The sequence below is a fragment of the Streptomyces sp. NEAU-174 genome, from assembly GCF_052665095.1.
On the sequence record NZ_JBQTCE010000004.1, the window covers coordinates 624,573 to 681,846 of the forward strand.

At 73.7% G+C, this 57,274-nt stretch carries 47 protein-coding genes and 1 pseudogene (2 of these 48 only partly in view); 26 read left to right on the plus strand and 22 right to left on the minus strand.

Translation table 11 applies throughout. The features are described from left to right. Positions 1–918, plus strand: partial view of a glycosyltransferase family 2 protein gene (locus ACT2CW_RS15140; RefSeq protein WP_445516934.1) — the 3' portion only. It extends 3 nt beyond the left edge of the window; 918 of the gene's 921 nt are visible here — the last part of the coding sequence; the start codon falls outside the window, past its left edge; its stop codon occupies positions 916–918. Continuing rightward, positions 908–1,861 carry a glycosyltransferase family 2 protein gene (locus tag ACT2CW_RS15145; protein WP_445516935.1) on the plus strand — a complete coding sequence of 318 codons (954 nt, stop codon included), beginning with the start codon at positions 908–910 and terminating at the stop codon, positions 1,859–1,861. The genes ACT2CW_RS15140 and ACT2CW_RS15145 overlap by 11 nt, the downstream gene beginning before the upstream one ends. A gap of 123 nt (positions 1,862–1,984) precedes the next feature. Here the strand turns inward: ACT2CW_RS15145 and ACT2CW_RS15150 are convergent, their stop codons facing one another. From ACT2CW_RS15150 to ACT2CW_RS15205, 12 genes are all read right to left on the minus strand, one after another. After that, positions 1,985–3,052, minus strand: coding sequence for a glycosyltransferase family 9 protein (locus tag ACT2CW_RS15150; protein WP_445516936.1), 1,068 nt, complete (start codon positions 3,050–3,052; stop codon positions 1,985–1,987). Beyond that, entirely contained in the window at positions 3,049–4,509 is a 1,461-nt protein-coding gene (gene rfaE2 / locus ACT2CW_RS15155; protein WP_445516937.1) for a D-glycero-beta-D-manno-heptose 1-phosphate adenylyltransferase, read from the minus strand. Before rfaE2 ends, ACT2CW_RS15150 begins: the two co-directional genes overlap by 4 nt. A gap of 52 nt (positions 4,510–4,561) precedes the next feature. After that, positions 4,562–5,308: a D-sedoheptulose-7-phosphate isomerase gene (locus ACT2CW_RS15160; RefSeq protein WP_445516938.1), complete on the minus strand. Its 747-nt coding sequence runs from the start codon at positions 5,306–5,308 to the stop codon at positions 4,562–4,564. Continuing rightward, positions 5,305–6,549, minus strand: a complete 1,245-nt coding sequence (locus tag ACT2CW_RS15165) for a glycosyltransferase (RefSeq protein ID WP_445516939.1) — start codon at positions 6,547–6,549, stop codon at positions 5,305–5,307. The genes ACT2CW_RS15160 and ACT2CW_RS15165 overlap by 4 nt, the downstream gene beginning before the upstream one ends. Beyond that, on the minus strand, positions 6,546–7,511 hold the full coding sequence (locus ACT2CW_RS15170) for a glycosyltransferase (protein WP_445516940.1): 966 nt from the start codon (positions 7,509–7,511) through the stop codon (positions 6,546–6,548). The genes ACT2CW_RS15165 and ACT2CW_RS15170 overlap by 4 nt, the downstream gene beginning before the upstream one ends. After that, complete coding sequence (locus tag ACT2CW_RS15175) at positions 7,508–8,662, minus strand: glycosyltransferase family 9 protein (protein ID WP_445516941.1); 1,155 nt, start codon at positions 8,660–8,662, stop codon at positions 7,508–7,510. The genes ACT2CW_RS15170 and ACT2CW_RS15175 overlap by 4 nt, the downstream gene beginning before the upstream one ends. Further along, positions 8,659–9,174, minus strand: a complete 516-nt coding sequence (locus tag ACT2CW_RS15180; protein ID WP_445516942.1) for a D-glycero-alpha-D-manno-heptose-1,7-bisphosphate 7-phosphatase — start codon at positions 9,172–9,174, stop codon at positions 8,659–8,661. The genes ACT2CW_RS15175 and ACT2CW_RS15180 overlap by 4 nt, the downstream gene beginning before the upstream one ends. Positions 9,175–9,340: 166 nt before the next feature. Next, positions 9,341–10,387, minus strand: a complete 1,047-nt coding sequence (locus ACT2CW_RS15185) for a glycosyltransferase family 2 protein (protein ID WP_445516943.1) — start codon at positions 10,385–10,387, stop codon at positions 9,341–9,343. 83 nt (positions 10,388–10,470) lie between these two features. Next, positions 10,471–12,147, minus strand: a complete 1,677-nt coding sequence (locus tag ACT2CW_RS15190) for a carbamoyltransferase family protein (protein ID WP_445516944.1) — start codon at positions 12,145–12,147, stop codon at positions 10,471–10,473. A gap of 67 nt (positions 12,148–12,214) precedes the next feature. Further along, the gene (locus ACT2CW_RS15195; RefSeq protein ID WP_164431508.1) at positions 12,215–13,186 is read right to left on the minus strand and encodes an NAD-dependent epimerase/dehydratase family protein; all 972 of its coding nucleotides are present in this window, start codon (positions 13,184–13,186) and stop codon (positions 12,215–12,217) included. 92 nt (positions 13,187–13,278) lie between these two features. Next, on the minus strand, positions 13,279–14,649 hold the full coding sequence (locus ACT2CW_RS15200; RefSeq protein ID WP_445516945.1) for an MFS transporter: 1,371 nt from the start codon (positions 14,647–14,649) through the stop codon (positions 13,279–13,281). Between the two features lie 239 nt (positions 14,650–14,888). Then, positions 14,889–16,163: an APC family permease gene (locus ACT2CW_RS15205; protein WP_445516946.1), complete on the minus strand. Its 1,275-nt coding sequence runs from the start codon at positions 16,161–16,163 to the stop codon at positions 14,889–14,891. 161 nt (positions 16,164–16,324) lie between these two features. Between ACT2CW_RS15205 and ACT2CW_RS15210 the strand changes: the two genes are divergently transcribed. Further along, on the plus strand, positions 16,325–16,684 hold the full coding sequence (locus ACT2CW_RS15210; RefSeq protein WP_164431515.1) for an ArsR/SmtB family transcription factor: 360 nt from the start codon (positions 16,325–16,327) through the stop codon (positions 16,682–16,684). 25 nt (positions 16,685–16,709) lie between these two features. Here the strand turns inward: ACT2CW_RS15210 and ACT2CW_RS15215 are convergent, their stop codons facing one another. Then, positions 16,710–17,723 carry a cation diffusion facilitator family transporter gene (locus ACT2CW_RS15215; protein WP_445516947.1) on the minus strand — a complete coding sequence of 338 codons (1,014 nt, stop codon included), beginning with the start codon at positions 17,721–17,723 and terminating at the stop codon, positions 16,710–16,712. Positions 17,724–17,959: 236 nt separating this feature from the next. Between ACT2CW_RS15215 and ACT2CW_RS15220 the strand changes: the two genes are divergently transcribed. From ACT2CW_RS15220 to ACT2CW_RS15240, 5 genes are all read left to right on the plus strand, one after another. Beyond that, entirely contained in the window at positions 17,960–19,000 is a 1,041-nt protein-coding gene (locus ACT2CW_RS15220) for a LacI family DNA-binding transcriptional regulator (protein ID WP_445516948.1), read from the plus strand. Beyond that, on the plus strand, positions 18,997–20,001 hold the full coding sequence (locus ACT2CW_RS15225; RefSeq protein WP_445516949.1) for a 2-hydroxyacid dehydrogenase: 1,005 nt from the start codon (positions 18,997–18,999) through the stop codon (positions 19,999–20,001). The genes ACT2CW_RS15220 and ACT2CW_RS15225 overlap by 4 nt, the downstream gene beginning before the upstream one ends. Further along, on the plus strand, positions 19,998–21,221 hold the full coding sequence (gene manD, locus ACT2CW_RS15230; RefSeq protein ID WP_445516950.1) for a D-mannonate dehydratase ManD: 1,224 nt from the start codon (positions 19,998–20,000) through the stop codon (positions 21,219–21,221). The genes ACT2CW_RS15225 and manD overlap by 4 nt, the downstream gene beginning before the upstream one ends. Before the next feature lie 5 nt (positions 21,222–21,226). Beyond that, positions 21,227–22,744 (plus strand): mannitol dehydrogenase family protein, encoded by a 1,518-nt coding sequence (locus ACT2CW_RS15235; protein ID WP_445516951.1) that lies wholly within the window; start codon positions 21,227–21,229, stop codon positions 22,742–22,744. A 128-nt stretch (positions 22,745–22,872) separates the two neighbouring features. Beyond that, the gene (locus ACT2CW_RS15240) at positions 22,873–24,264 is read left to right on the plus strand and encodes an MFS transporter (RefSeq protein WP_445516952.1); all 1,392 of its coding nucleotides are present in this window, start codon (positions 22,873–22,875) and stop codon (positions 24,262–24,264) included. Here ACT2CW_RS15240 and ACT2CW_RS15245 read toward each other — a convergent pair. Both ACT2CW_RS15245 and ACT2CW_RS15250 read right to left on the minus strand, forming a co-directional pair. Next, positions 24,261–24,356 (minus strand): annotated as a pseudogene (locus ACT2CW_RS15245) (30S ribosomal protein S18); the annotation flags it as partial. The gene ACT2CW_RS15240 and the pseudogene ACT2CW_RS15245 overlap by 4 nt on opposite strands. 67 nt (positions 24,357–24,423) lie before the next feature. Further along, positions 24,424–25,476 carry an enoyl-CoA hydratase/isomerase family protein gene (locus ACT2CW_RS15250; protein WP_445517021.1) on the minus strand — a complete coding sequence of 351 codons (1,053 nt, stop codon included), beginning with the start codon at positions 25,474–25,476 and terminating at the stop codon, positions 24,424–24,426. Positions 25,477–25,874: 398 nt separating this feature from the next. Here ACT2CW_RS15250 and ACT2CW_RS15255 point away from each other — a divergent pair, with 398 nt between their 5' ends. The 3 genes from ACT2CW_RS15255 to ACT2CW_RS15265 all read left to right on the plus strand — a co-directional run bounded on the left by ACT2CW_RS15255 (position 25,875) and on the right by ACT2CW_RS15265 (position 29,796). Further along, complete coding sequence (locus tag ACT2CW_RS15255) at positions 25,875–27,329, plus strand: serine hydrolase domain-containing protein (protein ID WP_445516953.1); 1,455 nt, start codon at positions 25,875–25,877, stop codon at positions 27,327–27,329. A gap of 283 nt (positions 27,330–27,612) precedes the next feature. Continuing rightward, positions 27,613–28,143 (plus strand): hypothetical protein, encoded by a 531-nt coding sequence (locus tag ACT2CW_RS15260; protein WP_445516954.1) that lies wholly within the window; start codon positions 27,613–27,615, stop codon positions 28,141–28,143. 126 nt (positions 28,144–28,269) lie between these two features. After that, complete coding sequence (locus tag ACT2CW_RS15265; protein WP_445516955.1) at positions 28,270–29,796, plus strand: FAD-dependent oxidoreductase; 1,527 nt, start codon at positions 28,270–28,272, stop codon at positions 29,794–29,796. 111 nt (positions 29,797–29,907) lie between these two features. Here ACT2CW_RS15265 and ACT2CW_RS15270 read toward each other — a convergent pair whose 3' ends face one another. Then, entirely contained in the window at positions 29,908–30,810 is a 903-nt protein-coding gene (locus ACT2CW_RS15270) for a DUF1396 domain-containing protein (protein WP_445516956.1), read from the minus strand. Positions 30,811–31,042: 232 nt separating this feature from the next. On the opposite strand from ACT2CW_RS15270, the gene ACT2CW_RS15275 reads away from it, so the two are divergent. Together ACT2CW_RS15275 and ACT2CW_RS15280 are read left to right on the plus strand one after the other, a co-directional pair. Continuing rightward, complete coding sequence (locus ACT2CW_RS15275; RefSeq protein WP_445516957.1) at positions 31,043–33,547, plus strand: SpoIIE family protein phosphatase; 2,505 nt, start codon at positions 31,043–31,045, stop codon at positions 33,545–33,547. A 123-nt stretch (positions 33,548–33,670) separates the two neighbouring features. After that, on the plus strand, positions 33,671–34,972 hold the full coding sequence (locus ACT2CW_RS15280; protein ID WP_445516958.1) for a GAF domain-containing protein: 1,302 nt from the start codon (positions 33,671–33,673) through the stop codon (positions 34,970–34,972). Here the strand turns inward: ACT2CW_RS15280 and aspA are convergent. From aspA to ACT2CW_RS15300, 4 genes are all read right to left on the minus strand, one after another. Further along, positions 34,955–36,370 carry an aspartate ammonia-lyase gene (aspA, locus tag ACT2CW_RS15285; protein ID WP_164431544.1) on the minus strand — a complete coding sequence of 472 codons (1,416 nt, stop codon included), beginning with the start codon at positions 36,368–36,370 and terminating at the stop codon, positions 34,955–34,957. The genes ACT2CW_RS15280 and aspA overlap by 18 nt on opposite strands. Positions 36,371–36,416: 46 nt before the next feature. After that, positions 36,417–37,451 (minus strand): asparaginase, encoded by a 1,035-nt coding sequence (locus ACT2CW_RS15290; RefSeq protein ID WP_445517022.1) that lies wholly within the window; start codon positions 37,449–37,451, stop codon positions 36,417–36,419. A gap of 119 nt (positions 37,452–37,570) precedes the next feature. Next, positions 37,571–39,010 carry an amino acid permease gene (locus tag ACT2CW_RS15295; protein WP_414083761.1) on the minus strand — a complete coding sequence of 480 codons (1,440 nt, stop codon included), beginning with the start codon at positions 39,008–39,010 and terminating at the stop codon, positions 37,571–37,573. Then, positions 39,007–39,762: a FadR/GntR family transcriptional regulator gene (locus ACT2CW_RS15300; protein WP_445516959.1), complete on the minus strand. Its 756-nt coding sequence runs from the start codon at positions 39,760–39,762 to the stop codon at positions 39,007–39,009. Before ACT2CW_RS15300 ends, ACT2CW_RS15295 begins: the two co-directional genes overlap by 4 nt. A 163-nt stretch (positions 39,763–39,925) precedes the next feature. Between ACT2CW_RS15300 and ACT2CW_RS15305 the strand changes: the two genes are divergently transcribed. Both ACT2CW_RS15305 and lnt read left to right on the plus strand, forming a co-directional pair. After that, positions 39,926–42,397, plus strand: a complete 2,472-nt coding sequence (locus ACT2CW_RS15305) for a SpoIIE family protein phosphatase (protein ID WP_445516960.1) — start codon at positions 39,926–39,928, stop codon at positions 42,395–42,397. A 155-nt stretch (positions 42,398–42,552) separates the two neighbouring features. After that, positions 42,553–44,073, plus strand: coding sequence for an apolipoprotein N-acyltransferase (lnt, locus tag ACT2CW_RS15310; RefSeq protein WP_445517023.1), 1,521 nt, complete (start codon positions 42,553–42,555; stop codon positions 44,071–44,073). Here lnt and ACT2CW_RS15315 read toward each other — a convergent pair. Together ACT2CW_RS15315 and ACT2CW_RS15320 are read right to left on the minus strand one after the other, a co-directional pair. Then, entirely contained in the window at positions 43,988–44,950 is a 963-nt protein-coding gene (locus tag ACT2CW_RS15315; RefSeq protein ID WP_445516961.1) for a Gfo/Idh/MocA family protein, read from the minus strand. The genes lnt and ACT2CW_RS15315 overlap by 86 nt on opposite strands. A gap of 23 nt (positions 44,951–44,973) precedes the next feature. Then, complete coding sequence (locus ACT2CW_RS15320; RefSeq protein WP_445516962.1) at positions 44,974–46,173, minus strand: FAD-dependent monooxygenase; 1,200 nt, start codon at positions 46,171–46,173, stop codon at positions 44,974–44,976. 87 nt (positions 46,174–46,260) lie between these two features. Here ACT2CW_RS15320 and ACT2CW_RS15325 point away from each other — a divergent pair, with 87 nt between their 5' ends. The 11 genes from ACT2CW_RS15325 to ACT2CW_RS15375 all read left to right on the plus strand — a co-directional run. Further along, positions 46,261–46,914 (plus strand): TetR/AcrR family transcriptional regulator, encoded by a 654-nt coding sequence (locus ACT2CW_RS15325; protein ID WP_445516963.1) that lies wholly within the window; start codon positions 46,261–46,263, stop codon positions 46,912–46,914. Between the two features lie 41 nt (positions 46,915–46,955). Next, a complete protein-coding gene (locus ACT2CW_RS15330; RefSeq protein ID WP_445516964.1) occupies positions 46,956–47,462 on the plus strand; it encodes a DinB family protein in 507 nt (168 codons plus the stop codon). A gap of 618 nt (positions 47,463–48,080) precedes the next feature. After that, positions 48,081–49,112 (plus strand): hypothetical protein, encoded by a 1,032-nt coding sequence (locus ACT2CW_RS15335; RefSeq protein WP_164431560.1) that lies wholly within the window; start codon positions 48,081–48,083, stop codon positions 49,110–49,112. Between the two features lie 31 nt (positions 49,113–49,143). Next, complete coding sequence (locus ACT2CW_RS15340) at positions 49,144–50,415, plus strand: FAD-dependent oxidoreductase (RefSeq protein WP_445516965.1); 1,272 nt, start codon at positions 49,144–49,146, stop codon at positions 50,413–50,415. 137 nt (positions 50,416–50,552) lie between these two features. Next, positions 50,553–51,956 carry an MFS transporter gene (locus tag ACT2CW_RS15345; RefSeq protein ID WP_445516966.1) on the plus strand — a complete coding sequence of 468 codons (1,404 nt, stop codon included), beginning with the start codon at positions 50,553–50,555 and terminating at the stop codon, positions 51,954–51,956. 58 nt (positions 51,957–52,014) lie between these two features. Further along, the gene (locus ACT2CW_RS15350; protein WP_445516967.1) at positions 52,015–52,863 is read left to right on the plus strand and encodes an FAD binding domain-containing protein; all 849 of its coding nucleotides are present in this window, start codon (positions 52,015–52,017) and stop codon (positions 52,861–52,863) included. Further along, the gene (locus ACT2CW_RS15355; RefSeq protein WP_445516968.1) at positions 52,860–55,232 is read left to right on the plus strand and encodes a xanthine dehydrogenase family protein molybdopterin-binding subunit; all 2,373 of its coding nucleotides are present in this window, start codon (positions 52,860–52,862) and stop codon (positions 55,230–55,232) included. The genes ACT2CW_RS15350 and ACT2CW_RS15355 overlap by 4 nt, the downstream gene beginning before the upstream one ends. Beyond that, on the plus strand, positions 55,229–55,768 hold the full coding sequence (locus ACT2CW_RS15360; RefSeq protein WP_445516969.1) for a (2Fe-2S)-binding protein: 540 nt from the start codon (positions 55,229–55,231) through the stop codon (positions 55,766–55,768). Before ACT2CW_RS15355 ends, ACT2CW_RS15360 begins: the two co-directional genes overlap by 4 nt. Further along, positions 55,759–56,400 (plus strand): SRPBCC family protein, encoded by a 642-nt coding sequence (locus ACT2CW_RS15365; protein ID WP_445516970.1) that lies wholly within the window; start codon positions 55,759–55,761, stop codon positions 56,398–56,400. The genes ACT2CW_RS15360 and ACT2CW_RS15365 overlap by 10 nt, the downstream gene beginning before the upstream one ends. Continuing rightward, on the plus strand, positions 56,397–57,104 hold the full coding sequence (locus tag ACT2CW_RS15370; RefSeq protein ID WP_445516971.1) for an isochorismatase family protein: 708 nt from the start codon (positions 56,397–56,399) through the stop codon (positions 57,102–57,104). Before ACT2CW_RS15365 ends, ACT2CW_RS15370 begins: the two co-directional genes overlap by 4 nt. Then, positions 57,101–57,274, plus strand: partial view of an alpha/beta fold hydrolase gene (locus tag ACT2CW_RS15375; RefSeq protein ID WP_445516972.1) — the start only. 678 nt of this gene lie beyond the right edge of the window; the window shows 174 of its 852 coding nt (coding positions 1–174); its start codon is at positions 57,101–57,103; the stop codon falls past the right edge of the window. Before ACT2CW_RS15370 ends, ACT2CW_RS15375 begins: the two co-directional genes overlap by 4 nt.

The following is a 57,274-nucleotide window of genomic DNA, read 5'->3' on the forward strand; positions in this document are numbered from 1 at the left end:
AACGCGCCGGGCCCCGCCGTCGGCGTGGTCCTCGCCACCCGCGACCGCGCCGAGAGACTCGCCACCGCCCTGGAACACCTCACCGCCCTGCCGGAGCGGCCACCGGTCCTGGTCGTGGACAACGGCTCGACGGACCACACCCGGGCCATGGTCGCCGAGCGCTTTCCCCAGGTTCGCGTCCTGGCGCACAGGGCCAACCGCGGCGCGCTCGCACGCAACGACGGCGTACGCGCCATCGGCACGCCCTATGTGGCCTTCAGCGACGACGACTCCTGGTGGCGGCCAGGCGCCCTGGCACGGGCGGCCACCCTGCTGAACGCCCATGCGCGGCTGGGGCTGTTGGCGGCCCAGGTGCGGGTCGGCCCGGCGGAGCGGCCCGATCCGCTCAACGCCATGCTGGCCGCCTCCCCCGTGGGGCGGGCCGAGGACCTTCCCGGCCCGGAGGTGTTCGGCTTCCTCGCCTGCGGGGCCGTGGTGCGCCGCGACGCCTTCCTGGAGGCGGGCGGCTTCCATCCGCTGATCTTCTTCGGCGGCGAGGAGACGCTGCTCGCCTACGACCTCGCCGCGATGGGCTGGGGCGTCTCGTACTGCCCCGAGGTGGTCGCCCACCACCATCCGGCCCCCGCACCGCGCACGGGCCGCACCGCCGTGATGCGGCGCAACGAGCTGATCGGCTGCTGGCTGCGCCGCCCGCTGCCGCTCGCCGCCCGGCGCACCGCCGGGCTGCTCACCGAGGCCGGGCGGGACCCGGTCGCGCGGGCCGCACTGGGCGGTCTGCTCGCCCGGCTGCCGGCCGCGCTGTGGCAGCGCCGGCCGCTGCCGCCGTGGGTCGAGGAGGCGGCCCGGCGCGTGGACGGGCAGCGGATGGACGACGAACCCCGACGGGAGGAGAGGCAGGCCGTCACCCATGACCGATGACCAGGACGACCAGAGCCAGGACCAGGACCGGGACCAGGGCGGAGGGAACGCCGACGGCCGTACGACGGTCGTCATCATCACCCGCGACCGGCGGGACGAACTGCTGCACACCCTGGACCGGCTGGCCGAACTGCCCGAGCGGCCGCCCGTGATCGTCACCGACAACGGGTCCACGGACGGCACCGCCGAGGCGGTGGCCCGGCTCCATCCGCGGGTGACGCTGTTGCGCCCCGGCCGCAACCTCGGCGCCGTGGGCCGGAACGTGGCCGTACGGCAGGTGCTGACGCCCTACGTCGCCTTCTGCGACGACGACTCCTGGTGGGCGCCGGGGTCCTTGGCGGCGGCCGCGGACCTGCTGGACCGCCATCCGGGGCTGGCGTCGGTGACGGCCCGGATCCTCGTGGAGCCCGAGGGCACCGAGGACCCCATCGTGGCGGAGCTGCGCTCCTCGCCGGTGCCGGGCCCACGGTGGCTGCCGGGCCCGGCGCTGGGCTCCGTCCTCGCCGCCGCGACCTGCGTGCGCACCGCCGCCTTCCGTTCGGTGGGCGGGTTTTCGCCCCGGCTGTGGCTCGGCGGCGAGGAGGAACTGCTCGCCGCCGATCTCGCGGCCCTCGGCTGGTGGCTGGTTTTCGCGCCCGGGCCGGTCATCCACCACGCGCCGTCGGACGCCCGCGACGCCACGGCCCGGCGGGTGCGCGGTCTGCGGAACACCCTGTGGTTCACCTGGCAGCGCCGCCCCCTCGCCTCCGCCGCCCGCCGCACCCTCTTCCTGGCCCGCGCGGTCCCCCGCGACCGGGCCAGCCTGCACGCCTTCGCCCAGGCCCTGGCGGGTCTGCCCGGCACACTCGCCCGCCGGGCCGTGGTACCGAACCGGGTCGAGCGAGGGCTGCGCCTGCTGGACGAGACCCAGCGGGTGTCCACGGCCCGGCGCTATGTGGGGTGACCGCAGGGGCCCGGGTGCCCGGCCTCGCCCGCCACCGGTGAACGCCTTACGGGCGCGTGGACGGAGCCGGTGGTGGGCTCGTAGCCAGTGGTTGGGACGGGGTAGCCGGTAGTTGGGTGCGGGTCAGCCTCCGGCGCCGGTGAGCGCGAGCCGCGCGGGGCCGGGGAGCCGGGTGAGGGCCTCCAAAACCTCTGACACCGTGATCCGCAACAGCCGCTCGTCCGGGATGTTTCCGTGGGCGTCGCCCGGGCGGGCGGCGTCGTCGTCCGGGTGCCAGAGCGCCCGGTGCGACGGGCCGGGCGGCGGGCCCCACAGCCTGGGGGCCACCGGGCCGAAGAGGACGACGGACGGTGTGCCCACGGCGGTCGCCAGATGCGCCAGACCGGTGTCGCCGACGATCACCGCACGCGCCTGGCCCACCAGCGCGGCCAGTTCGGCGAACGGCGGGTCGGTGTCGCCGCCCAGCACGGCCGACCCGGGCAGCCCGGCGCGCCGCGCCACGTCATGGGCCAGACCGGCCTCCCCGGCGCCGGCGGTGATCACGATCCGGTGGCCGGCGGCGCGCAGCGCGGCGCCCACGGCCGCGAACCGCGCGGCCGGCCACCGGCGCGCCGCCGCGTCCGCACCGGGGTGGATCACCACGGCGCCCGGCGCGGGCGAGGGGCGCTCGGGTGCGCGGATGCGCAGGTCCCGGGGATCGGCGGGGATGCCGTACCAGGAGAGCAGACGGCACCAGCGGTCCCGCTCGTGCTCGTCCTCGCGCCACGGGGGCCCGGCGGTCCGCTCCGGGGGGTGGGCGTAGGCCAGCAGCCGGGCCGGGCGCAGCCGGGACAGCGGGCGGTGGCTGGCCGGGCCGTTGCCATGGAGGTCCACCGCGACATCGGGCGGCGGCCCGCTCCAGTCGATCCGGCCGGGGACGGCCCGGCCGGGGGCCGAGGCGGGGATCACCCGGTCGACGGCTCCCGTGGCGACGGCGGCGTGAGCCTGCCGGGCGGGCGCGACGAGCAGCAGTTCATGGCCGGGATGGGCCCGCCGCAGCGCGCGCAGGGCGGGCACGGCGGTGAGCAGATCGCCGAGCCCGAGGGCCCGCAGGACCACCAGCCGCGGGCGGTCGGCGGCACGGCGACCGGGGCTCTCGGACGCGGGATGGTCAGGGCTGCCGGGGCCGTCGGCGGCAGGGCGGCCGGTCATCGGCGGGGGTGGAGGGGTGACGTGGCGGGCGGCTGGGTGGAGATGTGGGGACCCAGGGCGGCTCGGCGGGCCAGTTCGGTGGTGGAGCGGCCGTCCAGGTAGGGCAGGACGAGGGCCCGGCCGCCCCAGTCGCGCAGTACGGCCGTCTCGGGCAGGGCGTCCGCGCTGTAGTCGCCGCCCTTGACCCAGACATCGGGGCGCAACTGCCGCAGCAAGGGTTCGGGGGTGTCCTCGTCGAAGACGGCGACGGCGTCCACACAGCCGAGTCCGGACAGGACGCGGATCCGGTCGGCCACCGGGTTGATGGGCCTGCCGGGCCCCTTGAGGCGGCCCACGGAGGCGTCGGAGTTGACGCAGACGATGAGGCAGTCGCCGATGCGGCGGGCGTTCTGTAGCAGCCCGACGTGGCCGGCGTGCAGCAGGTCGAAGCAGCCGCCGGTGGCGACGACCGTACCGCCGCGGGCGCGGACGGCCTCGGCCAGGGAATGGGCGTCGGCGGGGCGCCGGAACTCGGTGGGGTGGGGCCCGGGGCCACCCGGGAGATCCCAGAGGGCGGGGTTCCCGGCGCCGCCCGCCGTGACGAACTCGGCCGCCTCGGCGACGGCGAGCTGCACCGCCTCCTCCGGGAGCGCCCCGTCGGCCAGCGCCCCGGCCGCGGTGGCGGCGAAGCAGTCACCGGCACCGCAGGGGTCGCCCTGGGCCAGGTGGGGCGCGGGCACGTACATGGGGTTCTCCCGGTGCGGGAGGGCCAGCACCGCGCCGAGTTCGCCGAGGGTCACGGCGACCGCCGCGGCCCGCCAGCGCTCGGCGAGGCGGGCGCCCCGGCCGCCGTGCGCGTGCAGCGAGTCGGCGTCGCCGGACAGGGCGTGGCGGGCCGAGCCGAGCAGGGCGCGGGCCTCGGCGGCGCTGGGTGTGGCGAGCCGTGCGCCGGGCACGGGCTGCTCACCGCGTGGATGCGGATCCCAGACCAGGGGCACCCGGCGGGCCGCGGCGCCCAGTTGCCGCCGCAGCGCGGCGGCCGTGCCGCGGCCGTAGTCGGCCACCAGGACGGCGCGGGCGTCCCGGAGCGCGGCGAGGGCGTCCGGGCCGGGGTTCCCGGGGGTGCCGCCGCCGCGATCGACCCGGACCAGCGGGCGGCCCCCGGCGCGGATACGGGTCTTGACCGGAAGAGTGCCGTCCAGCGGCAGCTCCACCAGCCGCACGCCCGGGGTCAGCGCGTTCCGTACGGTCTGGCTCGCGGTGTCGTCGCCCAGCGCCGTGACCAGGACGACCTCACGGCCTTGGCGCGCGGCGAGCATGGCGGCGAGTCCCGCTCCCCCGGGGCGGCTTCGGTCCACGTCCACATCGACGACGGGTGCCGGTGCGTCCGGCGCCAGGCGGGTGGCCTCGCCGTCGATGTCCTGGTCCAGCAGGACGTCTCCGACGACGACGAGCGGTCGCGGGGCGGCGGCGGTCATGCTCTCACCTCCGATCGGGGGATGGATGCCCTCATGAGGACGGATACGGCCCTCATGAGGACGGATGCGGTGTCACCACCCCGTCCACGGACACCGCTCCCTCCACCGCCCCGATCTCGTGGTCGAAGGTCTCGCACAGCAGATGCAGGGCGACCAGATGAGCCTCCTGGACGGTGGCGGTGGAGCCGGAGCCGATGCACAGGGCGTCGTCGGCGCGGAGGGCCAGCGGGTTGGGCCGGGGGCCGGTCATGGCCCACACGGACAGTCCGGCGGCCCGGCCGGTGTCGGCGGCGGCCAGCAGGTTGGGGCTGCGGCCGGAGGTGGACATCAGCATCAGCACATCGCCGGGCCTGCCGTGCGCGGCCACCTGACGGGCGTACAGCTCCTCGAAGCCGTAGTCGTTTCCGATGGCGGTGACGGCGGAGGTGTCGGCGTGCAGGGCGATGGCCGAGTACGCCGACCGTTCCCGCTGGTAGCGCCCGACGAGTTCGGCGGTGAGGTGCTGGGCCTGGGCGGCGCTGCCGCCGTTGCCCGCGGCCAGCAGGCGGCCGCCGACGGGGAGGCTGGCGGCGAGGTGGCGGCCCCACTCGGCCACCTGTTCCAGACCGTGGTCGCGCAGTGCCACCAGCGCGTCCTGGAGCGACTGGCAGTGGGCGTGGGCGGCGCGCAGCCGGTCGGCGGTGTCCGCCCCCGCGGGCCCGTATCCGGACGGGGACGGACGACGGGCGCGGGAGCCGGTGTCCGCCACCCCCGCTTCCCAGGGCAGGGGGCCGGGCTGGGGGCGATCGCGGGTGCTCATGCCGCCTCCGTGACGGGTGCCGGGTGCGGGGTCAGGACGTCGTGGTACGCGGCCTCGGTGGCGGCGGCCACCCGGTTCCAGCTGTAGCGGGTCAGCACCCGCCGGCGGCCCGCCTCGCCGCAGGCCGCGCGCGCCGCCGGGCGGGCGAGGAGCGCGGCGGCGGCCTCGGCGAGGGCGACCGGGTCGCGGGGCGGGACGAGCCGGCCGGTGCCGGGGTCGGCGACGGTGTCGCGCTGTCCGCCGACGGCGGAGGCGACGACGGGCGTTCCGCAGCTCATGGCCTCCAGGGGGACGATCCCGAAGGGCTCGTAGTCGGCGGGGCACAGCACGAGGTCGGCGGCGCGCAGCAGTTCGGGCATCCGCTCCGGCGGCAGTCCGCCGGTGAGCCGGACCCGGTCGGCGACGCCGAGGCGGTCGGCGAGCCGCCGCAGCCGCCGCGCCTCGGGGTCATCGCTCAGCTGGGCGGACGGCGGCCCTCCGGCGATGACGAGTTCGGCGTCCGGCAGCAGGGTGAGCGCGGCGATGGAGACGGCGGCCCCCTTGCGCGGTACGAGCCGTCCGATCTGGGCGAGCAGGGCCCGGCGGGCCGGGCGGGGCGCGGCGGGCCCGGCGGGGGTGAACAGCCGCGGGTCGACTCCGCAGGGCACGACGGTGATCCGCTCGGGGTCCAGCCCCATGGCGGCCAGTTCGCCGGCCTCGTCGCGGCAGGTGGCCACGATCCGGTCGCAGCCCTCCCCGATGGCCGTCTCCCAGGGGACGCGGTCGGCGGGGCTGGTGTCGGCGTCCTTCTGGTGGCGCCGCTTGACGGTGCCCAGCGCGTGGTAGGTGTGCGCGAGCGGCAGTCCGAGGGCGCGGGTGGCCTGGAGCGAGGCGACGCCGGACATCCAGAAGTGGGAGTGGACCAGATCGGGTGGCGCGCCCCGCCATTCGCGTTCCAGGTACGCGCCGAACCGCCGCATGTAGGGCAGGAGGTCGTCCTTGGGCAGCGGCCGGGCGGGGCCCGCGGGGACGTGCCGGACCTCGACGCCCGGGTGCGGGCGGACGGTCACGGGCAGGTGGGGGGCGTCGCGGCGGGTGTAGACGCGGACGCGGTGGCCGCGGTCGGCGAGGGCCGCGGCGAGCCGGGCGACATGGACGTTCTGGCCGCCGGCGTCCACCCCTCCGAGCACGGCGAGCGGGCTGGCGTGCTCCGAGACGAGTGCGATGTCCAGGTGCTCGGGCGGTCCGTGGCGCGGAGTCATCGGGTCACCTCCTCCATCAGCCGCTCCCAGTCGTCCAGGAAGCGTTTGAGTCCGTAGGCGTCGAGTGCCGCCCGGCGGGCCCGTGCCCCGTCCTCGGCGGCGGCGTCGGGGTCCCGCAGATAGCGGCGGACCGCGCGGGCGAGGACGTCGGGGCGGGTGGAGAGCACTCCGGCCCCGGCCGGCACCGCCTCGACGGCCTCGGTGGCGGCCAGGGCGACCACGGGCATACCCAGGTGCATGGCTTCCAGGAGGGAGAGCCCGAGCGAGGTCCAGCGCACGGGGTGCAGATACACCCGGCGGCGCGCCATGGCGGTGTGCAGCTCGGCCTGGGGGAGGTCGTGGGCGCGGCAGCGGTCGGGGGGCAGGCCGAGATGGTCGGCGAGTCCTTCGGTCGCCATGCCGAAGACGTCCAGCGGGGCGGCGTCGCTGAGGGCGGGCAGCAGATCGGTGCCGGTGTGGCGGCCGCGCCGGATCGGTTCGTTGACGACGACGGCGGCACGGGTCAGCTCCCCGGTGTAGCGGTGGCCGGGGTCGACGATGCCGTGCTCGATGACGGTGGCGGGGGCGCGGCCGCTGTCCCAGAAGAGCCGGTTGAAGTGGGTGACGTGGACGAGGGTGAGGTCGTCGCGGTCGGCGCAGGGGTGGCGGGTGCCGGGGACGTCTCCCTCCGGCGCGTTGTGCTCCAGGTAGACGGCGGGCACATCGCGCCCGGGGCGGCGGCCGCCGAGCCAGCGCCGCGCCAGCTCGGCCTCGTGGGGCCGCTGGAGGACGATCAGGTCCACGGGGGCGTCCCGCAGCTCCTCCGGGGTGACCTCGGTGACCGTGTCGGGCCAGGTGTAGGTGCGGGCCCGGCCGCGTCCGTCCGGGCCCCGGCCGGGGAGGACGGGGACCAGGTAGCGGTGCGGGCCCTGGACGAAGGCCGTGGTCCAGGAGCCGTGCACATGCCACAGGAGGACGTTCATTCGGGCTCCTTACGGTCGTCGTCGGGCTCCTTACGGTCGTCATCGGGCTCCTTACGGCCGTCGTCGGCTCCGTCCGGCACCGGCAACGCGGCCACATCGGCTCCGCCCGGCTCGGACAGCGCGGCCACGTCCGGCTCGGACAGCGCGGCCACGGCGGCGAGCACCTCGGCGTCGGTGACGGAGTCCAGGCAGGGGTGGCCCGGCACGGGGCAGACCCGGGCGCGGCTGCCCGCGCACGCCGCGTCCTGGCGGCCCAGCAGCCGGTGCGGCACCCGGTAGGGGGCCCAGCGCTCGGCGGGGACGACGGGCGCGAAGAGGCAGACGACCGGGGTACCGACGGCGGCGGCCAGATGGGAGGGCCCGGTGTTTCCGGTCACCACCACCTCGGCGCCCGCGAGCACTCCGGCCAGTTCGGGGAAGGAGGTGCGGCCGCCGAGGTCGAGGGCGATGCCGTCGGCGATGTCGGCCGTCAGCTCCTTCTCGGCCGGGCCGCCGGTGACCACCACTCGGTGGCCGGCCTCCTCCAGCGCGGCCACCGCCCGGGCGGCCCGCGCGGGGCTCCAGGCGCGGGCGGGCACGGCGGCGCCGGGGTGGACCACCACATAGGGGTCGGTGCCGGTCAGCGGGGCGGTGTCGGGCAGGGCGGTCAGGGCCAGTGCGCCCTCGTCGCCGGGCGGGAGGGCGAAGCCCGACGCCTCGGCCAGGTCGAGCGCGGCCCGCGCCTCGTGGCGGTGGGGCGCGCGCCGGTGGCGCAGGTCCAGCAGGGTGCCGGGGTAGTGCTCGCTGTCGGCGGCGGTCCAGGGGATTCCGGCCAGCTTCAGCAGCAGGGCGGCGGGCAGCGGGCTCTGGTGGTACGAGGAGAGGATCAGCGCGCGGTCGAAGCGGCGGGCGGCCAGGCAGTCCACGAGGGCGTCGATGAGCTCGCGGCGCACCGGCGGGGCCTCGAAGCCCACCCAGGGCGCGTCATGGACCAGCACCTCGTCGACGCCGGGCAGCATCCGGGCGGCGGGCTCGCCGAGCGGGCCGCACAGCATCGCGGTGTACGCCGACCCGGCGGCCACCGCCCGTACGGCGGGCCCGGCCAGCAGCACGTCTCCCGCGCTGTCGAGCCGCACGACGAGGGTGCGCGGACCGGTGTCGCGGGCGCTCATGGGGCGTCCCCCGCCCCGGCGGGCAGCCCCCGTACGGCCGTCAGGAGGTCCGGCGCGGTCCGTGCGGCGTCCGCGATCTCCTCCGGGCGGGTCACCGCGTTGGGGACGAGGACGCCTCGGGCACCCGCCGCGCGGGCCGCCGCCAGGTCCGCGCCGATGTCGCCGAGGACGACGGCCCCGCGCGGATCGGTGCCCAGCGCCGCGCACGCGGCGTGGATCAGTCCGGGGGCGGGCTTGCGGCACCCGCAGCGGTCGGCGGGGACATGGGGGCACACCGCCCAGATGTCGAAGGGTCCCAGCAACTGCTCGACCCGCCGCAGGACGGCCTCGACCGCGCCGGGGGTGAGCAGACCGCGGGCGACGCCCGACTGGTTGGTGACCACCCCGACCGGGACGCCCCACTCCCGTACCGCGTCGACCGCGGCCCTGGCGTGCGGCATGAGCCGCACCCGGGCGGGGTCGCCGTTGTAGGGGACGTCCTGGATCAGCGTGCCGTCCCGGTCGAAGAGCACAGCGCCCGGAAGTCCCCGCCGGACGGGCATGCGGGGGCGGGCGGGACGGTCACCCGGGGTGAACAGCCACGGCGCCCCTCCTGTGACAGATGGGGCCTTTGGGGCAGATGTTGCGAACACGGGCACTGAGTAGCCCGGACGTTCCATCACCAAACGCGACCAGGCGCTACCCATGCCCGAGCGTCCTGGTGCGCCTGGCCGCCGACCGCCCGGACGCGGCGGCCGAGCGGTGCCGCACCAGCCCCGCCAGCCAGTGCGCGGTGGCCACGGGCGGGATGACGGCGCTGGTCACGGCCATCGTGACGAGCTCGTCCGGGGTGCGCGGGCCGGGCCGGATCCGGGCCAGGGCGAATTCGGCGGTTCCGGCCAGCCACAGCGCCGCGCCCGCCGCGGCCGCCCGCCGCCGGCCCGCCAGGGCGCCGGTCAGGGCGGCGGCACCGGCCGCCGCGATGGCCAGATGGCGTGGCAGCCGGCCGCGCGGGGCGCCGGCCCGGTCCCACCAGCCGCGGCCGTGGACCTTGGCCATCAGCACGTCGTCCGCGTTCCCCGCCTGGGCGCGCACCGACACCCAGCGGTTCGCCGGGCGCACCGGATGGACCGTGGTCCGCGATCCCCGCTCCAGCCGCCACCCGGCGGCCATGACCCGCAGCGCCAGGTCGGCGTCCTCGCGGAAGGCGCGCGGAAACCGCTCGTCGAAGCCGCCCACCGCGGCCAGCGCGGCCCTCCGGTAGGTCATGTCGGCGGTGATCCAGCGGGCGGAGGCCAGCCCCGCGGTGGTGCGCTCCCAGTCGGTGGGCCTGCGGTCCTCCGGCAGCGGAACGGTGATCCGCGCCTGGACCCCGCCGGTGCCGGGACCGGCCGCCGCCAGATCGGCGGCGAGGTCGTCCGCCCAGGTGGGGCCGGGGACCACATCGTCGTCGAGGAAGACCGTCCAGGGCTCGGGGGCGGCCCGCCAGCCGATGTTGCGCGCGGCGGCGGGCCCGGCGGCGCAGCCGGGCGCGATCTCCACCAGGGGGGCGAGCTCGGTGGGGATGTCGGCGGGCAGCGGGGTGCAGTCCTCCAGCGGCCGGTCGTCGACGAGGACGACCCGCCGGGGCGCGGGACCCTTGGCGTCGGCGAGCGCCCGCAGGGTCACGGAGAGACTGGGGCGGCCCAGCGTCGGGATGACCACGGCGTACTCGGGTCCGTCGGTCCGCTCTCCGGTGTCCGTCATACCTGGCTCCTCCCATGGCGGGGGTCGGTGCGGGTCATGTGCGATGGGCACGGGCCGGTGCGGCTCATCTGCGAGCCCCGGCGTCAGGCCCCCTCGGGCGCGGCCGTGTCCGGACGGCCGCCCGCGAAGAAGGCGCCGCGGCGGATCACGAACGGCCCGATCGCCAGCAGGTCGACGGGGGCCGAGCCGAAGCACTCCAGGGCGTCACGCGGATCGTCGACCATCGGCCGGCCCGAGGTGTTGAGGCTGGTGTTGACGACCACCGGCAGCCCGGTGCGGCGTTCGAACGCGCTCAGCAGGCGGGCCACCAGCGGTTCACCGGCGGAGTCGACGGTCTGGATGCGGGCCGTGCCGTCCACGTGCACCACGGCCGGGATGCGGTCCCGCCACTCCGGCGCGACCTCGTGCACGAAGAGCATGTACGGGCTGGGCAGCGGGCCGTCGAAGATCTCGGCCGCGCGCTCGGCGCGCACCATCGGGGCGACCGGCCGGAACTGCTCCCGCCCCTTGACGTCGTTGAGCCGCTCGAGGTTTCCCGAGCGGCCGGGGTGGGCCAGCAGCGAGCGGTGGCCCAGCGCCCGGGGCCCGTACTCGGAGCGCCCCTGGAACCAGGCGACGATCGCGTCGTCCGCGAGCGCCTCGGCCACCGTCTCGGCCACATCGGCCGGGCGCTCGTAGGGCACCGCGGCCGTCTTCAGCCATGCCTCCAGCTCGGCGTCCGACCAGCGGCGTCCGAGGTCGGCCCCGGCCATCGGCTCGGGCCGGTCGCCGCCCTGTGCGCTCAAGCGCAGGGCGCCGCCGAGCGCGGTGCCCGCGTCCCCCGCGGCGGGCTGGACCCAGACCCGGTCGAACGGGCCCTCGCGGGCGATACGGGAGTTGGCCACGCAGTTCAGCGCCACTCCCCCGGCCAGGGTCAGCACCCGGTCATGGGTGCGTCCGTGCAGCCAGCGCACCAGGTCCAGCAGTACCTCCTCCAGACACGCCTGGGCGCTCGCCGCGAGATCGGCGTGCGGCTGCGACCACGCCTGGCCGGGGCGCAGCGGGGGGCACAGCCCGTGCCAGGGCACCCCGGTGGCGTGGAAACCGCCGTCGCCGGTGGCGTACACAAACCGCCGCAGCTCGTCCAGCATCCGCGGGGTGCCGTAGGAGGCGAGGGCCATCACCTTGTACTCGTCGCTGGAGCGCAGGAAGCCCAGGTGCTCGGTGAGTTCCTCGTAGACCAGCCCCAGGGAGTGCGGCAGTTCCTGGCCGTGGAGCGGCTCCAGCCGGTCGCCGACGCGGCGCGCCGCGAGATGCGAGGTGGCCTCGCCGCGTCCGTCGAGGACGAGGACGGAGCTGGTGTCGGCGCCGGGCGCGGCGAGCGCGCCGGAGGCGGCGTGCGCCATGTGGTGGGGCACGAACCGCACGGCGTCGGGGTCCAGTCCGGGCAGGGCGGTGCGCAGGAAGCCGGGGGCCTCGCGGGCGTAGGTGAGCCGCAGGTGGTCCCAGGGGTCGTCCAGGCCCATGGACGCGGCGGGGCGGGCGAGGGCGGGGTCGAAGGAGTAGGCGACGGCGTCCAGGTCCTCGGGGCGCAGCCCCGCCTGCTCCAGACACCAGGCCGCCGCCTTCTCCGGGAGCTCCCAGGCGGAGAACGGCACCGGCCGTTTGCCGTGTTTGCGCCGGGAGAACCGCTCCTCCTCGGCGGCGGCGACGGTACGGCCGTCGACGACCAGGGCGGCGGCCGGGTCGTGGAAGAGGGCGTTGATGCCGAGGATGCGCATGGGCGTGACCTTTCGGCGGCCCGGGGCCGCGGCGGAAGGGGGCGTGAAGGCGGTTGGGGGGAGGCCGTCAGGCGGCCTGGCGGCGGAACCAGTCGATGGTGCGGGCCAGCCCCTGCTCGGCGGGGACGACCGGTGCCCACTGGAGCTTGCCGCGGGCCAGGGTGATGTCCGGGCAGCGGACGGCGGGGTCGTCGGTGGGGCGGTCGATGAACTCGACGGCGGAGCGCGAACCGGCCAGTTCGATGATCTTGTGGGCGAGGTCCAGCATGGTGATCTCGTCCGCGTTGCCGATGTTGACCGGTCCGAGGAGGTCGGATCCGGCCATGGCGAGGATGCCGCGCACGGTGTCGTCGATGTAGGCGAGCGAGCGCGTCTGGCTGCCGTCGCCGGTGACCGTGAGGGGCTCATCGGCCAGCGCCTGCCGGATGAAGGTGGGCACGGCCCGTCCGTCGTGTCCGCGCATCCGCGGCCCGTAGGTGTTGAACAGCCGCACGATGCCGACATCCGTGCCGTTCGTCCCGGCCTCGGCGCAGCTCAGGGCCTCGCCGAAGCGCTTGGCCTCGTCGTAGACGCTGCGCGGCCCGACCGGGTTGACATTGCCCCAGTAGCGCTCGTTCTGCGGATGCTGCTGCGGGTCGCCGTACGCCTCCGAGGTGGAGGCCAGCACGAAGCGCGCCTCGTGGCGGCGGGCCAGGGCCAGTGCGTTGCGGGTGCCGAGGCTGCCGGTCTCCAGGGTGTGCAGCGGCAGCCGCAGATAGTCGGCCGGGGAGGCGGGGGACGCGAAGTGCAGGACGAGATCGGCGGGCCGCTTCACCTCGAACGGCTCGGTGACATCGGCATGCTGAAGGGTGAAGCCGGGCCGGTCCATCAGGTGGGCCACGTTGTCCGGGGTTCCGGTGCAGAAATCGTCCACACAGGTCACGGCCGTGCCCTGGTCGACAAGCGCCGCGCACAGATGCGAACCGACGAATCCGGCTCCCCCGGTGACCACGGCGTGCGACCAGGTACGGACGGGGACGACGGAGTCGGATCGCTCCATGACCCCTCCCTTCCTTCGCGTTGGGCCCCACTCCAGTACCCGCGACGAAAGGAAGCAATCAGGGCACATCGCCCGTCCCTCCCCCTACCGGGTCAGCCGATGGGCGAAAGGTCTTCGTCGTGCGGCACCGGCGCGGCAGCCCGTTCCGCGGCGGCGGGCTCGACGGGAACGACGGTGGCGGGCGCGCGGCGGGAAGCGGTGCGGCGGGCGTGCACCAGCGTGCCCGCGCCGATGACCGCCGCGATGATCAGCCCACCGGTCACCAGGGCGCCGCGCGGCCCCGCCCACTCCATGAGCAGGCCCAGCAGGGGCGGACCGGCCAGGCCCCAGCCGGTCTCCGCGGTGCGCCACACGCCGAGCACCCGGCCGCGCATCCCGGGCGGCGGGTCGGTCTGGAGCACCGTGGTGCCGGCCGTGTCGGAGACCGACTCGGCCACCGCCATCGGGGCCACCAGCACCAGCAGCGTGATCAGCCCCGGCGACAGCCCGGCCAGCGCCTGGAGCAGCGCCCCGGCGGCGGCGAGCGCGCCCACCATCCGCACCGACGGCCGCTGCATCCGCCCCGCGAGGACCGCGCCCGCGATCCCGCCCACGGCCAGGACGGTGGCCACGGTCCCGAAGTCCTCGGAACTCCCGGCCAGCGGGCCGGTGACCAGGACCGCCAGGGTCAGTCCGTAGTTCCGGCCGAAGACGGCGCTCACCGCCGTGATCACGGTGAGGGCGACCAGACGTGGCCGCTTCACGAAGAAGCCCAGCCCGTCGCGGGCGCCGGCACCGGAGAACCGGTCCCGGCGCGCGGTGGGCGGGGCCGCGGCGGTGGCCGCGCCCGGGTGGGGGCGCAGGAAGGGGATGACGGCCGCGACACACAGGAACGTCAGCCCGTTGGCGGCGTAGGCGGCCGCGGTACCGAGCGTGCCCACCGCGACACCCGCGCAGGCCACGCCGATGAGCCGGCCGGCGCTGCTGACGACGGAGCCCAGGGCGATCGCCGAGGGGACGTCGTCGGGCGGCACCAGATCGTTGCCGAGCAGCGCGCAGGCGGGCGCGTCCACGGTGGCGACGAGACCGGTCACCGCGGCGAGCACCATCAGCGAGACCACGTTGAGCAGGTCGAACGCGACCAGGGCGGCCGTGACGAAGGCGACGAGGCCCAGCACCGCCTGGCTGACGGCCGCCGTGAGCTTGCGCGGCCACGCGTCCACCGCCGCTCCGCCGAGCAGCCCCATGAGCAGCCCGGGGGCGGCCTGCACGGAGAGGGAGAGCCCGGTGGTGGCGGCGGAGCCGGTGATGTGCAGCACCAGCAGGTTCTGCACGGTCAACTGCATCCAGGTGCCGACGTTGGACACCAGGTTCGCCGCCGACCACCACCGCATGGCCCCGTGGCGCAGACTGCGCCACGGGGTGCGGGTGCCGCGCTCCGGGGAGCGGGGCCTGGGTATGAAAGGCGGCGGGGAGGTGGTCATGGCGAGGTCGGGCCGGTTTCCGGGTACGGGGCAGAAGGGGAGAGGGCCCGTATCCGGGGCCCGGCTGACACGGGTTGCCGTACGTCAGCGACGACCCATGCTCACAGACGGCTCCCCAGGACGCGGAATCCGCCCGGGGTGGCCTTCCTCACAAACCGGCATATGACCTGCTCAGAGCGGCGGTAAGGGGCGGTAAGGGACGCTTCCCGGCCCGGCGCACCTCAAGTGGCGCAGATCGCCTACGCGGCCCTCGCGCGCCGCACCCCGTAGGCCGCGGCGCCCAGGGCCAGCACCGCCGCGCCGGAGACCACCGAGGAGACGGGCAGCGCGAAGGCCAGCAGCAGACAGCCGGCCAGGCCCAGCCCCGGCACGAGCCGCGGTGGGCGGCCCTCGGCCGGGGTGAGGGTCCAGGCGGAGGCGTTGGCGACGGCGTAGTAGGCCAGCACCCCGAACGAGGAGAACCCGATCGCGCCGCGCAGATCCGCCGTCGCCGCCAGGACCGCCACCACCGCGCCCACGGCCAGTTCGGCGCGGTGCGGCACCGCGAACCGGGGGTGCACCGCGGCCAGCGCGGGCGGAAGGTGCCGGTCGCGGGCCATGGCCAGGGTGGTCCGGGAGACGCCCAGGATCAGCGCGAGCAGCGACCCCAGCGCGGCCACCGCGGCGCCCGCCCGCACCACCGGCGCCAGCCCCGGGAGCCCGGCGGCGCGCACGGCGTCGGCCAGCGGGGCGCCAGCCGCGCCCAGCCCGCCGCTGCCCAGCACGGTCAGCACGGCGACCGCGACCGCCGCGTAGACGGCCAGGGTGATGCCGAGCGCGAGGGGGATGGCGCGGGGGATGGTCCGCGCCGGGTCGCGGACCTCCTCGCCGAGGGTGGCGATACGGGCGTAGCCGGCGAAGGCGAAGAACAGCAGACCGCCCGCGCGCAGCACCCCGCCGAAGGTGGCGTCGCCGCCGATCTCCAGCCGTGCGGCGTCCGCCTCCCCGGAGGTGAGGAGGGCGACGACCACGGCGGCCAGGACCGCGAGCACGACGGCCACGATCGCCCGGGTCAGCCAGGCGGCCTTGTGCACGCCCACATAGTTGACGGCCGTCAGCGCCACCACGGCCGCCACCGCGACCGCGTGCGCCTGGGCGGGCCAGACATAGGAGCCGACGGTCAGGGCCATCGCCGCGCAGGAGGCGGTCTTGCCGACCACGAACCCCCAGCCGGCCAGATACCCCCAGAAGTCGCCCAGCCGCTCACGGCCGTAGACATAGGTGCCGCCGGACCGCGGATAGCGGGCGGCCAGCCGCGCGGAGGAGGTGGCGTTGCAGTACGCCACCACTCCGGCGGCCACCAGGCCGAGCAGCAGCCCCGTCCCCGCCTCCCGCGCCGCGGGCCCCAGCGCCCCGAAGATGCCCGCGCCGATCATCGACCCCAGGCCGACCACGACCGCGTCGAAGACCCCGAGGCGCCGCCGCAACTCCCCCGGCCCGGCAGGGGTGTTCGCCGTGTCCGCCGTGTCCCCCATCGCTCAGCCCCGGTCCGGGTACGAGGCGGCGACGGATACGAGGGCGCGCGGCAGCGGAAGCTGCCGGCAGACGGCGTAGCGCATGTGCTCCAGTATGGTGCGCGGATTCGACCACCGGCCGAGCGGGGTCCGCCGCTCGGCCGCCGCTCTACGATGGGGGCATGCCGGTCAGCGAACCCTCCTCAACTGCGACCCGGTCGCATACGCATCCCAGCGGCGCGGCGCAGTTCGCCACGGCCGCCAATGTCTTCTCGCTGCTGTCCGACCCGACCCGGCTGCATCTGGTGTGGTCCCTCGCCCGGGGCGAGGCCGATGTCAACACCCTCACCGAGGCCAGCGGCGCGGCCCGCCCGGCGGTCAGCCAGCATCTGGCCAAGCTCCGGCTGGCCGGGCTGGTCCAGGTGCGCAAGGAGGGCCGCCGCTCGGTGTATTCCCTTCACGACGGCCATCTGCGCCGGCTGGTCACCGAGGCCGTCAACCACGCGGACCACATGGTCACCGGGGCCCCGCCGCACGACTGAACCCCAGTCCGCCTCCAGGTGGCGCTCACACGGCGTGGTGGGCCAGCAGGCGATGCGGGTCCTCCGCGCCCGGCCCGGGGGCCGGATCGGTGTGCACCAGGGCGGCGGTCAGCCGGGGCACCGCGTGAAGGAGGGCGTGTTCGGCCCCGACCGCCACATCGTGCGCCGCCCGCAGTTCCAGGCCGCCGTCCACCTCGACCGTGACCTCGGCGCGCAGCCGGTGGCCGATCCAGCGCATCCGGAGCTCGGTCACCCCGAGCACTCCGGGGACCTCGCGCAGGGCCGCCTCGCCCGCGTCGATCACCGCCGGGTCGACGGAGTCCATCAGCCGCCGGAACACCTCGCGGGCGGCGTCCTTGAGGACGAGCAGGATGGCCGCGGTGATGGCCAGGCCGACGATCGGGTCCGCGAGTTGCAGGCCGAGCGCCGCGCCGCCGGCGCCCAGCAGCACGGCCAGGGAGGTGAAGCCGTCGGTGCGGGCGTGCAGTCCGTCGGCGACCAGGGCCGCGGAGCCGATCCGGCGCCCGACCCGGATCCGGTGGCGGGCCACCCATTCGTTGCCGATGAAGCCGAGGACCGCCGCGACCGCGACGACGCCCGGATGGGACATGGCGCGCGGGTGCAGCAGCCGCTCCACGGCCTCGTACGCGGCCAGGGCCGCCGAGGCGGCGATGGTCAGGACGATGACGATCCCGGCCAGGTCCTCGGCCCGGCCGTAGCCGTAGGTGAACCGGCGGTTCGCCGCGCGGCGCTCCAGGACGAACGCCACGCCGAGCGGCAGCGCGGTCAGCGCGTCGGCGGCGTTGTGGACGGTGTCGCCCAGCAGCGCCACCGAGCCGGACAGCACGACGACCGCGGCCTGGAGGACCGCGGTGGCGCCGAGGACGGCGAGGGACAGCCACAGGGCACGCATGCCCTCGGCCGAGGACTCCAGCGCGGAGTCGACCTTCTGCGCCGACTCGTGGGAGTGCGGTTTCAGCAGATGCGCGAGCTGGTGCCGGCGGTGGTGGTGCCGGTGTCCGTGGTGATGGGACTCCATGCCACCATTATGTGCATACACGCGCACGCATGCACTCGTTGGGCAGGGGAAGACTCCACCGGACCGCGAAAGGCTCTCTCTCCGGGCACGCGAAAGACCTCTCCGTGCCGCGGAAGGCTTCGGCGCCGACCGGTCTTGCCAATGTTTTGGCAAGCATTGACAAGGTTGCGCAACGGTGAAGACCATGCCACATGCCGTTCATCCACCCCACCCCGTCACACCGGTAACGGGCTGCCATGGCCCCCACCCTGACCGATGTCGCCAAGGGCGCGAACGTCGCGCTGTCCACGGCGTCCCGGGCGTTCAGCGACCCCGGCCGGCTCGGCCCCCAGACCCTGCGCAAGGTGCTGACCGTCGCGCAGGAGCTGGGGTACGAACCACCCGTGGCGCGCACCGCCGAGACCGCCACCGGAGCCCGCGCCGAGACCGCCACCGTCGCGCTCGTCGTCCCCGATATCGCCAACCCCGTCTTCGGAGCCTTCGTCAAGGCCGCACAGGGCGAGTGCCGGCACCACAGGCAGACCGTCGTCCTCGCCGACACCGACCTCGACCCCGACCGTGAGCGCGAGGTCCTCGCACATCTGCGGGAGCGGGCGGACGGCCTGGTCGTGTGCTCCCCACGGCTGGACGCGGACGATGTGCTCGACATCTGCGGCCGCACCCCCACCGTGCTGGTCAACCGCGAAACGTCCGGCACCGACTGCGTACTCGCCGACGCCGCCCACGGGATGCGCCAGGCCGTGGAGTACCTCGCCGCACTCGGACACCGGCGGATCGCCTACGTCCAGGGCATGCGCCGCTCCTGGTCCAACGCCCACCGCGTCGACCTCATCCGCGCCGAGACCGAACGCGCCGGCCTTGAGCTGGAGTTGCTCGGCTGGCAGTCCGAGACGGTGGCGGGCGGCACCGCCGCCGCCGCGAGCGTCATGGCCTCCGGCGCCTCCGCCGTCATCGCCCACAACGACCTGATGGCGTTCGGCGTGCTGACCGGCGCCCGGGCGCTGGGGCTGACCGTGCCCGGGGATCTCAGCGTCATCGGGTTCGACGACATCCCCTTCGCCGAGGTGTCCCAGCCGTCCCTGACCAGCGTCGCCGTGCCCATGGCCCGCGCCGGGGCGCTCAGCCTCCAGATGCTGGGTCAGGTCCTCGCGGGCGAACGGCAGATCCCGCGTACGCACCGGCTGCCCACACAGCTCATCGTGCGCGACTCCACCGGCCCCGCCACGACCACCTCATCCGGTACGCCCGCCGCCCCCGCCACCAAGGACGCCTCATGACCGCCGACCCCCTGACCGTGGTGGTCGCCGACCCCAATCTCGCCCCGCTGCGCACCGAGTTCGAGGCCGCCCTCCCCCACGGCACGGTCGTCCACTGGCCCGACCCCCGGCACACCGAGGCGGTCGAAGCCGCCCTGGCGGACGCGGACGTCCTCGTCTCGGGCCGGTGCACCGCCACCATGGCCGCGGCCGCCACCCGGCTCCGGCTGGTCCACGCCGCCGGAGCCGGAACGGACAACATCGACACCGCCGCACTGGCGCCGGGCACCCAGGTGGCCAACACCTTCCACCACGAGAACGCCATCGCCGAATACACCGTGTCCACCACGATCCTGATGCGCCGTGGCTTTCTGCGCCAGCACACCGCACTGCGCCGGGAAGCACACTGGGACTCCCCCGCCCATGACCCACGGGCACCCTGGGCGGAGGACCTGACCGCCGCCACCGTCGGGTTCATCGGCTTCGGACACATCGGGGCCCGCTGCTGGCGGCTGTTCCAGGCGTTCGGCGCGCGGGGCATCGCCGTCACCCGGCGCGGGGACGTGGACGCGGCCGCCCACGGACTGCTGTGGGCCGGGACCGTCAAGGACCTCCACGCCCTGCTGGAGAGCTGCGAGGCCGTAGTGGTGTCCGTGCCGCTCACCGAGGACACCACCGGGCTGATCGGCACGGCCGAGCTGTCCCGGATGCGCCCGGACGCGGTCCTGGTCAACGTCGGCCGTGGACCCGTCGTGGACGAGGACGCGCTGTACGAGGCGCTGAGCCAGCGCACCATCGGCGGCGCCGCGATCGACGTCTGGTACCGGTACCCGGCCGACGGCGGCCACACCGCCGCCCCCGGCAAGCACCCCTTCGACACGCTGGACAACGTGCTGATGACCCCACACTCCTCCGGCCTCACCCGCCAGACCTTCGTCCACCGCACCGCCGACATCACCGCCAACATCCGCCGGCTCGCCACCGGCGAACCGCTCCACAACGTGGTGGCGGTGGCCCCGTGACGACCACCGACACCATCACCGACGTCGACGTCCTCGTCACCAGCCCGGGGCGCAACTTCGTCCTCCTCAAAATCACCACCGCGGACGGGGTCACCGGCTGGGGCGACGCCACCCTCAACGGCCGCGAACTCGCCGTCGCCTCCTACCTCCGTGACCACCTCGCACCCGTCCTCATCGGCCGCGACCCGGCCCGCGTCGAGGACACCTGGCAGTACCTCTACCGCGGCGCCTACTGGCGGCGCGGACCGGTGACCATGACCGCCATCGGCGCGGTGGACACCGCGCTGTGGGACATCAAGGGCAAGACCACCGGACAGCCCGTCTACCAGCTGCTGGGCGGCGCGGTCCGCGACCGCGTCCTCGCCTACACCCACGCCACCGGCTGGGACCTCCCCCAGCTGCTGGAGTCCATCGAGATACGGCGGGACCGCGGCTTCCGCGCCGTACGGGCCCAAAGCGGCGTCCCCGGACTGGAGTTGGTCTACGGCGTGAGCAGGAGCGGCACCGGATACGAACCGGCCGGCCGGGGCGCCGCCCCCGTCGAGGAGACCTGGGACACCGACGCCTACCTCCGCCACATCCCCCGCGTCCTCACGCGCATCCGCGAACACGTGGGCCCCGAGCTGAAACTGCTCCACGACACCCACCACCGGCTCACCCCCGGCGAGGCCGCCCGGCTCGGCCGCGCCCTGGAACCGGCGGACCTCTTCTGGCTGGAGGACGTCACCCCCGCCGAGAACCAGGAGGTGCTGCGGCACATCCGCCGCCACACCACCGTCCCGCTGGCCATCGGCGAGGTGTTCAACACCGTCTGGGAGTGCCAGACACTGATCACCGAGCAGCTGATCGACTTCATCCGCACCTGTGTGAGCCACGCGGGCGGGATCAGCCATCTGCGGCGCATCGCCACCCTCGCCGACCTCTGGCAGGTGCGGCTCGGACCGCACGGCCCCTCGGACATCTCCCCCGTCGCCCTCGGCGCCTCACTCCACCTCGGCCTGGCCACCCCCAACTTCGCCATCCAGGAGTACATGGGCTACGAACCCCTGGTCCACGAGGTGTTCCGGCACGCCTGGTCCTACGCCGACGGCCACCTCCACCCCGGCGACGCACCCGGCATCGGCGTCGAGATCGACGAGGAACTCGCCGCCCGCCACCCCTACGAACCCGCCTATCTGCCGGTCGCGCGACGGCTCGACGGCTCGATGACGGACTGGTGACACCGATGCCCCAGCCCCTCCCCCGCCTCCGCCGCGCCACCACCCCCGCGGCCGCCCTCACCCTCCCCCGTCCACCCGCCGAAACCGGCATCGTCCACCTGGGCCTCGGCAACTTCCACCGCGCCCACCAGGCCGTCCACACCGCCGCCGCCCTGCGCCACACCGAGGGCCCCTGGGGCATCCTCGGCGTGGCCAGCCACTCCGCCACCGTGGCACGCGCGATGCGCGACCAGGAGATGGCCTACGCCGTCGTGGAGATCTCCCCCGACGACACCCGCGTCACCGTCCCCGCCGTACACACCGGTGCCCTGGTGGCCACCGAGCAGCCCGGCGAACTCCTCGACGCCCTCGCGGCCCCCGCCACGGCCGTCATCACCCTGACCGTCACCGAACACGGCTACACCTTCTCCCCGCGCACCGGCGGCCTCGACCTCGACGCCCCCGCCGTCCGGGCCGACCTGCGCGGCGCCACGCCACCACGGACCACCATCGGCCGCATCGTCCGCGGCCTCCAGCGCCGCATACGGACCCACGCCCGGCCCGTCACCGTGCTCAGCTGCGACAACCTCGTCGGCAACGGCACCCAGACCAGACGGCTCGTCCACGAGTTCACCCAGGCCCTCCCCGCTGCCGAACGCGACGACCTCACACCCTGGCTGGAATCCGCCGTGACCTTCCCCAACTCCATGGTCGACCGGATCGTCCCCGCCACCACCGACACCTACCGCCACGCCGTCGCCACCCACCTCGGCGTAAACGACACCGTCCCGGTACCCGCCGAACCCTTCAGCATGTGGGTCATGGAGGACCGCTTCGCCGCCGGACGCCCGCACTGGGAAACCGGCGGGGCGCTCTTCACCGACGACGTCGAACCCTACGAACTGCTGAAGCTGCGCCTGCTCAACGGCACCCACTCCCTCATCGCCTACCTCGGCGCGCTGGACGGACGGGAGACCATACCGGACGCCACCGCCCGGCCGTTCATCGCCGAAGCCGCCCGCGCGGTGCTCCACGACGACTATCTGCCGACCCTCACCGTGCCCACCGACATCGACCCCGACCACTACATCGGACAGCTCTTCGACCGCTGGGCCAACACCGCCCTGGGCCACCGCACCCGGCAGGTCGGCTCCGACGGCTCGGTCAAACTGCGCCAACGAGTCCCCGAACCCGCCCTGTTCCACCTGCGGGCCGGACGCATGCCCCACCATCTCGCGCTCACCGTCGCCGCGTATCTGTGCTGCGTGGCACCGCGCCCCGGCTTCTCCCCCGGCCCCCACGCCACCGCGATGGCGGACCCCGCCCGGGAGACGCTCGCCACCATCGCCGGGCGGAGCGCCACCGCCTCCGGGCCGCCCTTCGTCGAGGCCATCCTCGACAGCGGGCTGCTCGGCGAGGGGCTGAGAGACCACCCGGACTTCGCCGCCCGGGTCTCCGAGCTGATCGACCTCATCGTCCGCCACGGCCCCGCCGCCGCGGCAGCCGACGCCGCCGGGACCCTACGGACCCCCGCCCACCCCTGAACCCCGTCCCCTGTCTCCCCACTTCCCCGGTTGTCTCCCCACTTCCCCACTTCCCCCGTCCCCTTTCGACTGCCCTCCCTCCCCCTTCACCGCTCCGCTGCGTCGATCCGTTCAAGGAGGCATGGATCATGGACAGCAACCCCACCCCCGCCACGGCGCGTCCCCCGTCGCCGGCCACCTCCCCCGACCCTTCCACCCCCGCCCAACCACCCGCCGACCCCCGCGCGGTACGCCGCGCCGCCCTGGCCGGTCTCATCGGCACCGCGCTCGAGCAGTACGACTTCGTCATCTACGGCACCGCATCGGCGCTGATCTTCAGCGATCTGTTCTTCCCCAACGCCTCACCGTCCGTGGGCATCCTGGCCAGCTTCAGCACCTACGCCGTGGGCTTCGCCGCCCGCCCGCTCGGCGGGCTCTTCTTCTCCCGCTTCGGCGACCGCCTCGGCCGCAAGTGGGTGCTGGTGGCGACCCTGCTCCTGATGGGCGGCTCCACCCTCGCCATCGGACTGCTGCCCACCTACAACGAGGTCGGGCTGCTCGCCCCGATCCTGCTGCTCATCTGCCGTATGGGACAGGGCTTCGGGGCCGGGGCCGAACAGTCCGGCGGCGCCACCCTGCTCACCGAGACGGCCGCCCCCGGGCGCCGCGGCAGACTGTCCTCCCTCGTCATGACCGGCGCCGCGCTGGGCACCGCCCTGGGCGCGGTGGCCTGGATCCTCGCCCAACGGCTGCCCGACGACGCCCTGATGAGCTGGGGCTGGCGGCTGATCTTCGGCAGCAGCCTCATGGTGACCGTGATCGCCCTGGTGCTGCGCCGCAAGCTCAACGAGAGCCCGGTCTTCACCGAGCTCAAGGAGCAGCGGGAACGGCCCGCCTCACCGGTGAAGGAGGTCTTCCAGCACGGCCGGAAGCCCATGCTGCTGGCGCTGTTCATGAACTTCGGCGTCAGCACCCAGTCCTATACGTACCAGGTCTTCATGGCCTCCTACCTGGTGTCCAGCGTCGGCGTCGACAAGGACTTCGTCCCCCAGGTGCTGCTGATCGGGGCCCTGTGCGGCGGTCTCGCGGCCATCTGCTTCGGCACGCTCTCCGACCGCCTCGGGCGGCGCCCGGTCTACTCCACCATCGTCGCCGCGCTGGTGCTGCTGCCGGCCCCGACCTTCATCGCGCTGAACACCGGCTCACACGTGGCGATCACCGTGGCCATCGTCATCGGCTTCATCCTGGCCTGCCACGGCTCGGTCGGCGTCCAGATGAGCTACTTCCCCGAACTGTTCGGCAAGCGCTACCGCTACGCGGGCGTCACGCTGGGCCGGGAGTTCTCCTCGCTGATCGGCGGCGGGGTCGCGCCACTGATCTGTAGCGCGCTCCTCACCGCGTTCTCCGGCTCCTGGATACCGGTCGCCGTCTATATGTCGCTGGTCACGGCGGTCAGCCTGATCGCCACCCGGCTGTCCCCTGAGACCCTCGACCGCGATTTGAACACCGCGGCCGACAGCACCGAGCCGGTGAGGCGCTAGCGCGATCCGCAGGGCAGCAGCGCCGACTCCCGGGCGTTCTTGATCGCACGGGCCGGTCGGCGCTGCTGCCGCGCGCTCATACGGGCCACCCTGCCTGTGCCGCTTGGCACACTATTTCAATCATCGACAGAGGAGTTGTCGGCGCCGGCGGGCGTCCGGCTACGGAGCGTCGCCGAGGCGAAGATCACCGTCGATGGGCGGCAGAAAGAAACCGGCCACCTCCGCGTCCGTAACCTCGGCGAGAGCCGCCGGGGTCCAGCGCGGGCGGCGGTCCTTGTCGATCACCTGGGCGCGGATGCCCTCGATGAGGTCCGGGCGCGACAGGGACGCGCAGGAGACGCGGTACTCCTGCTCCATGACGCGCTCCAGCGAGCCGAGCGCCCGGGCCCCGCGGACGGCGGCCAGCGTGACCTTCAGCGCGGTGGGGGACTTGGCGAGGAGGGTCTCGGCGGTCTCCTTGGCGGCCGGTTCCCCGACGGCCATCAGCCGGTCCACGATCTCCTCGACGGTCTCCGCCGCATAGCAGTGGTCGATCCACTCCCGCCGGTCGTCCAGGGTCCCGGCCGGGGCCTCGACGGCGTACCGCGGCAGGACGTCCGCCACCGGCTCCGCGGCCAGGTCCCGGGTCAGCGCGGGCAGCCGCTCGGAGGGAACGACATGGTCGGCCAGTCCGCAGCGCAGGGCGTCGGCTGCGCCCACCGACGCTCCCGTGAGCGCCAAGTGCGTACCCAGTTCGCCCGGTGCACGGGCCAGCAGATGGGTGCCGCCGACGTCCGGTACGAAGCCGATCGTGGTCTCGGGCATGGCCACCCGGGAGCGCTCGGTGACGATCCGCACACCGCCGTGGGCCGAGACCCCGACGCCGCCGCCCATCACGATGCCGTCCATCAGGGCCACATACGTCTTGGGGTAGCGGGCGATCCGGACGTTGAGCCTGTACTCGTCGCGCCAGAACGCCCGCGAGGCCGCGCCGCCGCCCGAGGTCACGTCCTGGTGGATCAGGCGGATGTCGCCGCCCGCGCACAGCCCGCGCTCCCCCGCCCCGTCGATCACCACGGTCTCGACGGCCGGATCCCGCTCCCAGGCGGTGAGGGCCTCGGCGATCCGGGTCACCATCGGATGGGTGAGGGAGTTGAGGGCGCGGGGCCGGTTGAGGGTGAGATGTCCGGCGCGGCCCTCGACGCGCGTCAGCACGGCGTCGTCGTCGGTCACGCGATCGGTCACGGAGTCGGTCACGAGGTGTTCGTTCCTTCCGGCGTCTGGTGCGTTCGCGGATCAACGGCGATCCGTCACCGCCGATCCTCTCAACGGGCCCTCGGCCCGCCACAGCCGCGCCCTCCGCTCGGCCGGGCGGCCGGGGCGACTAAGCAGGTCGGAGGAAGTCCGCTACGGTTCGGGCAGCGCCCCGAAGAGGCGCGGGGCCGTGTCGATGTGCGGCTCCGCCGCGCGGGCGCGACCAGCCACGACGGCACCGCGGCCGGCCGACGACCCATCGCGACACTTCCAGCGGAGCGCTTAGGCGGACGGGCGGCACAAAACCCTCTGGACACCCGCCGCCGCGCCCGGGAGGGTTGGCGCAGCCCACCCCTGACCCCACGAGGACCCGTCTGATGAGTGCTCATCCGCTGCCCACCAGCACCCCCGCCGCCGAGGGCGTGGACGCGCGGGGCGTCCACGCCTTCCTCGACGCCGTCGAGGGCGCGCCGGACATCGAGCCGCACAGTCTGATGATCCTGCGCCACGGCCGGCTGATCGCCTCCGGCTGGTGGGCGCCGTACACCGCCGAGCGGCCGCATCTGCTCTACTCCCTCAGCAAGAGCTTCACGTCCACGGCGGCGGGGCTGGCCGTCGCCGAGGGGCTGCTGGACCTCGACGCCCCCGTGATCTCGTACTTCCCCGAGTTCGAGGCGGAGATCACCGACCCGGGCAGCCGCGCCATGCTGGTACGCCATGTCGCGTCCATGGCCAGCGGACATCTCGAGGAGACGCTGGAGCGGGCGTTCGGCCTGGACCCGGAGGAGCCCGTGCGCGGCTTCCTGCGGCTGCCGCCGGATCGCGCGCCGGGCACCGTCTTCGCGTACAACCAGCCCGCCACGTACACGCTCGCCGCGATCGTCCAGCGGGTGACCGGGCAGTCGCTGACGGAGTATCTGCGGCCGCGGCTGTTCGATCCGCTGGGCATCGGCGAGACGGCCTGGCTCCAGATGCCGGCCGGGCGCGACCTCGGCTTCAGCGGGCTGTTCGCGGCCACCGACGCGATCGCCCGGCTGGGGCTGCTGTATCTGCGGGGCGGTGAGTGGGAGGGCGAGCGGCTGCTTCCGGCCTCCTGGGTCGAGGACGCGACCCGGCCGTGGATCCCGACCGAGGAGCCCATGGCAGACGGCTCGGGGCCGGACTGGCGGCGGGGATACGGGCTCCAGTTCTGGATGTCCCGCTACGGGTACCGGGGCGACGGGGCGTACGGGCAGTTCTGCCTGGTGCTGCCCGAGCACGATGTGGTGATCGCGACAACGGCGGACACCGAGCGGATGCAGGCCGTCCTGGACGCGGTCTGGGAGCATCTGGTGCCCGCGTTCGGCGACGCGCCGCTCACCGGGCGCGCGGACGAGGACGCCGCGCTGGAGCGGCGGCTGTCCCGGCTCGCCCTGCCGCCGCCGGCGGCGAAGCCCGCGCCGCTCTCGGACCCCGGCGCCTGGTCGGGCGCGGAGTTCGCCCCCGAAGGCGGCGTCTGCGCGGTCCAGCCGACCCTGACGGGGGTCACCGTGGCCGAGGACGGCTCCGGTGGCTGGGCCGTCTCGCTGGCCGAGCGGGGGTCCCGGCTGGACCTGGGGTTCGACGGCGCGGGGTGGCGGGTGCACACCGGGCCGGAGGCGCCCGTTCCCACGGCGGTGAGCGGGGGCTGGACGGACCCGGACACGCTGACCGTGGACATCGCGTTCCTGGAGACCCCGCATCACCTGCTGGTCACCTGCTCCCTCGCGGACCGCGTGTTCACCGCGCGGTGGCGCACGACGCCGCTGCACCGCGGACCGCTGCACGCCATGCGCGCGCCGGGGCCGCGTTGATGCGTTCCGCAGGTCTGACCAAGGTGTGGCTCGGGTCCGGGGGTACCCCCTGGGCGGCGCGCGGCAGGTCGGCCGGGAGAGACCCGGCACCGCCGTGATCGTGGATCTCTCACGGGTCCGGGAGATCACGGCGGAGGGTGTGCGGGGGCTGCTGCGCTGTGCGCGGACCCTGGCCGCGGCCGACCGAGCGGCTCCGGGGCGACCGTCTCTTGGGAGTCCTCCCGGCGGGTACCCGTCTCAGTCCTGACAGCGCTGTTCGGGGCCCGGCGTCGGGAGGACGACCATGGCTGTACCGGCCGCGACCCGCTCCGGCGGCATCCACGCGCCGCCGTGGCTCGGGATCTACCTCAACGACCATCTGGTGGCCGCCACGGCCGCGGTCGGGCTGGCCCGCCGGATGAATCGCAGACACCGGCGCTCGGCCTACGGCGGCGAGCTGGCGAGGCTCACCGCGGAGCTCGTCCAGGACCGCAGGTCGCTGCTGTGGTGCATGGCCTCGCTCGACGTCCCCGTCCGCCGCGGCAAGCTCCGGGCGTCGCGGGCGGCCGAGCGCACGGCGCGGCTGACGCCGGGCAGCCGGCCGCGGCGGCGTACCGGGGTGAACACGCTGGTGGGGCTGGAGGCGCTGCGGATGGGTGTGGAGGGCAAGGCGCTGCTGTGGCGCTCGCTGCTCGCGGTGGCCGTCCATGACACCCGGCTGCGGACGGACCGCCTCGCGGAGCTGCTGGAGCGGGCCGGGCAGCAGCTCACCACCCTGGACTCGCTGCACTCCCGGGCCGCCTCGGCGTTGATCTCGGCCGAGGGCCCGGTGTAGGCGGCGGCTGGTTCGCCCGCGCCACCCGCTCCATGGTTCGCCCGCGCCACCGCTTCATGGTTCGCCTGCCCCACCCGCTCCATGGTTCGCCCGCTTCAGCCGGGTGCCGGTGGGCACTCGGCAACGATGACCGAACTTCCCGGCGCACCCGAGTCGTACTGGATGGACACCGCCCCGCCCGGCACCCCTCACCCGGCCCTGACCGAGGACCTGGAGGTCGACGTCGCCGTGATCGGCGCCGGGGTCGCGGGGCTGAGCACCGCGTGGGAGCTGACCCGCGCGGGGCACCGGGTGGCGGTGCTGGAGGCGGACCGGATCGCGGCGGGCGTCACCGGCCACACCACCGCCAAGCTCACGGCGCTGCATTCGCTCATCTACGACCGGCTGCGGCGCACCCGCGGGCCGGAGGGCGCGCGGATGTACGCGCGGTCGCAGTCCGAGGCCGTCGAGCGGGCGGCGGCGATCGCGGCCGAGCTCGGCGTCGACTGCGATCTGGAGCGCGTCCCGGCCTTCACCTACACCGAGGACCCGGCGCGCGCGGACACCATGCGCGCCGAGGCGGAGGCCGCGCGCGAGGCGGGGCTGCCCGCCTCGTATGTGACCGAGACCGGGCTGCCCTTCCCGGTCGCGGGCGCGGTCCGGGTCGAGGACGGGGCGCAGTTCCATCCGCGCGCCTACCTCCTCGGGCTCGCCGGGGACCTGCGCGCCCGCGGCGGGCGGATCCATGAGCACAGCCGCGCCACCGGCCTGGAGGAGGGCACCCCCTGCCGGGTCACCACGGAGGGCGGGGCGGTGGTGACGGCCGGGAACGTGGTGATCGCCACCCACTACCCGGTGTTCGACCGGGCGCTGCTGTTCGCCCGGCTCTCGCCGCACCGCGAACTCGTCGTGGCCGGGCCCCTGCCTGCCGACCGGGATCCGCGGGGCGCGTACATCACCCCGGACCAGCGGACCCGGTCGGTGCGCACCGCGCCGTACGGCGACGGGCAGCGGCTGCTGATCGTGACCGGTGAGAGCTTCACCCCCGGCACCGGGGACACCTCCGAGCGCTTCGAACGGCTCGCGGACTGGACCCGGGAGCGCTTCCCCGGCGTGGGGATCACCCACCGCTGGGCCGCCCAGGACAACGACCCGACCGACACCGTGCCGCTGGTCGGCCCCTTCCACCCCGGCGCGCGCCACACCTATGTGGCGACGGGCTTCGCGGGCTGGGGACTGAGCGGCGGCATCATGGCGGGCCGGCTGCTCACCGCGCTCATCGGCGGTGACCGGCCGGAGTGGGCCGGGCTGTACGACCCCCGGCGGCTGGGCACCGCGCTGCGCGAGGCCCCGGCGCTGCTCGGCCACCAGTTCCACGTCGGGAAGCATTTCGTCGGCGACCGGCTGAGCACCGCGGGGGCCGGTTCGGCCGACCGGATCGCCCCGGGCACCGGGGCCGTGGTCCGCCTGGACGGGCGTCGCCGCGCCGTCTACCGGGACGAGGACGGCACAGCCCACGCGGTCTCGGCCCGCTGCACCCATCTGGGCTGTCTGGTGGCGTTCAACGCCGCCGAGCGGGCCTGGGAGTGCCCCTGCCACGGCTCCCGCTTCGGCATCGACGGCCGGGTGCTCCAGGGCCCGGCCAACCAGCCCCTGGAGCGGCACGACATCTGACCCGCGGCGTCCGAATCCCCCGAGGCCGGGGCGGGCGCACCGGGCACCTGAGCCCGCCGCGCCGCCCACCGGTGAAGCGCGGCGCCGCCTGCCGGTGAAGCCGCCGCCGGATCAGCCCTCGGCACCCCGCGCCAGCTCGGAGAGGTCCATGGTCTGGTTCGCCGGCGGCGCCTTCACCGTGACCGGCTCGTTGAGGGCCGAGAAGGTGATGGTCATGTCGAGCGGGCCCTTGTCCCCCTCGCCGCGGACGCGGAACCGCTTGGTGTGGCCGTCCTGGTCGATCCACATGTCCATGGACAGCCGGTCGATCCCCATCCCCTCGTACGCCTTGAGGTTCTTCTCGCGGCGCTCGCGGGTCGCCGCGTCCTCGTCCTTCAGGCTCGCGCGCATCTGGCCGAGGCCGATGGTGCCCCGGTAGTGCGTCGTGCGCACCCCGTCGACGGTCTCCTCGCCGACCCGCTTCACATCGTCGGCGCCCGAGAGGAAGGCCGACTCCTCGGCCGGGTTCTTGTCGGCCTGGCGGGAGAGGGAACCGCCGGCCAGCGCCCCGGCCGCCTTCTCGCCCAGCGCCCCGAGGTCCAGCTTGAGCCAGGTCTTGCCGTCCAGCCCGGCGGCGGCCTCCTTGCCCCCGTCGAGGTACATCGCCCCGTCGAGCATCCGGATCTCCACCGCCGCGTCCGCGCCCTGGCCGACCGCGCGCATCTTCATGCCGACGGCGAGCGGCTTGGTGCTCATCGCCGCCTCGCCCTCGATCCGTCCGTCCTCGGGGGTGCGGCCGCTCATCCGGTAGCGGAACGAGGTGAGCTTCTCGCTCTTCTCGGCGGCCGCGCGCACGGCCGCCGCCGGGGCCATCCGCACCTGCTCCGAGGACTTCTCCCCCGCCTTGCCCTCGGACTTCCCGTCCACACCGGACGATCCGCAGCCGACCGCGCCGCCGCAGAGCAGCACGGCGGTGAGCACGGCACCGGCCGCACGGGCGCCCCTGCCATGTCCCCCATGTACGACCATGGCCATAAACCCCACCCCTTGCAGAACTTCTGTTCGTTTCGCTGTGATCCGGGACAGTACCAGCAGAGAGCGACAGCCGGCCCCGGATCATCATGCGCGGGCCGCGCACCGTGTGCCGCCCACTCGGACCGTGGGCATACTTGAAGACGCGACCATTGGTTCACTCTCCGCCAGGGCGCCACGGTGGAGCCGGCACCTCGCCCACGGCGGAAGACCGGGGCAAGAGTGAGATGACGGCATGACGCGACCGGACACCCCACGGGACGAGTGGTCCGTCCGGTCGGGCGATCTCCTCGGCGAGGGGGCCACCGCCAAGGCCACGGTCGACGAGCACGGCATCGTCACCCAGTGGAACGAGGCGGCGTGCGGGCTGCTCGGCTACCGCCCCGCCGAGATCGTGGGCAGGCCCGCGGCCGAGCTGCTCCACGACTCCTCGCCCGCCCGCGCCGAGGTGTCGGCCGCGCTGCGCTCCCCCTCCCCGCCCGCCCGGCTGAACGGGCGGGTCACCCTGCTGCGCCGCGATGGTTCCACCGTGGAGCTGGGGCTGCTGGCGCACCGCCGCACCTCGTCCGCCGGGGCCCCCGAGTGGCTGATCGTCTCCGCCGTACCGCGCGCCGGGGACACCGCCCGGGACGAGGAGTTGATGCGGCGCTCCTTCCTCGAGGGGCCCTGCACGATGGCGGTCTACGACACCGGGCTGCGGCTGCGCCGGGCCAACCACGACCTGGAGCGCGTGCTGGGCCTGACGGAGGAGGAGATGCGGGGGCTGCGGATCCCGGAGATCCTGCCAGGATCCGAATCCGAGTCGGCCGAGCGGACGCTGCGGCGGGCGCTGGAGACGGGCGAGGAGCAGCGGCTGGAGCTGGCCACGCCGATGCCCGGCCACCCCCGCCCGCTCGCCTGGTCCGCCGTCGTCGCCCCGCTGCTGGACGACGAGGGCCGGACGGCGGCCGTGATGCTCTCCGCCCACGACACGACCGCTCAGCTGACCGCCCGGCAGCGGCTGACCCTGCTCAACGAGGCCAGCGTGCGGATCGGCAGCACCCTGGACATCGACCGGACCGCGCAGGAGCTGGCCGATGTGGCCGTCCCCGCGCTCGCCGACTTCGTGACGGTCGATCTGCTGCCCGCGGTGCACGACGGCGGCGAACCGCGCCCCGGCCCGCCGGGCGGCCATGTGCTGCTGCGCCGGGTCGCCTGCCGTTCGGTCCTCGCGGGCTGCCCGGAGGCCGTGCTGGAGCCGGGGCAGGTGGCGGCCTACCCCGAGTTCTCCCCCGCGGCCGAGTGTCTGAAGGCCGAACGGGGGACGCTGAACCGGGTCACCGACCCCGCCGTCGCCCGGTGGGCCGGCGAGGCCCCGGAGCGGGCCGCCATGATCCGCAGGTTCGGGCTCCATTCGACGATGGCCGTTCCGCTGCGGGCCCGCGGCACCACCCTCGGTGTGGCCACCTTCTCCCGGCACCGCCGCCCCGAGCCGTTCGAGCAGGACGATCTGCTGCTCGCCGAGGAGATGACGGCCAGGGCCGCCGTCTGCGTCGACAACGCCCGGCGGTACACCCACGAGCGGCACACCGCGCTGGCCCTTCAGCGCAGTCTGCTGCCGCGCACCCTGCCCCCGAGCGCCGCGGTGGAGGTCGCCTCCGGCTATCGGCCGGCCGACTCCCGGTCCGGGGTGGGCGGCGACTGGTTCGACGTCATCCGGCTGTCGGGCGCGCGGGTCGCCCTGGTGGTCGGCGATGTGGTGGGCCATGGCGTCCGGGCGTCGGCGGCGATGGGGCGGCTGCGGACGGCGGTGCGCACCCTCGCCGACGTCGATCTGGCCCCCGATGAGCTGCTCACCCATCTGGACGATCTGATCAACCATCTGTCCGACGAGACGGACCACGACAGCAGTGGCGCGGGCGCGGCCGGGGCCGTGGACTCGGCGGAGGCCGCAGGCGCGACCAACGCGCAGATCGGCGCCACCTGTCTGTACGCGGTCTACGACCCGGTCTCCCGCCGCTGCTCGCTGGCCCGCGCCGGGCATCCGCCGCCCGTGCTGGTGACGCCCGACGGCACCGCCACCCTTCTCGACCTGCCCAGTGGGCCGCCGCTGGGGCTGGGGAGCCTGCCGTTCGAGACGGTCGAGCTCGAACTGCCGGAGGGCAGCCTGCTGGCCCTCTACACCGACGGTCTGATCGGGTCCCGCGAAAGGGACGTCGACGGGGCGATCGACACCCTGCGCTCCACCCTCGCCCAGCCCGCCGCCTCCCTGGGCGGCCTCTGCGAGGCGGTGCTGGCCAAGCTGCTGCCGGGCCGTCCCACCGACGACATCGCCCTACTTCTGGCCCGCACGCGTGGGCTTGGCGCGGAGCGGGTGGCCACCTGGGAGCTGCCGGACGACCCGGCCGTGGTGGCCGGGGCCCGCCGGGAGGCCGCCGGGCGGCTGGCCGCGTGGGGGTTCGAGGAGTCCGCGTTCACCATGGAGGTGGTGGTCGGCGAGCTGGTCACCAACGCCATCCGGCACGCCACCCCGCCCATCAGGCTGCGGCTGATCCATGACCGCGCCCTGATCTGCGAGGTTTCCGACGGCAGCGCCACCGCACCGCATCCGCGCCGGGCCCGCGCCTTCGACGAGAGCGGCCGCGGACTGCTGCTGGTGGCCCAGCTCACCGAGAGCTGGGGCACCCGGCAGACCGCCACCGGCAAGACCATCTGGGCCGAACTGGCCGCCGTGCCCGCGCTCCAGGAGGCCACGGCCTGAAGGTCTGCTCGCATCGCCCTGGTCGCCTCTCCACGGCTTCACAACCGCAGCCCCCGCCGCGCCTCTTCACTACAATCGCGGAGCAACGAAGCCCCGCTCAGCAGAGGCTGAAGGCTGCCATCCATGCGTATCCAGCACCCACGCGACGCCAGTCCCCTGGCCGCGCTGAGCCCCACCGAATCGGCCCGTCTCATGGCGGTGATCCGCGAGGCGGCGCTGAGCCGGGGACGGCTTCCGCTGCCCGCCCGCCCGGTGATCGGCGCCTCCTGGGACCGGATGCTGCGCCTGGGGCTCGACCCCGATCACGGCCGCGCGCCACGGCCGCTGGGCCTGGACGAACTGGAGCGGCGGAGGCGGCAGTCCCGGCTGGCCGAGGTGCTGCCCACGCTGCGGGACGGGCTGCTGGAGGCGGCGGAGGCGGCCGCGCACCTCATGATCATCGCCGATGCGGAGGGCCGGATCCTGTGGATCGACGGCCATCGGGGGGTGCGTCGGCAGGCCGACGGCATCGCGCTGGTGGAGGGTTCGCACTGGGCCGAGGACGTCGCCGGTACCAGCGGAATCGGCACCGCGCTCGCCGTGAAGTCCCCCGTACGGGTGCATTCGGCGGAGCACTTCGTGAGCGCCTTCCACCCCTGGAGCTGCGCCGCCGCCCCGGTCCACGACCCGCGCGACGGACGGCTGCTGGGCGTCATCGACGTCAGCGGCCCCGCCGGGACCGCCCATCCGACGGTGCTCTCCCTGGTCACCGCGACCGCCCGGTGGGCCGAGGGCGAACTGCGCCTCACCCACAGCCGGGAGCTGGAGGGCCTGCGCGCGGTCGCCGCGCCGCTGCTGGCACGGATCCACGGCAAGGCCGTCGTGGTCGACCAGCACGGCTGGATCGCCGGGGTCACCGGGGTGACCCCGCGCGAGCACCGGCTGTCGCTGCCGAAGGCGCCGTACGACGGGCCGGTGTGGCTGCCCGCGCTCGGCGCGTGCGCGGTGGAGCCGCTGCCCGGCGGCCATCTGCTGCGGGTGCTGGACGGCGAGACCTCCGAGGGGGGCGGCCCGGCCGGCTGGGGCGATCTGCTGCTGGACGTACGGCATCCGCACCGCTGGACCCTGACCTTCTCGGGCCCCTCGGGCACCTGGACCCATGAGCTCAGCGCCCGCCAGGCCGAGGTGCTGCTGGTGCTCGCCGCGCACCCCGAGGGGCGCACGGCGGCCCAGCTGGCCCAGGACCTGTTCGGGGACCCGACGCGGACGGTGACCGTACGGGCCGCGATGTCCCGGCTGCGCGGCCGCGTCGGGGCGGTGCTGGCACACCGCCCCTACCGCATCGCCGACAGCGTCCACATCGCCGTGGCAAGCCCGGACCACCCCACCGAACTCCTCCCCCACAGCTCGGCCCCGGAAGTCGCGCGGCTACGAGCGGAGCCCTGAGGGCTGCCCGGCCACTTCCTCCGGCCTCAGGACCTCGGCCAGGCGGTCGGCGGGCAGCAAGCCCTTCTCCAGGACGAGTTCGGCCACGCCGCGGCCCGTGGCGAGGGCCTCCTTGGCGATGCTGGTGGCCGCGCCGTAGCCGATGTACGGGTTGAGCGCGGTGACCAGGCCGATGGAGTTCTCCACGGAGGTGCGCAGCCGCTCGGTGTTGGCGGTGATGCCCGCGACGCACCGCTCGGCCAGCACCACGCAGGCGGCGCGCAGATGGGTGACGCTCTCCGAGAGGGAGTGCAGGATGATCGGCTCGAAGGCGTTGAGCTGGAGCTGCCCCGCCTCGGCGGCCATCGTGATGGCGACGTCGTTGCCGATCACCTCGAAGGCGACCTGGTTGACCACCTCGGGGATCACCGGGTTGACCTTGCCGGGCATGATGCTGGAACCGGCCTGCACCGGGGGCAGGTTGATCTCGTTGAACCCGGCCCGCGGGCCCGAGGAGAGCAGCCGCAGGTCGTTGCAGCTCTTGGAGAGCTTGACGGCGATGCGCTTGAGGACGCCCGACAGATGGACGAAGGCGCCGCAGTCCTGGGTGGCCTCCACCAGGTTGGCGGCGGTGACCAGCGGCAGCCCGGTGATGGCCTCGAGGTGGCGGCGGGCGGCCTCGGCGTAGCCCTTGGGCGCGTTGAGGCCGGTGCCGATGGCGGTCGCGCCGAGGTTGATCTCGTGCACCAGGGTGGCGGCCTCCAGCAGCCGGCTCTGGTCCTCCTCCAGCATCACGGCGTACGCCGAGAACTCCTGGCCCAGCGTCATGGGCACCGCGTCCTGGAGCTGGGTGCGCCCCATCTTCAGGACGTCGTGGAACTCCTCGGCCTTGGCGGCGAACGCCTGGCGCAGCGTCTCCATGGCCGCGTGGAGCTCACGGACGGCGATGATCGTGGAGACGTTGACGGCGGTCGGGTAGACGTCGTTGGTGGACTGGCTGAGGTTGACGTCCTCGTTGGGGTGGAGGTGGGCGTAGTCGCCCTTCTCGTGGCCGAGGAGCTCCAGCGCCCGGTTGGCGATCACCTCGTTGGCGTTCATGTTGGTCGAGGTCCCGGCGCCGCCCTGGATCACATCGACGGTGAACTGGTCGTGCAGGGCGCCCCGGCGTATCTCCTGGCAGGCGGCCGCGATGGCGTCGGCCTTCCGCGTGGTGAGCAGCCCGAGGTCCTCGTTGGCGCGGGCGGCGGCCTCCTTGACGGCGGCCAGGGCGCTGATCAGATGCGGATAGGCGGAGATGGAGGTGCCGGTGATGGGGAAGTTCTCGCCGGCGCGCAGGGTGTGGATGCCCCAGTAGGCGTCGGCGGGGACGTCGCGGTCGCCGAGCAGGTCGTGTTCGCGGCGATGGCCGGTGGCGCTCATGGTGTGCGGTCTTCCTCGGTTCCTGGTGAGGGTGGGCTGGGCGGGGTCAGGCGGTGGGCGGGGCCAGGACGTCGGTGGGGTGCACACCGCCGACGACGGCCCCACCGCCGTACACCGGTGTGGTGGCGAACTCGGCGAGCACACCGGGGTCGATCCCGCAGTGGGCGAGGGCCGCGGCGGTCACCGGCATCCGGGCGCGGTCCGCACCGTCGGCGATCTTCACGGCGACGGCCCGGCCGTCGGGCAGCGCCGCGATCTGCACTCCCTCGAAGCCGTCCTTGGCGATCAGGCCCGGTACGGCGCGCATCAGCCGGGCCACGTCCCGGTCGGTGCCGGAGGCCATGTCCGGGTGGGCGCGCAGGGCGGCCGCGACCCGCCCCTCGGGGGTGTCCATGGCGCCGGAGGCGATCCGGGCGGCGGCCGTCGCGAGCCCGCGCAGGGAGACGGAGAACAGCGGCGCGCCGCAGCCGTCGACCGAGACCCCGGCGATGCCCTGCCCGGTGAGGTCCGCCACGGTCTCGGCGATCAGCCGCTGGAGCGGATGGGCCGGGTCCAGGTAGTCCGCCGACGGCCAGCCGCGCAGCTGGGCGGTGAGCAGCATCGCGGCGTGCTTGCCGGAGCAGTTCTGGGCGAGCCGGGTGGGCTCGCCGCCGTCGCGCAGCCAGGCGTCGCGCTCGGCGGCGCCGTACGGCAGGTCCGGGGTGTTGCGCAGGTCGGCCTCGGTGAGTCCGGCCCGGTCGAGGATGCGGCGGGCGCCGTCCAGGTGGCGCGGCTGGCCCGAGTGGCTGGCGGCGGTGAGCGACAGCAGTTCCCCGTCCAGCGGCAGCCCGGCGCGCAGCAGGGCGACGGCCTGGACGGGCTTGAGCGCGGAGCGCGGGTAGAAGGCCACGTCGATGTCGCCCGCCTGGAAGGCGACCCGGCCGTCGGCGGCCAGGACGACGACCGAGCCGTGGTGGACACCCTCGATGGCCCCGCCGCGCACCACATGGGCGAGCGGCACATGGCGGGGTTCACGGATGGCGGGGGGTTCGGCCGGGGTACGGCGGGTCGCGTCGTCGGTCCGTCCGAGGGGGGTGTTCATGGTGGTGCTCTCGTGGTCGAGGGTGTTCACGGGGTGGGATTCCTCCGGGTGGTGGTGGAGGGAAGAGGGCGTCCGGGGGTGGTGCGGCCGCGCGGGAGAAACGATTCCTCAGTATGGGCTCACGAGGGGTCCTTCATCCGGCTGCGGGCCACGTACCAGCCGATGACCAGCGCCGCCAGGATCGCCGGAAGCGCCATGACGGTCAGCCGGCTGGGGCCGCCGTCCGCCCACATCAGGACGAGGACGGAGGCGAGGAAGCCCAGGGTGACGATCTCGGTGTACGGGGAGCCGGGGAGCCGGTAGCCGGGGCGGCTGACCTGGCCGGCCCGCGCGCGCCGCCAGAACAGCAGATGACAGAGCATGATGATGGCCCAGGTCGAGAGGATGCCGATGGCGGCGAAGTTGAGCACGATCTCGAACGCCTTGTCCGGCACCACATAGTTCAGGCCCACGCCCAGCACACAGAAGAAGGCGGTGAGCAGGATGCCTCCGTAGGGCACATGGGTGCGGCTCATGACGCCGGTGAACTTGGGCGCGGAGCCGGACATCGCCATCGAGCGCAGGATCCGGCCGGTGGAGTACAGCCCCGAGTTGAGGCTGGACATCGCGGCGGTGAGCACGACGAGGTTCATCACGCCGCCGGCCGCCGGGACGCCGATCTTGGACAGCACGGTGACGAACGGGCTCTCGTCGCCCGAGTACGAGCCGGAGGGCAGCAGCATCGAGAGCAGCACCACGGAGCCGACGTAGAACAGGGCCACGCGCCACATGATGGAGTTGATCGCCTTGGGCATGATCTTCTCGGGGTTCTCGGTCTCGCCCGCGGCCACGCCGACCAGCTCCACGGAGGCGTAGGCGAAGACGACGCCCTGGATGACCAGCAGCATCGGCAGCATACCGTGCGGGAAGACGCCGCCGTGGTCGGTGATCAGGCTGGGCCCGGTGCTGCCACCGGCCACCTGCTCGCGGGTGACCAGCAGGAAGATGCCGATCGCCATGAAGACGACGAGCGCGCCGACCTTGATGATCGCGAACCAGAACTCCAGCTCACCGAAGATCTTCACCGAGATCAGATTGACCGTGAGCACCACGGCCAGCGCGACCAGGGCGATCGCCCACTGCGGGATCTCGGTGAACATCCCCCAGTAGTGGGTGTACGTCGCCACGGCCGTGATGTCGGCGACCCCGGTGGTGGCCCAGTTCAGGAAGTACATCCAGCCCGCGACGAAGGCGCCCTTCTCGCCGAGGAACTCACGGGCGTAGGAGACGAACGCGCCGGAGGACGGCCGGTGCAGCACCAGCTCGCCCAGGGCGCGTACGACCAGGAAGGCGAAGAGGCCGCAGACCGCGTACGCCAGGGCCAGCGACGGCCCGGCGTCCTTGAGCCGCCCGCCGGCGCCGAGGAAGAGGCCGGTGCCGATGGCGCCGCCGATGGCGATCATGTTGACGTGCCGGGCCTTGAGGGACTTGCTGTAACCGGCGTCGCCCGCGTCCACATGCGCCGGGCTCCCGGCCTGGTGCTGTTGGCGGTCTTCTTGCCGGAGGGACTGCTCGCTCACGCCTGCTGTCCGCCTTCTGTCGGTGCTGTCGTCCGGTCGTCCGCCGCGGCGGGCCGCACGATGGAGGTCAGGGTGGTCTCGACGCGTTCGAGGTGGTGGGACATGGCCTCCACCGCGTCGTGTTCGGACCCGTCGGCGAGCGCCTCGACGATCGCCCGGTGCTCCCGGTTCGACTGCTCGCGGCGGCCGCCGAGTTCGTTGAGAAATGCCGACTGCCGGGCCAGGGCATCGCGGATCTCCTCGATGACCCGCCGGAAGACCGGGTTCCGGGCCGCCTGGGCGACGGCGAGATGGAACAGCGTGTCCATCGCCACCCATGCGGTGGTGTCGGTCTCCCGCTCCATCCGCTCCAGCAGATGGGACAGGTGGTCGAGGTCCTCGGCGGAGCGGCGCTGCGCCGCGTAGCCCGCCACCGGGATCTCGATGTGCCGGCGCACCTCCAGCAGGTCGCTCGCGGCGTAGTCGCCGAAGGTGGGGTCCTCCACCGGGCCGCTGGAGATGACGAAGGTGCCCTTGCCGGTGCGTGAGGCGGTCAGCCCCATGGTCTGCAAGGCCCTGAGGGCCTCGCGGAGCACCGGTCGGCTGACCTCCAGGCGGCGGCAGAGCTCGGCCTCGGAGGGGAGTTTGTCCCCCACCGCGTAATCGCCGCGCTCGATCGCTTCCCGGAGGTGGGTGAGAACCGCTTCCATCGCGCTGATGCGACGAGGGGAGGCGAATCCGGAGCCACCTGTCTGGCTGTCTGACAAGTTCACGCCGCGATCCTCGGGCGTACACCGGAGGGTTGTCAAGGGTGGACTTTCCCCTGGTTGCCGCCCCCTCGTCGGCGCACGGTTCACCGCGTCGCACGGTTCACCGCCGGGGAGGCGCGGAAGTCATAGTATTAAGGGAAATGTATCCGCAGATGGGACGGGTGCGATGGCCATCCCCCAGGGAATCGCGCCGACCGAGACGCATGTCCCGTTCGACATGGCGGATGCGGCCTCGGCGCTGATCGACGCCACGGGGACCATCATCGGCTGGACCCCGACGGCGGAGAGACTTCTCGGCTATCCGGCGGCGGATGCGATGAAGCAGTCGGCCAGGATGCTGCTGACGGCGCCGGAGGACGCGGCGAAGGCCGAGGCCATCGGCTCGTGGTGCCAGGAGCACGACGGCTGGGGAGGTCTGGGCCGGCTCCGGCACCGGGACGGCCACCGGATCGAGGTGGGGCTGCGGATCTCCGCCGTACACGACCCGGACGGCGAGGTCTCCTGGCTGGTCTCCGGGATCGATGTGGGCTCCATCCCGACCTGGGCGCTCAGCGGCTCGCTGCTCCAGGCGTTCCTCACCCGGTCGCCGGTCGGGATCGCCGTGCTCAGCCCGGATCTGCGGTATGTGTGGCTCAACGACACGCTGGAGCGCTACGGCGGGCTGCCCCGTGAGCAGCGGCTGGGGCGCCGGATGGCGGAGTGCCTGCCGGGGCTGGACACCGAGGCGCTCGAGGCGCGGATGCGGGAGGTGCTGAAGACCGGCAAGCCCGTGATCGACTACGAGTACCGGGGCTGGACGATGGCCGCGCCCCACCGCGAGCACGCGTACTCGACCTCCTTCTTCCGCCTGGACAACGCTGAGGGCCGTCCGGTGGCCGTGTGCTACATGGGCATCGACGTCACCGACCGCTGGCGGGCCCGGGAGCGGCTGGCGCTGCTCAACGAGGCCAGCGCGCGCATCGGCAGCACCCTGGACGTCATGCGCACCGCCCAGGAGCTGGCCGACTTCGCGGTGCCGCGGCTCGCCGACTTCGTCACCGTCGACCTGCTGGACTCCATCCTGCGCGGCGAGGAGCCCCTGGAGACCCCCGGCGAGACCCTGCCCGCCTTCCGCCGGGCCGGTCAGGCGTCGATCCGGGAGGGGTGCCCGGAGTCGATCGCGCAGCCGGGGGACGCGGTCGCCATCTCCCCCACCTCCCCCTTCGCCTGCTGCTTCTTCTCCGGGGAGGCCCTGCTCGACCCCGTGATGGGCAACTCGATCAGCGCCTGGTCCGGGGACGATCCGGCGCGGACGGCGAAGGTGCGCGAGTTCGGGATGCGGTCGCTGATGGTGGCGCCGATCGGGGCACGCGGCGCCCTGCTGGGGGTGGCCTCGTTCGTCCGCTCCCGGCATCCGGACCCGTTCGAGGAGGACGATCTGCTGCTCGCCGAGGAGCTGGTCGCACGGGCGGCGCTGAACATCGACAACGCCCGCCGCTACACCCGTGAGCACGCCACCGCGCTGGCCCTCCAGCGCAGTCTGCTGCCGCACGCCCTGAGCGGCGGCCAGGCCGTCGAGGTGGCCTCGCGCTATCTGCCGACGGACGCGCGCAACGGGGTCGGCGGCGACTGGTTCGATGTGATCCCGCTGTCCGGCGCCCGGGTGGCGCTGGTGGTCGGCGATGTGGTCGGGCACGGCATCAACGCCGCGGCCACCATGGGGCGGTTGCGCACGGCCGTGCACACGCTCGCCGACATGGACCTGCCGCCCGAGGAGCTGCTGGCCCACCTCGACGACCTGGTCATCCGGCTCACCGAGGAGGAGGCGGGACAGGAGGGCGTGGCGGCCGCGGTGATGGGCGCCACGTGTCTGTACGCGATCTACGACCCGGTCACCCGGCGGTGCACGATGGCGCGGGCGGGCCACCCGACCCCCGCGATCGTGGACCCCTCGGGCGAGGTCACCTTCCCCGCGCTGCCCGCCGGTCCCCCGCTGGGCCTGGGGTCGCTGCCGTTCGAGTCGGCGGAGCTCGAGCTGCCCGCCGGAAGCCTGATCGCCCTCTACACCGACGGGCTCATCGAGACCTGCGACCAGGACATCGACGTCGGCCTCAGCCGGCTGAGCAACGCCCTCGGCCAGGCCGTACTGCCGCTGGAGGAGCTCTGCCGCACGGTGGTCGACACCCTGCTGACCTCCCCGCAGACCGACGACGTGGCACTGCTGCTGGCCCGTACGCACGGTCTGGGCACCGGACACGTCGTCTCCTGGGACCTGCCCTCCGATCCGGCCGTCGTCGCCAGCGCCCGCTCCCTGGCCATGCGCCAGCTCGCCGAGTGGGGGCTGGACGAGCTGATGACGACCACCGAACTGATCGTCAGCGAGCTGGTCACCAACGCCATCCGCCACGGCACCGGCCCCATCCGGCTGCGGCTGATCCGGCACGACGTGCTGATCTGCGAGGTCACCGACACCAGCAACACCTCGCCGCGACTGCGCCACGCCCGCACCACCGACGAGGGCGGCCGGGGGCTGTTCCTCGTCGCCCAGCTGACCCGCCGCTGGGGCACCCGCTACACCGAGGGCGGCAAGCTCATCTGGGCCGAACAGGACCTCCCCGAACGGGACCTCCCGGAACACGACCTCCCGGATCCGGCATGAAGCACGCTCCGGCGCACCCCCGCCCTGTTCATGATCGGCTGACTCCCGCACACTGGCCCTGTGCCAACAGGAGGGGGGCATCCGAGGTGCGGAGACCGGTCGGCGGCGGGGACCTGTGGGGGCGGCGGCTGGCCTCCCCGTGGTGGCGGGGCGCGATGGCGCTGCTGGCGGGCGCGCTGCCCGCACTGGCCTTTCCCGCGCCCTCGCTCTGGTGGTGGGCGTATGTGGCCCTGGTGCCCTGGCTGCTGCTGATCCGCTCGGCGCCCACCGGCCGCCGGGCGATGCGGGACGGCTGGCTGGGCGGCGCCGGGTTCCTGCTCGCGGCGCACCACTGGCTGATGCCGAGCCTGCATGTGTTCATCGTGCTCCTGGCGCTGCTGCTGGGGCTGTTGTGGGTGCCCTGGGGGTGGCTGACGCACCGGCTGCTGCACGGCCGCCCGGGTTCCGGGCGGGTGGCGGCGGCGCTGGTGCTGCTGCCGTCCGTCTGGCTGATGGCCGAGCTGGCCCGGTCCTGGCAGTATCTCGGCGGGCCCTGGGGGCTGCTGGGCGCGAGCCAGTGGCAGGTGGCGCCCGCGCTGCGGCTGGCCTCGGTGGGCGGGGTCTGGCTGCTCGGGTTTCTGCTGGTCCTGGTGAATGTCGCGGTGACCGTGCTGATCGCGGTGGCCCGGGCCCGTACGGTGGCGCTGGCCGGGCTCGCCGCGTGCGGCGCCACGGTGGCCGGGACATGGGCCTGGGTGCCGCAGGCCAAGGAGCCCGGGACGGCGCGGATCGCGGTGGTGCAGCCGGGGGTCATCCCGGGGCCGGAGCCGCGCTTCGAGCGCAGCGCGGAGCTGACCCGGCAGCTGGCCGGCCGCGGTGTCGACCTGGTGGTGTGGGGCGAGAGCAGCGTGGCCCAGGATCTGACCACCCATCCGCAGCTGCGCGGGCGGCTGGCCGCGCTGTCCCGGACGGCCGGCGCGGAGCTGCTGGTCAACGTGGACGCGCGGCGCGGCGATATGCCCGGCATCTACAAGAGCTCGGTGCTGATCGGGCCGGACGGTCCGACGGGGCAGCGCTACGACAAGATGCGGCTGGTCCCCTTCGGGGAGTACATCCCGGCCCGGCCGCTGCTCGGCTGGGCCACCTCGGTGGGCAAGGCGGCCGGTGAGGACCGCCACCGGGGCACCGAGCAGGTGGTGATGAGGCTGCCGGATTCCCTGCGGATCGGGCCGCTGGTGTGCTTCGAGTCGGCGTTCCCGGACATGAGCCGGAACCTGGTGCGGGACGGGGCTCAGGTGCTCGTCGTTCAGTCCTCGACCTCGACCTTCCAGCAGAGCTGGGCACCGGCGCAGCACGCCTCGCTGGCCGCGCTGCGGGCCGCCGAGACCTGGCGGCCGATGGTGCATGCCACGCTGACCGGGGAGAGCGCGGTGTTCGGGCCGCGCGGCGAGCCGGTGGGCCACCGGATGTCCACCGGCACCAGCGCGGCCACCGTCTACACGGTGCCGCTGGGGCAGGGCACCAGCCCGTATGTGCGGATCGGACCCTGGACGGTGTACGGGGCGATGGCCGCGCTCGCCGTCTTCTGCGCCGCCGAGGGGAGCCGGGCGCTCAGACGGCGGACGGACCGGCGGCCGGACCAGCCGGGCCAGCCATCGGACCGGCGGACAGACCAGCCGACTCCAGGGCGTCCCTGACGACCCGTTCGCACAGCTCATGGGTGCGCAGCGCGTCCTCGGCGCCGATCCGCCGCCCGGCGCGCACCGCGTCCAGGAAGGCGTCGGTGATCTGCTCGATGCCGCGCTGCCGCGCCACCGGCACCCAGTCGCCCCGGCGGCGCACGCTCGGCTGGCCCTTGTGGTCGATCACCTCGGCGAGGTTGACCACCTGCCGCTTGGTGTCCTGGCCGGATACCTCCAGGACCTCCTCGGTGGAGCCGCTCATCCGGTTCATCACGCCGAGCGCGGTGAACCCGTCCCCGGACAGCTGGAGCAGCACATGGTGTATCAGCCCGCCGCGGACCCTGGCGCGCACATCGATGTGATCCACCGGTCCGGGCGCGAGGAAGCGCAGCGTGTCGACCACGTGGATGAAGTCGTCCAGGACCAGGGTGCGCGGGTTCTCGGGGAGGCCGACGCGGTTCTTCTGGAGCAGGATCAGATCGCGCGGATGGTCCAGGCACTGGGCGTAGCCGGGCGCGTAACGCCGGTTGAAGCCGACCATCAGGCTCACCCCGCGCTCCTCGGCGAGCCGCACGAGCCGCTCGCTGTCGGCGAGGTGGTACGCGAGCGGCTTGTCGACATACGTGGGCACCCCGGCCTCGAGCAGCCGGGTGACGAGGTCGGCGTGGGTGTCGGTCGGGGCGTGGACGAAGGCCGCGTCGAGCCCGGCCGTGAGCAGCGAGTCCAGGTCGGCGTGGCGCTGGGCTCCGGGGACGCGATAGGTGTCGGCGACCCGCTGGAGGGTGGCCGGGGTGCGGGTGTGGAGATGCGGCTCCAGACCGGGGCGGGCCATCAGCACGGGCAGATACGCCTTCTGCGCGATGTCGCCGAGCCCGACGCAGCCGACCCTCATATGTTCTCCCCGGTCTCTTCCGATCACGCCTTCCGCTGTGCCCCCGCAGGATACGTGGGAGTGGGCGGAGACCAGTCGGCGATGCCGTCGAAGGAGCGGAGGGCGAGGCCGGGGGCGAGGCGGCCCACGGCGGCGATCGCGACGTCGCGCAGGGCGACGGCGGGGGCACTGGTGAGGGTCATCATGCGGGCGGTGCGCGCCGAACGGCGCACCACGTCCATGGTGCGGGGCAGCCGGTCGCGGGTGTAGGCGGCCAGTGCGGCGGAGGGGTCGGCGATGCCGGGGGCCAAATGGTGGGCGAGGACGACGGCGTCCTCGATGGCCTGGTTGCCGCCCTGCCCCATCGTGGGGGCCATCGCGTGGGCGGCGTCGCCGAGGAGGGCGACCCGGCCCCGGTGGTAGGCGGGCAGTGGCTCGGCCATGTACCGGATGTCATGGCGCAGCACGTCCGGGGGCGCGACGGCGGCGAGGATGTCGGGGACGGGCCGGTGCCAGTCGCCGTAGAGCCGCAGCAGTTCGGACCGCTCGTCGTCCGGGGCACGGCCGCCGGGCGGGGCGATGGCCGCCGCGTAGGCGTAGACCCGGCCGTCCTTGAGCGGCTGGGTGCCCCAGATCCGGCCCCTCCCCCAGGTCTCGTGCGGCTCGAACGGCCGGTCGGGGGCGGGGATGACGACACGCCAGGTGGTGAATCCGGCGTAGCGGGGCCCGGAGTGGTCCGGGAAGAGCGCGCGGCGGACGGCCGAGTCGATGCCGTCGGCGCCGATGACGAGGTCCGCCTCGTGGTCGCCGTCCTCGGTGGTGACCCGGGCCGGGCGGCCGGCGGCGCCGGGGTCGGCCAGCCGGGCGGCGGTCCCGGTGCGGACCACGCCCTGGGGCAGCCGGGAGACGAGCAGATCGACGAGGGTGGCCCGGTGGAGGAGGACCAGCGGGCCGCCGAAGCGCTCGGCCATGGTGGCGCTGTCCATCCGGGAGAGCCAGCGGCCGCCGGGGGTGCGCAGTCCGCCGCCGCCCTGCCAGGCGGCGAGCGCGCGCACGTCGTCGCCGAGGTCGATGGCGTCCAGGGCGCGCTGGGAGTTGGCGGCGAGGGAGATTCCGGCGCCGACCGGTTCGAGGCGGGCGGCCCGCTCCAGGACGGTGATGGACCAGCCGCGGCGGTGCAGGGCCGCGGCGGCGGTGAGCCCGCCGACTCCGGCACCGATGACGACGGCACGGGGCTGCTGCATGACTCCTCCAGACCCAACTACAGGTGTAGTACTCACTTACGTTACTACATCCGTAGTACGCGTGGCGGATGGGCTTAGGTTGGCCCCATGACCGCTGATCGAACCGCCGCTTCCGCTTCCGGCGCCTCCCCGTCCGCCGCCGCGTCCAGCACGTCCCGCGCCGAGCTGATCGCCGACACCGCGCTGGCGCTGCTGGCCGAGCGCGGAATGCGGGGGCTGACGCACCGCGCGGTGGACGAGGCGGCCGGGCTGCCGCTCGGCTCGACCTCCAACCACGCCCGGACCCGCGCCGCCCTGCTCAAGGCGGCGGTCCGGCGGCTGGCCCAGCGGGAGGCGGAGGTGCTGGCGCCCGAGGAGATGCCGGGTCCCGCCGGCGCGGCACCGAAGGGAACCGATCCGGTCGCGGGGCTGGCCGACGCGCTCGCGCTCGCCCTGCACCGCTCGCTCACCACCCAGCGCGAGCTGCTGATCGCCCGCTACGAGCTCGCACTGGAGGCGACCCGCCGCCCCGAGCTGCGGGAGTTCTACGACGCCACGGGGCGCGGCTTCCGGGAGCCGCTCGAGGCGATGATGACGGCGCTGGGCTCCACCGAGCCCCGGCGGCACGCGCGGTCGCTGGTCGCCTGGTGCGAGGGGCTGATGTTCAGCTGCGCCGCGGGCGCCGACCACGACGCCGTACCCGACCGCGCGGCGCTGCGCGCCGGGTTCGAGGAGCTGCTGCGCGGGATGCTGGACGAATAACGCGTGGCGGTCATGAGGGCGGCGCCGCCATCATGACCGCCATGACGACCACAGAACGCCCCGACCCGCCCCGGACCGCCGATGAACGCACCAGCCTGGAGGGGTGGCTGGACTTCCACCGCGCGACCCTCGCCCTCAAGTGCGAGGGCCTGGACGACAAGCAGCTGCGCGAGGCGTCGGCGCCGCCGTCCGGGCTGACCCTGCTCGGCCTGGTACGGCATATGGCCGAGGTCGAGCGGAGCTGGTTCCGGCGGGTGCTCGACCGGCAGGACATAGCGCCGATCTGGTACAGCGAGGAGGACCCGGACGGGGAGTTCCACCTCACCGACGAGGACACCTCGGAGACCGCCTTCGCCATCTGGCGGGAGGAGATCGCCAAGGCCAAGGAGGCCGCCGCGGGCCGCTCCCTGGACGATGTGGTCAGCCGCCCCAACCGTGGGGACTACAACCTGCGCTGGATCTATCTGCACATGATCGAGGAGTACGCCCGCCACAACGGCCACGCCGACCTCATCCGCGAGCGGATCGACGGCGTCACCGGCGACTAAGCGCTCCGCTCGACGTGCCCTGACCTGCCGTCGATCGACCGCGGCGCCGTCGTGGCCGATCGCGCCCCGCGGCGGAGCCGCATATCGATACAGCCCCGCGCCCCTTCGGGGCGCCTCCGACCGCTTCCATCGATCTGCTTGGTGGCGCCGTGTCAGTCGGGGCCGCGGGGGATGACCATCGGAGCCCTCCTTGGCGGCGGCGCGCGCCGCTGAGAACCAGCCATCGCGAGGCAGCTCAGGGCACGCGGTTCCGGATGTGAACAGAAACCATCCGAGCACGTACGAACTCTCGGCGCAAGGCTTCATGCCAGCCGCAATCATCTTTCGTTCATCTTCGTGAAGCCGGGAAAGACGGCCGACACCTGGGGAAAATACGAGGTCAGCAGAGGTTCCCTGCCCTCCGCAGCCACCCCGGAAGGCGGACTGATCACAAAAAAGTTCGGCCGTACCCCTTGCCAGAACCAGATCGTACGCGTTCGGATTAATTGCGTCGGCGGCGCCCGAGAGACCCGCGTCTCCCCGTGAAGCCACCTGGCCGCATGGCTGGATCTATACCCCTACGCCTGCCCGGACCGTGCGATCGCCGTCTGCCACCTTCCCCTTCCCCAGGAGCGAGACATGCTCGACCTCACCTCCGTTGACCTGATCGAGGCGTTCACCCAGGAGCTGAAGCTGTGCAAGCTCAAGCCCGATGAGCACGTCGTCGTCCTGTCCGAGCCCACCAGCCGCGGCGACTACGTGGCGGCGGCCTTCGGCGCGGCCAAGGCCTGCGGCGCGCATGTCATCGCCGCCACGGTCCCCGGCGGCAACCCCTCGCCCTCGGACAGCACCCGCACCGGTGCCGGACCCGGCCTGAGCGCGGTGCTCGGCGACACCGCGGCGCAGGACCTGCTCAAGGCCGCCGACCTCGTCGTGGACCTCACGCGGGAGGGCTTCATCCACGCCCCGCTCCAGCAGGAGATCATGCGGACGGGCACCCGCATCCTCTTCGTGTGCGACGCCCCCGACGTACTCATCCGCAATCTGCCCAAGCCGGAGGACAAGGCGGAGGTGCTCAAGGGCGTCAACCTGCTGAAGAGCGCGTCCGTCATGCGGGTGAGCTCCGAGGCCGGCACCGATCTGACCGTCGAACTGCCGGGCGCCAAGCCGGAGTTCCAGGTGGGCTTCGCCGACGACCCGGGCCGCTGGGACCACTGGCCGAGCACCATGGTGCTGTGCTGGCCGCGGTTCTCCGAGGGCCGGATCGTGCTCTCCGAGGGCGACATCCTGCTGCCGTTCAAGGAGTACGTACGTCAGCCGGTCACTCTGGAGATCGCGGGCGGGAACATCGAGAAGGTGTCCGGTGGCGCCGAGGCCCATCTGCTGAACACCTTCTTCGACGACGCGGACGACGCATGGGGGCGCAGCCTGTCGCATATGGGCTGGGGCCTGATGCGCACCGCCGACTGGTTCGCCACCGCCCTGTACGGCAAGGAAGAGCTGATGGGCATGGACGCGCGGGCGTTCGCCGGGAACTTCCTGTGGTCCACCGGACCCCACCCGGTACTCGAGCGCGAATCGTATGCGCACGTCGACATCGCCATGCGCGGCTGCACCGTCTCCGTCGACGACCAGGAGGTCGTCACCGCGGGCCGGCTCGTCGACTTCTGATCCCGCCGCCGCACCCGCATCTGGAGAGAACATGGCATCCACCCAATCCCTCGACGTCGTCATCGTCGGCGGCGGGCTCGGCGGAATGACCGCCGCGCTGTCGCTGCGGCAGCGCGGCCATCAGGTGACCGTACTGGAGCAGGCACCGCGGTTCGGCGAGATCGGCGCGGGTATCCAGACGGCGCCCAACGCCAGCCGGGTCCTGCTCGGGCTGGGGCTGCGCAGGCAACTGGAGGCCATCCGCACCGAGCCCCTGGACCAGGTGCGGCGCCGGTGGAAGGACGGCAGCGTCATCGGGCTGACCCAACTCGGTGACTACGTCAAGCAGCACTACAACGCGCCGTACTGGCACTACCACCGGGCCGATCTGCACGGTGTCCTCACCGATGCCTGCGTCGACCCGGCCGGCCCCGGCCCGGTGGTCGCGCTGCACACCTCGAGCCGGGTCGCCGAACTGGACCGTGGCGACCCCCGCCGCCCCGCGGCCGTGACCGAGGACGGCCGGCGCTTCGAAGCCGATGTGCTGATCGGCGCCGACGGCATCCGTTCCCGGGTCCGCGACCTCATGGGTCTCCCGGACACCCTGCTGTTCTCCGGCGAGATGGCCTTCCGGGTCCTCATCCCCGGCGATCTCATCGCCGCCGACCCGGCCACGCGCTTCTTGATGGACCGCTTCCAGAGCACCATCTGGTACGGCCCCGACCGGCACCTGGTCCACTACATGATCCGCGGCGGCGAGTACCTCAACGTCGTCGGCTGCGTCCCGTGCACGGACGAGGTCGCCGAGAAATGGACCGGCTCGGCCACCGCGGAAGACCTGGTGAACGCCTACCAGGGCTGGGACGACCGGGCGGCGGCGATGCTGTCCAAGGCCAAGGAGGACGTGCTCTCCTTCGCCCTCTACCACCGCCGGCGCGACCCGGTCTGGATGGACGGCCGGGTGGCCCTCCTGGGCGACGCCTGCCACGCCATGCTGCCCTACCAGGCCCAGGGTGCCTCCCAGGCCATGGAGGACGCCGCCGTACTGGCCGAGGAGCTGGGCCGGATCACCGCCGACGGCGTCGAGGGCGCACTGCGGGCTTACGTGGACCGGCGCGCCAAGCACGCCGGCATGGTCCAGGACGCCTCACTCCAGAACAAGACCTTCTACCACTACCCCGACGGCCCCCAGCAGGAGGCCAGGGACGCCCTGCTGCGGCGCGGCTTCGACGGCGAATCCGACGTCTCCTACCACTGGTTGTGGAGCGGCAGCCCCCTCGAGGACCCGGACCTGGGCGCCTTCGACTACCGCTTCGCCCGCTGACCGGCCCCTCCTCTCCCCTCCCCGCCCTCTCCCCTCCCCTCCCGCTCATCCCTCGCCCCCTCCGGGGCCACTTCCCGCTCATCCACCCCGGTGTCGCCCCGCGCGGGCACATCCCCGAACACCCCCGTGGAGCGACAGTGAAAACAGGCGACCAAATCGTCCAGGACCTCCCATGGAGATGGGGGGTCCAGGGCAGGATCTTCATCATCGGCGGCCTCGGCTACCTCTTCGACGCCTATGACATCGCCCTCAACGGCTTTCTGATGCCGCTGTTGGGCGACCACTTCCACCTCTCCCTCTCCCAGCGAGGTCTGGTGGCCACCGCCAATCTGGTGGGCATGGCCGTGGGCGCGGTGGCCTGGGGCGCGATCGCCGACCGCATCGGACGCAAGAAGGCCTTCAGCGTCACCCTGCTGATCTTCGCGCTGTTCTCGGTGGCCGGTGCCCTGGCCCCGAACTACGGCATCTTCCTCGCCCTGCGCTTCGTCGCGGGTGTCGGACTGGGCGGCTGTATTCCCGTCGACTACGCCCTGGTGGCGGAGTTCTCCCCGACGAAGTACCGCGGCCGCGTACTGACCGCGCTGGACGCCTGGTGGCCGATCGGCGTGACCCTGTGCGGTCTGGTCTCGACGGCCATGCTGTCCCTCGACGGCAACTGGCGGTGGATGCTCTGCGTGATGAGCGTTCCGGCGCTGCTGCTGTTCTGGGTGCGAAGGGGTGTGCCGGAGTCGCCGGTCTACCTCAGCAGGAAGGGCAGGGAGGCCGAGGCGCGGGCCGTCATCGACGATCTGGTCGCCCGTACGGGTGCGCCTGCCGAGCCGTACGTCATACCCGCCGCGGTGCCCGAGGCCGGGGGGAACGGCCCCCGCGCCGCGCTCGAACAGCTGCGTGCGCTCTGGACGTTCAGCCCGCGCATCACCTCCGCCGCCTGGCTGCTGTTCGCCACCGTCATGCTGGTGTACTACGCGGCCCTGAGCTGGCTGCCGTCCATTCTCAAGGAGGAGGGCCTCGGCGACACGGCCGCCTTCATGAGCACCACCCTGATGAGCGCCGTCGGGATCGTCGGCGTCCTGACCTCCACGGTGCTGGTGGACGCGGTCGGCCGGAAGTGGCTCATCGGGGTCTCGGCCCCGGTCGCCTCGCTCGCACTGGTGGTGTTCGCGCTGGTGATGCGCATGCCGACGGGTTCCGTCGTGGCCATCGGCGTCTTCGGCTTCCTGATGCAGCTGACCATCCCCGCCATGTACGCCTACGTCTCCGAGCTGTACCCGACAACGCTGCGGGCCAGCGGCTTCGGCTGGGCGTCCTCGTTCAGCCGGGTGCTCACCGGCTTCGCCCCGATGCTGTTCGGCTCCGTGATGTGGCCGCTGCTGGGGTTGCCGCTGACGTTCGGGGTGCTGGCCGTGGCCGTCCTGGGGGCCGTCGTCTGGACGGCGTTCGCGGCGCCCGAGACAAAGGGACGCGACCTCGACGAGGACGACCCGACCGCGGTGTCCGCCCAGGCGTCCCCGGAGCCGGCCGTCGGTCAGCCGGTGCGCTGAAGCGCAGGCCGCCCCGGCCGGACTGTCCGGGGCGGCCTTCGAAAACGACAGGAGAAACATGAAGCCCGCTCCCTTCCAGTACCACCGGGCGCGCGATGTCGAGGGCGCCACGGCGCTCCTGGCCGAACTGTCCGACGAGGCCAAGGTCATCGCCGGCGGCCAGAGCCTGGTCGCGATGATGAACTTCCGGCTGGCCCGCCCGGGGCATCTGGTCGACATCGGACGCCTGCGCGAACTCGACCATCTCGGAGTCGGGGCCGACGGCGGGCTGCGCATCGGGGCGCTCACCACCCATCACACGGTGGAGACCGCGCCCGCGGACCGGCTCGGGGCGGGTTTCGAGGTCATCCGCGAGGCCATGCGGTGGATCGGCCATCTGCCGATCCGCACCCGCGGCACCGTGGGCGGCAGTATCGCGCACGCCGACTCGACCGCCGAGTGGTGTCTGCTGGCCGTACTGCTCGACGCCGAACTCGTCGCCCACGGCCCGCGCGGGCGGCGGCGCATCCCGGCCGGTGAGTTCTTCTTCGGTTACTACACCACCGCCCTGGAGCCCGACGAGATCCTCGTGGAAATCGTCTTCCCCAGCCCCGCGCCGCACGCGGCGCTCACCGAGTTCGCCGAGCGTCGCGGGGACTTCGCCATCGTCGCCGCCGCGGTCGATCTCGCCACCGAGGGCGAGGACGTCCTCGGCGGCCGGGTCGCTCTGGGCGGTGTCGCCGCGATGCCGGTACGGGTGCCCGAGGCGGAGGCCGTGCTGGCGGCCGGCGGCTCGTTCCGGGACTGCGCGGAGGCGGCGGCCTCCGCCGTGGATCCACCGAGCGACGCGAACGGGAGCGGCGACTACCGCAAGTACCTCATCCGCAATCTGATCGAGCGAGCCTGTGAGGAGGCGATGTCACGATGACCTCCGCCAAGGACGACCGGCTGGTCGGCAGGTCGGTGGCGCGCCGCGAGGATCCCCGGCTGCTGTCCGGACGTGGCCGTTTCGTCGATGACATCGAGCTGCCCGGCATGCTGCACGCGCAGTTCGTCCGCAGCACGGTCGCCCATGGGACGATCACCGAGATCGATCTGACCCGGGTGCGTCAGGTCCCGGGCGTCGTCGCCGCGTTTACCGCAGCCGACCTGGAGCTGGGCGATATCACCGCGCAACTCGGCCGCCCGCTCTCGGAGTTCGTGCCGACCGCCATGCCCGTCCTCGCCCGCGACCGGGTCCGCTACGTCGGCGAGCCCGTCGCCGTGGTCGTCGCCCGCGACCCCTACCTCGCCGAGGACGGCCTGGAGGCCGCCAAGGTGACGTACGCGCCCCTGCCGCCCATCACCTGTGAGGAACAGGCCCTCGCCCCCGACGCTCCGCGGGTGCACGCGGAGGCCGCCGGGAACACCCTGGTCGACGTCGGCCTGTTCGCCACCGAGGGCATCGACGAGATCTTCGACCAGGCTCCCTGCGTGGTCCACGTCGATGTGCGAACCGGCCGCCAGAACGCGCTGCCGCTGGAGACGCGTGGCGCGGTGGCGCAGTGGGACGCCCGCGAGGAGCAGCTCGTCCTGCACACCTGCACCCAGACCCCGCATCAGGTGCGGACCGTGGCCTCCCGCTGCCTGCGGCTGGACGAGCGCGCGGTGCGCGTGATCGTCCCGGACATGGGTGGCGGCTTCGGCCTCAAGTGCGTGGTCGGCCGCGAGGAGATCGCCGCGGCGGCGGCCGCGCTGCGGCTCGGCCGGCCCGTCAAGTGGATCGAGGACCGCAAGGACGCCCTGTCCGCCTCGTTCCTCGCCCGGGAACAGCACTACACCGCACGCGCCGCCTTCGACGCCGACGGCCGGATCCTCGGCCTCGACGCGGACGTGGTGTGCGACATGGGCGCCTACTCCTGCTATCCGTTCACCGCCGGTATCGAGCCGCTGATGGCCTCCGCCGAGATGCCCGGCGTCTACAAGGTCCCGGCCTACCGGGTGCGCGGCCGGGCGATCACCACCAACAAGGCGCCCACCGCCCCCTACCGGGGCGTGAGCCGCCCGAGTTACGTCATGGCCATGGAACGGCTCATGGAACGCGCCGCCCGCGAACTGCGCCTGGACCCGGTGGAGATCCGGCGCCGCAACGTCATCACCGACTTCCCGTACACCGGCGTCAACAACATCACCTACGACCCCGGCTCATATCTGGAATCCCTCGACCTGTGCGAGCGGGCCCTGCGCGAGGCGGGCTGGTACGACCGGCAGGCCGCGGCCACGGCCGAGGGGAGGCACATCGGGATCGGCTACAGCTGCTTCAGCGAGCGCACCGGCTACGGCTCCGCCGCCTTCGCCCAGCGCAAGATGGAGGTCGTGCCCGGGTTCGACCTCGCCGAGGTCCGCATGGACACCAGCGGCGCGGTCACCGCCACCACCGGCACCGTCAGCCACGGGCAGAGCCATGAGACGACCATGGCGCAGATCGTCGCCGACACGCTCCACCTCGACATCGCCAAGGTCAAACTCCACCAGGGCGACACCGACCGCATCACCTACGGCTGGGGCACCTTCGCCAGCCGCTCGATCGCGGTCGGCGGCAGTGCCGTACGACTGGCGGCGGCCAAGCTCGGCGAGAAGCTCCGCGCCATCGCCGCCGCCGAGTGGGGCATCCCCCCGGAGGACACCGAACTGGACCGGGGCCGGGTCCGCCGCCGCGACGACCCGGAGGTCGCACTCGGCTACGAGCGCCTGGCCGACACCGCCTATCTCAAGTCGCATCTGCTGCCCAAGGACATCGACCCGGGCCTCACCGCCACCGCCGTCTTCGACGTCCACAACGACGGCACCTTCTCCAATGCCACCCACGGGGTGGTGGTCGAACTGCACGAGGGCACCGGGCAGGTGGAAATCCTCGCCTACTTCTGCGTCGAGGACTGCGGTGTCGCCGTCAATCCGCAGGTGGTGGAGGGGCAGTGCCGGGGCGGCATCGCACAGGGCATCTCGGGGGCGCTCTTCGAGCAGATCACCTACGACGCCCAGGGCGAGCCGTCGGCCACCAGCTTCATGGACTACAAGGTGCCCACCGCCCATGAGATCCCGGAGGTGGTGATCCATCATCTGGAAACCCCGTGCGCCTTCACCGCGACGGGCGCCAAGGGCGCCGGCGAGGGCGGCACCATCGGGGCCCCCGCCGCCGTGCTCAACGCCGTCAACGACGCACTGCGGCTCACCGGCGTCGAGCTGGACACCACGCCCATCACACCGGAGACGGTCCACCGTGCCCTGACCCCCCGCACCCCGGAGCAGACACCATGAACGACACCACCGGCCTGGGCGACGACGTCCAGCTCATCACGCTCGACGTCAACGGCACGTCCTACGAGGTGATCACGGCACCGCGCCGCACCCTGGTGGATGTGCTCCGCCACGATCTGCGGCTGACCGGCGCCCACGTCGGCTGCGAGCACGGGATCTGCGGAGCCTGCACCGTGCTCGTCGACGGGCTCCCGGTCCGGGCCTGTCTGATGTTCGCCGCCCAGGCGGAGGGCGCCCGGATCACCACCGTCGAATCCCTCGCCGACCCCGGCACCGGCGAGCTCAGCGATCTCCAGCGGGCCTTCACCGCCCACCACGGCCTTCAGTGCGGCTTCTGCACCCCCGGCTTCCTGATGCTGGCCCAGGGCTTCCTCGCGGAGCGGCCGGAGGCGACCAAGGAGGACATCCGGGAGGTCGTCGCCGCGAACCTGTGCCGGTGCACCGGCTACCAGACCATCGTCGAGGCGATCGACGCCTGCGCGACCGCCCGGCGCTCCCAGCGGGCCATGGGCGCCGAGGAGGAATCATGCAACTGATCAACACCGTCTCCGTCCAGGCCGCGCCCGACGCGGTGTTCGCGCTGCTCGAAGACGTCCGAAGAGTGGCGTCCTGTATGCCCGGCGCCGCTCTCGAAGGCCGTGACGGCGATGGCTGGCGCGGCACGGTCAAGATCAAGGTGGGTCCGATCACGGCCGCCTACGCCGGCACCGTGCGCTTCCTGGAGGTCGACGCGGAAAAGCGGAGGCTGCGTGTGCACGCCAGCGGCGCCGACACCCACGGCAGCGGCGACGCCGAGGCCGAGGTCTCCCTGGAGGTCGTCCCGGCCGAGGGCGGCGCCCAGCTGAACCTCTCCACCGATCTGGTGATCCGGGGCAAGATCGCCCAGTTCGGCAAGGGAGCCATCGGGGCGGTGTCCGACAGGATCCTCCAGCAGTTCGCCCAGAACCTCGGCGGCCTGCTCCATCGGCAGGACGGCGCGGACGCGTCCCCCGGCTCCGGCGCGGCGCCTGCCGCGTCCGCTCCCGCGGCCGGCGCCCCCGCCCAGGCGCCCGGTGAACTCAACGGAATGGTGCTGATCGCGGGCCCGCTGCTGAAGAAGTACGGCCCGGTCGCGGGCGCGTTCCTGCTCGGGTTCGTACCGGGCTGGCTGCTGGGGAGGCGCCGATGAGCGGCGGACTGTACGGCGTCACCACCAACCGCACCTACCGGCGGGCCGGCTTCGGCGCCGAAGTGCGGCGCGGCAGCCGCCCGGCGATCGTCGTGGTGGACCTGACCCGGGGTTTCACCGAGGACTCGTACCCCTCGGGTGCCGACCTCTCCGAGGTCGTGGCCGCCACCACACGGCTGATCGAGGCGGCCCGGCCGGTGGAGGTGCCGGTAATCTTCACCGCGATCGCCTACACCGAGGCCGAGGCGTCCGGTGACGCGATCACCTGGCTGAGCAAGGCTCCCGGTATGCGCGCCCTGGTCGAGGGCAGTGAGGCCGTGGCCATCGACCCGCGGCTGCCCATGCGGCCGGGACACGATCAGCTGGTGGTGAAGAAGGGGGCCTCGGCCTTCTTCGGCACCAGTCTCGCCGCCACCCTGACCGGTCTCGGCCGCGACACCGTCGTGGTGTGCGGCGCCACCACGAGCGGCTGTGTGCGGGCCACCGTGGTCGACGCCGTCCAGTCGGGCTTCCCGGTGCTGGTGCCCCGCGCCTGCGTGGGCGACCGGGCCGAGGGCCCGGCGGACGCGGCGCTCTTCGACATCCAGGCCAAGTACGGCGACGTCGTCACCCTCGAGGACGCCGTCGGCTACATCGGCTCCGTTCCCGCCCCGGCGGCTCCTGACGCGGCCCGGCGTTCCCACCGACGAGGAGACAGCACATGACACGGCGTTCGGTCCTCCAGAGCGCGCTCGCCGATCTGGCCGATGTGCCGGCCACGAGCCGTTGGGCGCGCTCCGGGGAGGTACGGCTGCACGCCCTCGACTACGGCGGCGACCTGCCGCCGCTGGTCGTCCTGCCCGGTATCACCAGTCCCGCGATCACCATGGACTTC

Bases quoted from the DNA above. Each gene is read 5' to 3' on its own strand.
- ACT2CW_RS15145 (WP_445516935.1), top strand. From the start codon at position 908: ATGACCGATGACCAGGACGACCAGAGCCAGGACCAGGACCGGGACCAG.
- ACT2CW_RS15150 (WP_445516936.1), bottom strand. From the start codon at position 3,052: ATGACCGGCCGCCCTGCCGCCGACGGCCCCGGCAGCCCTGACCATCCC.
- rfaE2 (WP_445516937.1), bottom strand. From the start codon at position 4,509: ATGACCGCCGCCGCCCCGCGACCGCTCGTCGTCGTCGGAGACGTCCTG.
- ACT2CW_RS15160 (WP_445516938.1), bottom strand. From the start codon at position 5,308: ATGAGCACCCGCGATCGCCCCCAGCCCGGCCCCCTGCCCTGGGAAGCG.
- ACT2CW_RS15165 (WP_445516939.1), bottom strand. From the start codon at position 6,549: ATGACTCCGCGCCACGGACCGCCCGAGCACCTGGACATCGCACTCGTC.
- ACT2CW_RS15170 (WP_445516940.1), bottom strand. From the start codon at position 7,511: ATGAACGTCCTCCTGTGGCATGTGCACGGCTCCTGGACCACGGCCTTC.
- ACT2CW_RS15175 (WP_445516941.1), bottom strand. From the start codon at position 8,662: ATGAGCGCCCGCGACACCGGTCCGCGCACCCTCGTCGTGCGGCTCGAC.
- ACT2CW_RS15185 (WP_445516943.1), bottom strand. From the start codon at position 10,387: ATGACGGACACCGGAGAGCGGACCGACGGACCCGAGTACGCCGTGGTC.
- ACT2CW_RS15190 (WP_445516944.1), bottom strand. From the start codon at position 12,147: ATGCGCATCCTCGGCATCAACGCCCTCTTCCACGACCCGGCCGCCGCC.
- ACT2CW_RS15195 (WP_164431508.1), bottom strand. From the start codon at position 13,186: ATGGAGCGATCCGACTCCGTCGTCCCCGTCCGTACCTGGTCGCACGCC.
- ACT2CW_RS15200 (WP_445516945.1), bottom strand. From the start codon at position 14,649: ATGACCACCTCCCCGCCGCCTTTCATACCCAGGCCCCGCTCCCCGGAG.
- ACT2CW_RS15205 (WP_445516946.1), bottom strand. From the start codon at position 16,163: ATGGGGGACACGGCGGACACGGCGAACACCCCTGCCGGGCCGGGGGAG.
- ACT2CW_RS15210 (WP_164431515.1), top strand. From the start codon at position 16,325: ATGCCGGTCAGCGAACCCTCCTCAACTGCGACCCGGTCGCATACGCAT.
- ACT2CW_RS15215 (WP_445516947.1), bottom strand. From the start codon at position 17,723: ATGGAGTCCCATCACCACGGACACCGGCACCACCACCGCCGGCACCAG.
- ACT2CW_RS15220 (WP_445516948.1), top strand. From the start codon at position 17,960: ATGGCCCCCACCCTGACCGATGTCGCCAAGGGCGCGAACGTCGCGCTG.
- ACT2CW_RS15225 (WP_445516949.1), top strand. From the start codon at position 18,997: ATGACCGCCGACCCCCTGACCGTGGTGGTCGCCGACCCCAATCTCGCC.
- ACT2CW_RS15235 (WP_445516951.1), top strand. From the start codon at position 21,227: ATGCCCCAGCCCCTCCCCCGCCTCCGCCGCGCCACCACCCCCGCGGCC.
- ACT2CW_RS15240 (WP_445516952.1), top strand. From the start codon at position 22,873: ATGGACAGCAACCCCACCCCCGCCACGGCGCGTCCCCCGTCGCCGGCC.
- ACT2CW_RS15255 (WP_445516953.1), top strand. From the start codon at position 25,875: ATGAGTGCTCATCCGCTGCCCACCAGCACCCCCGCCGCCGAGGGCGTG.
- ACT2CW_RS15260 (WP_445516954.1), top strand. From the start codon at position 27,613: ATGGCTGTACCGGCCGCGACCCGCTCCGGCGGCATCCACGCGCCGCCG.
- ACT2CW_RS15265 (WP_445516955.1), top strand. From the start codon at position 28,270: ATGACCGAACTTCCCGGCGCACCCGAGTCGTACTGGATGGACACCGCC.
- ACT2CW_RS15270 (WP_445516956.1), bottom strand. From the start codon at position 30,810: ATGGCCATGGTCGTACATGGGGGACATGGCAGGGGCGCCCGTGCGGCC.
- ACT2CW_RS15275 (WP_445516957.1), top strand. From the start codon at position 31,043: ATGACGCGACCGGACACCCCACGGGACGAGTGGTCCGTCCGGTCGGGC.
- ACT2CW_RS15280 (WP_445516958.1), top strand. From the start codon at position 33,671: ATGCGTATCCAGCACCCACGCGACGCCAGTCCCCTGGCCGCGCTGAGC.
- aspA (WP_164431544.1), bottom strand. From the start codon at position 36,370: ATGAGCGCCACCGGCCATCGCCGCGAACACGACCTGCTCGGCGACCGC.
- ACT2CW_RS15290 (WP_445517022.1), bottom strand. From the start codon at position 37,451: ATGAACACCCCCCTCGGACGGACCGACGACGCGACCCGCCGTACCCCG.
- ACT2CW_RS15305 (WP_445516960.1), top strand. From the start codon at position 39,926: ATGGCCATCCCCCAGGGAATCGCGCCGACCGAGACGCATGTCCCGTTC.
- lnt (WP_445517023.1), top strand. From the start codon at position 42,553: ATGGCGCTGCTGGCGGGCGCGCTGCCCGCACTGGCCTTTCCCGCGCCC.
- ACT2CW_RS15315 (WP_445516961.1), bottom strand. From the start codon at position 44,950: ATGAGGGTCGGCTGCGTCGGGCTCGGCGACATCGCGCAGAAGGCGTAT.
- ACT2CW_RS15320 (WP_445516962.1), bottom strand. From the start codon at position 46,173: ATGCAGCAGCCCCGTGCCGTCGTCATCGGTGCCGGAGTCGGCGGGCTC.
- ACT2CW_RS15325 (WP_445516963.1), top strand. From the start codon at position 46,261: ATGACCGCTGATCGAACCGCCGCTTCCGCTTCCGGCGCCTCCCCGTCC.
- ACT2CW_RS15330 (WP_445516964.1), top strand. From the start codon at position 46,956: ATGACGACCACAGAACGCCCCGACCCGCCCCGGACCGCCGATGAACGC.
- ACT2CW_RS15335 (WP_164431560.1), top strand. From the start codon at position 48,081: ATGCTCGACCTCACCTCCGTTGACCTGATCGAGGCGTTCACCCAGGAG.
- ACT2CW_RS15340 (WP_445516965.1), top strand. From the start codon at position 49,144: ATGGCATCCACCCAATCCCTCGACGTCGTCATCGTCGGCGGCGGGCTC.
- ACT2CW_RS15350 (WP_445516967.1), top strand. From the start codon at position 52,015: ATGAAGCCCGCTCCCTTCCAGTACCACCGGGCGCGCGATGTCGAGGGC.
- ACT2CW_RS15355 (WP_445516968.1), top strand. From the start codon at position 52,860: ATGACCTCCGCCAAGGACGACCGGCTGGTCGGCAGGTCGGTGGCGCGC.
- ACT2CW_RS15360 (WP_445516969.1), top strand. From the start codon at position 55,229: ATGAACGACACCACCGGCCTGGGCGACGACGTCCAGCTCATCACGCTC.
- ACT2CW_RS15365 (WP_445516970.1), top strand. From the start codon at position 55,759: ATGCAACTGATCAACACCGTCTCCGTCCAGGCCGCGCCCGACGCGGTG.
- ACT2CW_RS15370 (WP_445516971.1), top strand. From the start codon at position 56,397: ATGAGCGGCGGACTGTACGGCGTCACCACCAACCGCACCTACCGGCGG.